This window comes from Pseudomonas sp. HMWF032 (assembly GCF_003060885.1).
Classification (GTDB): Bacteria; Pseudomonadota; Gammaproteobacteria; order Pseudomonadales; family Pseudomonadaceae; genus Aquipseudomonas.
Genome location: NZ_QAIG01000005.1, coordinates 1,010,764 through 1,068,434, shown reverse-complemented (window position 1 = coordinate 1,068,434; position 57,671 = coordinate 1,010,764). Strand labels below are relative to the sequence as shown.

At 61.0% G+C, this 57,671-nt stretch carries 52 protein-coding genes and 2 pseudogenes (2 of these 54 only partly in view); 25 read left to right on the top strand and 29 right to left on the bottom strand.

The annotated features are described in order from the left end of the window. The 3 genes from DBR00_RS07715 to DBR00_RS07705 all read right to left on the bottom strand — a co-directional run. Positions 1–606: the 5' portion of a glutathione S-transferase family protein gene (locus DBR00_RS07715; RefSeq protein ID WP_108485861.1), read on the bottom strand. It extends 330 nt beyond the left edge of the window; 606 of the gene's 936 nt are visible here — the first part of the coding sequence; its start codon is at positions 604–606; the stop codon falls past the left edge of the window. Between the two features lie 66 nt (positions 607–672). Next, positions 673–993: a GIY-YIG nuclease family protein gene (locus tag DBR00_RS07710; RefSeq protein ID WP_108485860.1), complete on the bottom strand. Its 321-nt coding sequence runs from the start codon at positions 991–993 to the stop codon at positions 673–675. 116 nt (positions 994–1,109) lie between these two features. Beyond that, positions 1,110–1,580 (bottom strand): nuclear transport factor 2 family protein, encoded by a 471-nt coding sequence (locus DBR00_RS07705; protein WP_108485859.1) that lies wholly within the window; start codon positions 1,578–1,580, stop codon positions 1,110–1,112. Between the two features lie 121 nt (positions 1,581–1,701). Between DBR00_RS07705 and DBR00_RS07700 the strand changes: the two genes are divergently transcribed. From DBR00_RS07700 to DBR00_RS07685, 4 genes are all read left to right on the top strand, one after another. Next, entirely contained in the window at positions 1,702–2,652 is a 951-nt protein-coding gene (locus tag DBR00_RS07700) for a GlxA family transcriptional regulator (protein ID WP_108485858.1), read from the top strand. A 93-nt stretch (positions 2,653–2,745) separates the two neighbouring features. After that, positions 2,746–3,906, top strand: a complete 1,161-nt coding sequence (locus tag DBR00_RS07695) for an FAD-binding oxidoreductase (protein ID WP_108485857.1) — start codon at positions 2,746–2,748, stop codon at positions 3,904–3,906. 173 nt (positions 3,907–4,079) lie between these two features. Further along, complete coding sequence (locus tag DBR00_RS07690) at positions 4,080–5,915, top strand: sulfatase-like hydrolase/transferase (RefSeq protein WP_108485856.1); 1,836 nt, start codon at positions 4,080–4,082, stop codon at positions 5,913–5,915. Between the two features lie 69 nt (positions 5,916–5,984). Further along, positions 5,985–6,407, top strand: a complete 423-nt coding sequence (locus DBR00_RS07685) for a group II truncated hemoglobin (RefSeq protein WP_108485855.1) — start codon at positions 5,985–5,987, stop codon at positions 6,405–6,407. A 7-nt stretch (positions 6,408–6,414) separates the two neighbouring features. Here DBR00_RS07685 and moaE read toward each other — a convergent pair whose 3' ends face one another. From moaE to DBR00_RS07665, 4 genes are all read right to left on the bottom strand, one after another. Continuing rightward, positions 6,415–6,873, bottom strand: coding sequence for a molybdopterin synthase catalytic subunit MoaE (gene moaE, locus DBR00_RS07680; RefSeq protein ID WP_108485854.1), 459 nt, complete (start codon positions 6,871–6,873; stop codon positions 6,415–6,417). Between the two features lie 46 nt (positions 6,874–6,919). Next, a complete protein-coding gene (locus DBR00_RS07675) occupies positions 6,920–7,162 on the bottom strand; it encodes a MoaD/ThiS family protein (RefSeq protein ID WP_108485853.1) in 243 nt (80 codons plus the stop codon). Then, entirely contained in the window at positions 7,159–7,647 is a 489-nt protein-coding gene (moaC, locus tag DBR00_RS07670) for a cyclic pyranopterin monophosphate synthase MoaC (RefSeq protein WP_108485852.1), read from the bottom strand. Before moaC ends, DBR00_RS07675 begins: the two co-directional genes overlap by 4 nt. A gap of 145 nt (positions 7,648–7,792) precedes the next feature. Beyond that, the gene (locus DBR00_RS07665; RefSeq protein WP_108485851.1) at positions 7,793–9,184 is read right to left on the bottom strand and encodes a PhoH family protein; all 1,392 of its coding nucleotides are present in this window, start codon (positions 9,182–9,184) and stop codon (positions 7,793–7,795) included. A gap of 552 nt (positions 9,185–9,736) precedes the next feature. Here DBR00_RS07665 and yaaA point away from each other — a divergent pair. Genes yaaA through DBR00_RS07645 form a run of 4 tightly spaced genes read left to right on the top strand, consistent with a single transcriptional unit; the run spans position 9,737 to position 12,251 of the window. Further along, entirely contained in the window at positions 9,737–10,519 is a 783-nt protein-coding gene (gene yaaA, locus DBR00_RS07660) for a peroxide stress protein YaaA (protein ID WP_108485850.1), read from the top strand. A gap of 15 nt (positions 10,520–10,534) precedes the next feature. Continuing rightward, a complete protein-coding gene (locus tag DBR00_RS07655) occupies positions 10,535–10,999 on the top strand; it encodes a multidrug transporter (protein ID WP_108485849.1) in 465 nt (154 codons plus the stop codon). 33 nt (positions 11,000–11,032) lie between these two features. Further along, positions 11,033–11,863 carry an SDR family oxidoreductase gene (locus tag DBR00_RS07650; protein WP_108485848.1) on the top strand — a complete coding sequence of 277 codons (831 nt, stop codon included), beginning with the start codon at positions 11,033–11,035 and terminating at the stop codon, positions 11,861–11,863. 10 nt (positions 11,864–11,873) lie between these two features. Next, positions 11,874–12,251: a hypothetical protein gene (locus DBR00_RS07645; RefSeq protein WP_256582949.1), complete on the top strand. Its 378-nt coding sequence runs from the start codon at positions 11,874–11,876 to the stop codon at positions 12,249–12,251. Between the two features lie 205 nt (positions 12,252–12,456). Here DBR00_RS07645 and DBR00_RS07640 read toward each other — a convergent pair whose 3' ends face one another. After that, on the bottom strand, positions 12,457–14,454 hold the full coding sequence (locus DBR00_RS07640; RefSeq protein ID WP_108485847.1) for a U32 family peptidase: 1,998 nt from the start codon (positions 14,452–14,454) through the stop codon (positions 12,457–12,459). A gap of 152 nt (positions 14,455–14,606) precedes the next feature. On the opposite strand from DBR00_RS07640, the gene DBR00_RS07635 reads away from it, so the two are divergent. After that, on the top strand, positions 14,607–16,976 hold the full coding sequence (locus DBR00_RS07635; protein WP_108485846.1) for a DNA polymerase II: 2,370 nt from the start codon (positions 14,607–14,609) through the stop codon (positions 16,974–16,976). A 48-nt stretch (positions 16,977–17,024) separates the two neighbouring features. Further along, entirely contained in the window at positions 17,025–18,185 is a 1,161-nt protein-coding gene (locus tag DBR00_RS07630) for an AAA family ATPase (RefSeq protein ID WP_108485845.1), read from the top strand. A 278-nt stretch (positions 18,186–18,463) separates the two neighbouring features. Here DBR00_RS07630 and DBR00_RS07625 read toward each other — a convergent pair whose 3' ends face one another. From DBR00_RS07625 to DBR00_RS07595, 7 genes are all read right to left on the bottom strand, one after another. Further along, complete coding sequence (locus DBR00_RS07625; protein ID WP_108485844.1) at positions 18,464–19,363, bottom strand: DMT family transporter; 900 nt, start codon at positions 19,361–19,363, stop codon at positions 18,464–18,466. Positions 19,364–19,585: 222 nt separating this feature from the next. Next, positions 19,586–20,812 (bottom strand): organoarsenical effux MFS transporter ArsJ, encoded by a 1,227-nt coding sequence (arsJ, locus tag DBR00_RS07620; RefSeq protein ID WP_108485843.1) that lies wholly within the window; start codon positions 20,810–20,812, stop codon positions 19,586–19,588. Between the two features lie 104 nt (positions 20,813–20,916). Continuing rightward, entirely contained in the window at positions 20,917–21,921 is a 1,005-nt protein-coding gene (locus tag DBR00_RS07615) for an ArsJ-associated glyceraldehyde-3-phosphate dehydrogenase (protein ID WP_108485842.1), read from the bottom strand. Between the two features lie 24 nt (positions 21,922–21,945). Further along, entirely contained in the window at positions 21,946–22,272 is a 327-nt protein-coding gene (locus DBR00_RS07610) for a YnfA family protein (protein WP_108485866.1), read from the bottom strand. 7 nt (positions 22,273–22,279) lie between these two features. After that, the gene (locus tag DBR00_RS07605; protein WP_108485841.1) at positions 22,280–22,774 is read right to left on the bottom strand and encodes a tyrosine-protein phosphatase; all 495 of its coding nucleotides are present in this window, start codon (positions 22,772–22,774) and stop codon (positions 22,280–22,282) included. Between the two features lie 18 nt (positions 22,775–22,792). Beyond that, positions 22,793–23,503: an arsenical resistance protein ArsH gene (gene arsH, locus DBR00_RS07600; protein ID WP_108485840.1), complete on the bottom strand. Its 711-nt coding sequence runs from the start codon at positions 23,501–23,503 to the stop codon at positions 22,793–22,795. A 24-nt stretch (positions 23,504–23,527) separates the two neighbouring features. Then, positions 23,528–24,301, bottom strand: a complete 774-nt coding sequence (locus DBR00_RS07595; protein ID WP_108485839.1) for a metalloregulator ArsR/SmtB family transcription factor — start codon at positions 24,299–24,301, stop codon at positions 23,528–23,530. 150 nt (positions 24,302–24,451) lie between these two features. Here DBR00_RS07595 and arsB point away from each other — a divergent pair, with 150 nt between their 5' ends. The 4 genes from arsB to DBR00_RS07575 all read left to right on the top strand — a co-directional run bounded on the left by arsB (position 24,452) and on the right by DBR00_RS07575 (position 30,208). Then, a complete protein-coding gene (arsB, locus tag DBR00_RS07590; protein WP_108485838.1) occupies positions 24,452–25,522 on the top strand; it encodes an ACR3 family arsenite efflux transporter in 1,071 nt (356 codons plus the stop codon). 193 nt (positions 25,523–25,715) lie between these two features. Further along, the gene (locus tag DBR00_RS07585) at positions 25,716–26,474 is read left to right on the top strand and encodes an ABC transporter substrate-binding protein (RefSeq protein WP_108485837.1); all 759 of its coding nucleotides are present in this window, start codon (positions 25,716–25,718) and stop codon (positions 26,472–26,474) included. An 86-nt stretch (positions 26,475–26,560) separates the two neighbouring features. Next, the gene (locus tag DBR00_RS07580; protein ID WP_108485836.1) at positions 26,561–27,469 is read left to right on the top strand and encodes a helix-turn-helix domain-containing protein; all 909 of its coding nucleotides are present in this window, start codon (positions 26,561–26,563) and stop codon (positions 27,467–27,469) included. 102 nt (positions 27,470–27,571) lie between these two features. Beyond that, positions 27,572–30,208 carry a DEAD/DEAH box helicase gene (locus tag DBR00_RS07575; RefSeq protein ID WP_108485835.1) on the top strand — a complete coding sequence of 879 codons (2,637 nt, stop codon included), beginning with the start codon at positions 27,572–27,574 and terminating at the stop codon, positions 30,206–30,208. 7 nt (positions 30,209–30,215) lie between these two features. Here the strand turns inward: DBR00_RS07575 and DBR00_RS07570 are convergent, their stop codons facing one another. Continuing rightward, positions 30,216–30,722: a phosphate-starvation-inducible protein PsiE gene (locus tag DBR00_RS07570; RefSeq protein WP_177479929.1), complete on the bottom strand. Its 507-nt coding sequence runs from the start codon at positions 30,720–30,722 to the stop codon at positions 30,216–30,218. Between the two features lie 289 nt (positions 30,723–31,011). On the opposite strand from DBR00_RS07570, the gene DBR00_RS07565 reads away from it, so the two are divergent. Further along, positions 31,012–31,272 carry a YebG family protein gene (locus DBR00_RS07565; protein ID WP_108485834.1) on the top strand — a complete coding sequence of 87 codons (261 nt, stop codon included), beginning with the start codon at positions 31,012–31,014 and terminating at the stop codon, positions 31,270–31,272. A gap of 61 nt (positions 31,273–31,333) precedes the next feature. Here DBR00_RS07565 and DBR00_RS07560 read toward each other — a convergent pair whose 3' ends face one another. Together DBR00_RS07560 and DBR00_RS07555 are read right to left on the bottom strand one after the other, a co-directional pair. Then, positions 31,334–32,353 (bottom strand): Glu/Leu/Phe/Val dehydrogenase dimerization domain-containing protein, encoded by a 1,020-nt coding sequence (locus DBR00_RS07560; protein WP_108485833.1) that lies wholly within the window; start codon positions 32,351–32,353, stop codon positions 31,334–31,336. A gap of 64 nt (positions 32,354–32,417) precedes the next feature. Further along, positions 32,418–33,176: a hypothetical protein gene (locus tag DBR00_RS07555; RefSeq protein ID WP_108485832.1), complete on the bottom strand. Its 759-nt coding sequence runs from the start codon at positions 33,174–33,176 to the stop codon at positions 32,418–32,420. A gap of 116 nt (positions 33,177–33,292) precedes the next feature. On the opposite strand from DBR00_RS07555, the gene DBR00_RS07550 reads away from it, so the two are divergent. Then, positions 33,293–34,096: a SirB1 family protein gene (locus DBR00_RS07550; protein WP_108485831.1), complete on the top strand. Its 804-nt coding sequence runs from the start codon at positions 33,293–33,295 to the stop codon at positions 34,094–34,096. A 9-nt stretch (positions 34,097–34,105) separates the two neighbouring features. Here the strand turns inward: DBR00_RS07550 and DBR00_RS07545 are convergent, their stop codons facing one another. The 3 genes from DBR00_RS07545 to DBR00_RS07535 form a co-directional block, all read right to left on the bottom strand. Then, positions 34,106–36,541: a LuxR C-terminal-related transcriptional regulator gene (locus DBR00_RS07545; RefSeq protein WP_158271552.1), complete on the bottom strand. Its 2,436-nt coding sequence runs from the start codon at positions 36,539–36,541 to the stop codon at positions 34,106–34,108. A gap of 248 nt (positions 36,542–36,789) precedes the next feature. Beyond that, positions 36,790–38,160, bottom strand: coding sequence for a DUF1329 domain-containing protein (locus tag DBR00_RS07540; RefSeq protein ID WP_108485829.1), 1,371 nt, complete (start codon positions 38,158–38,160; stop codon positions 36,790–36,792). A gap of 28 nt (positions 38,161–38,188) precedes the next feature. Further along, on the bottom strand, positions 38,189–39,955 hold the full coding sequence (locus tag DBR00_RS07535; RefSeq protein ID WP_108485828.1) for a DUF1302 domain-containing protein: 1,767 nt from the start codon (positions 39,953–39,955) through the stop codon (positions 38,189–38,191). Between the two features lie 565 nt (positions 39,956–40,520). On the opposite strand from DBR00_RS07535, the gene gcvH reads away from it, so the two are divergent. From gcvH to gcvT, 4 genes are all read left to right on the top strand, one after another. Continuing rightward, positions 40,521–40,904, top strand: a complete 384-nt coding sequence (gcvH, locus tag DBR00_RS07530) for a glycine cleavage system protein GcvH (protein WP_108485827.1) — start codon at positions 40,521–40,523, stop codon at positions 40,902–40,904. A gap of 9 nt (positions 40,905–40,913) precedes the next feature. Beyond that, a complete protein-coding gene (gene gcvP, locus DBR00_RS07525) occupies positions 40,914–43,766 on the top strand; it encodes an aminomethyl-transferring glycine dehydrogenase (protein WP_108485826.1) in 2,853 nt (950 codons plus the stop codon). Positions 43,767–43,960: 194 nt separating this feature from the next. Continuing rightward, complete coding sequence (locus DBR00_RS07520) at positions 43,961–45,337, top strand: L-serine ammonia-lyase (RefSeq protein WP_108485825.1); 1,377 nt, start codon at positions 43,961–43,963, stop codon at positions 45,335–45,337. Between the two features lie 55 nt (positions 45,338–45,392). Further along, positions 45,393–46,517: a glycine cleavage system aminomethyltransferase GcvT gene (gene gcvT, locus DBR00_RS07515; RefSeq protein WP_108485824.1), complete on the top strand. Its 1,125-nt coding sequence runs from the start codon at positions 45,393–45,395 to the stop codon at positions 46,515–46,517. Between the two features lie 43 nt (positions 46,518–46,560). Here gcvT and DBR00_RS07510 read toward each other — a convergent pair whose 3' ends face one another. Next, the gene (locus DBR00_RS07510; RefSeq protein ID WP_108485823.1) at positions 46,561–47,694 is read right to left on the bottom strand and encodes a M14-type cytosolic carboxypeptidase; all 1,134 of its coding nucleotides are present in this window, start codon (positions 47,692–47,694) and stop codon (positions 46,561–46,563) included. A gap of 224 nt (positions 47,695–47,918) precedes the next feature. Here DBR00_RS07510 and DBR00_RS07505 point away from each other — a divergent pair, with 224 nt between their 5' ends. Continuing rightward, on the top strand, positions 47,919–48,386 hold the full coding sequence (locus tag DBR00_RS07505; protein ID WP_256582948.1) for a tetratricopeptide repeat protein: 468 nt from the start codon (positions 47,919–47,921) through the stop codon (positions 48,384–48,386). 7 nt (positions 48,387–48,393) lie between these two features. On the opposite strand, the gene DBR00_RS07500 is transcribed toward DBR00_RS07505, so the two are convergent. Beyond that, positions 48,394–48,699 (bottom strand): hypothetical protein, encoded by a 306-nt coding sequence (locus DBR00_RS07500; protein WP_108485821.1) that lies wholly within the window; start codon positions 48,697–48,699, stop codon positions 48,394–48,396. Positions 48,700–48,770: 71 nt separating this feature from the next. Beyond that, the gene (locus DBR00_RS07495) at positions 48,771–49,763 is read right to left on the bottom strand and encodes a TerC family protein (protein WP_108485820.1); all 993 of its coding nucleotides are present in this window, start codon (positions 49,761–49,763) and stop codon (positions 48,771–48,773) included. 743 nt (positions 49,764–50,506) lie between these two features. Between DBR00_RS07495 and DBR00_RS07490 the strand changes: the two genes are divergently transcribed. Further along, a complete protein-coding gene (locus DBR00_RS07490; RefSeq protein ID WP_108485864.1) occupies positions 50,507–50,719 on the top strand; it encodes a hypothetical protein in 213 nt (70 codons plus the stop codon). Between the two features lie 43 nt (positions 50,720–50,762). On the opposite strand, the gene DBR00_RS07485 is transcribed toward DBR00_RS07490, so the two are convergent. Beyond that, complete coding sequence (locus tag DBR00_RS07485) at positions 50,763–52,262, bottom strand: helicase HerA-like domain-containing protein (protein WP_108485819.1); 1,500 nt, start codon at positions 52,260–52,262, stop codon at positions 50,763–50,765. 126 nt (positions 52,263–52,388) lie between these two features. On the opposite strand from DBR00_RS07485, the pseudogene DBR00_RS21415 reads away from it, so the two are divergent. Continuing rightward, positions 52,389–53,408 (top strand): annotated as a pseudogene (locus DBR00_RS21415) (cache domain-containing protein); the annotation flags it as partial. A gap of 93 nt (positions 53,409–53,501) precedes the next feature. Next, complete coding sequence (locus DBR00_RS21410; protein WP_371920636.1) at positions 53,502–54,266, top strand: methyl-accepting chemotaxis protein; 765 nt, start codon at positions 53,502–53,504, stop codon at positions 54,264–54,266. Between the two features lie 43 nt (positions 54,267–54,309). Here DBR00_RS21410 and DBR00_RS20725 read toward each other — a convergent pair whose 3' ends face one another. From DBR00_RS20725 to purU, 3 genes and pseudogenes are all read right to left on the bottom strand, one after another. Then, on the bottom strand, positions 54,310–54,486 hold the full coding sequence (locus DBR00_RS20725) for a hypothetical protein (RefSeq protein ID WP_177479925.1): 177 nt from the start codon (positions 54,484–54,486) through the stop codon (positions 54,310–54,312). Positions 54,487–54,498: 12 nt separating this feature from the next. Further along, positions 54,499–54,902: pseudogene (locus tag DBR00_RS07475) on the bottom strand (CBS domain-containing protein). Between the two features lie 40 nt (positions 54,903–54,942). After that, positions 54,943–55,794, bottom strand: coding sequence for a formyltetrahydrofolate deformylase (gene purU, locus DBR00_RS07470; RefSeq protein WP_108490686.1), 852 nt, complete (start codon positions 55,792–55,794; stop codon positions 54,943–54,945). 304 nt (positions 55,795–56,098) lie between these two features. On the opposite strand from purU, the gene mvaT reads away from it, so the two are divergent. Continuing rightward, complete coding sequence (gene mvaT, locus DBR00_RS07465) at positions 56,099–56,473, top strand: histone-like nucleoid-structuring protein MvaT (protein ID WP_090248939.1); 375 nt, start codon at positions 56,099–56,101, stop codon at positions 56,471–56,473. Positions 56,474–56,631: 158 nt separating this feature from the next. On the opposite strand, the gene sbcB is transcribed toward mvaT, so the two are convergent. Then, on the bottom strand, positions 56,632–57,671 hold the 3' portion of the coding sequence (gene sbcB / locus DBR00_RS07460) for an exodeoxyribonuclease I (protein WP_108490687.1). It continues 391 nt past the right edge of the window; the window shows 1,040 of its 1,431 coding nt (coding positions 392–1,431); its start codon lies beyond the right edge, outside the window — the gene reads right to left on this strand; its stop codon occupies positions 56,632–56,634.

Sequence of the window (57,671 nt, the reverse complement as noted above, 5' to 3'; positions counted from 1 at the left end):
CAGCGGAGCCGTGACCGGCGTACCACGCAAGAACCACAACGGGTGAGCCATGGCGATGTCAGCCAGTGAGGCCTCGCCAAACAGGAAGTCGCCGGACTCACGCTCCAATTGCTGCTGCAAACGTGCCATCAGCGTGGGCCATTGGTGCTTGGCCACTTCCAGCGGAATGCGCGTGGCCAGGCCACCGGTGAACAGGTTGCTGCGATCGGCAATAAAGGCTTTGAGAAACTCCGGCGGCAACTTGCCAAAGCGCGCGGCGATGGATTCCGGCTGGAACACCAGGCTGACCGCATGCAAAAACACCTGAGCATCGGCCCACTGGGCAAAGCAGGCGACGTTGAATGCTTGACCTTCGGGGAACAGCGCCGGGGTCGCTTTCTCCGCTTCAAGACGGCGGGCAATCAGGGCGGTGTCGCAGTAGATATCGGCACCGACTTGCAGCACCGGGGTCTTGCGGTAGCCGCCGGTCAGGGCGGTGAGATCGGGTTTGGGCATCACCGCCGGAATCATCACCGAACGCCAGGACAACTGCTTGAAACCGAGCATCAACCGCGCTTTTTCAGCAAAGGGCGAGGTTGGGTAATGGTGCAGGATCAACTCGTGCATGGCAGGCTCCGCAAGGGTTCAGGTAAGCCCGCAGCTTAACCGCACAGCCGGCGACGGCCTACCCGCTTAGCCTGATGGCACGCTATCAACCGCAGCGATAACCGCGGCGGTCGCCACCAAATGCTCCTTGGCGGCTTTGCTCAACGCCTTGATCGCCCGCTCACGCCGCAGCGCATCACCCTTGCCCGCGCAGGCCTCGGTGTACACCAGCGCCTGCGCCGGGCTGGAATAAAAGAAGCGCGCGCCCTTACCGCTCTGGTGTTTGGCAAACCGCTTGCGTGGGTCGTCGCTGATACCGCAGTACAACGCCCCGTTAGCCGCCCGCACCAGGTACACAAACCAGGGCTTGGCGGCAGGTGTTTCAGGCACAGAAGAGGCGTCAGGCATCAGTTAAATCGGCAGGCAATGAGCACGGTCGCCGAGCTTAACAGACCGTTGGAAACGTAGGCGAGGCAGGCATCTTTTATCGAAAGGGCCAACGTAGGTAGCTTCTCGACGGTCTGTTAACGACTCTTCTGGAACGCAGCCAACCCTTTACCCGCCTGCTGGCGGATGGCGTTCTGCACAAAGGGCGTCCAACCCAGCAAGCGGCCTTTGAAACCCAGCGCCTGAGCGGCCCAGCGCCACAGGTCGAAGTGGTCGCGGTGCTCGCAGATTTTTCCATCACGAAAGCGGAAGTTGGCCTCGATATGATTGACCACCTGGTTGCCGGTCTGGCTGAAGGTGTAGGTGGCGATCCAGCGCGCCTTGCCGGAAAAGTCATCGGCGGCCACGCCGTCAAACGTCAGGCTAAAGCCCTGCGCCTTGGCACACAGCATGCGCCACATGTCGCCGGCATCCGCTCCGCGCAGGTCAGTAAACACCGGGTCGCTGAACTGCACATCGTCGCTGTAGCAGCGGGCCATGGCCTCAGCGTCCAGTTGCTGGAAGGCCTGATAAAAACGGGTGATCAGCGCGGCATTGGGGTGGCTCATGGGACGGACTCCAGTCAGTAACGTGTCAGCAGTATTGCCGTTAAAGCGCTGCGCCGCGATTGGCGCTAAAGACATCTTTGTGTCAATAATCGCCAAATTCCGCCCCATTGATGACGCCGCCATGCCCACCATCGCCCTGTACGTGTGCCCGCAAACGGTCTGTTCAAGCCTGAGCATGGCCATGGATGCGTTCAACCTGGCCAACCATCTGGCTGGGCGATCGCTGTTCAAGCTGCAGCGCTTCAGCCTCACGGGCCAGGCAGTCGATCTGGGTTTTGCACAGATTCAGGTCGATGGTGATGTGAGCCTGGCCGAACGCGCCGACCTGATTCTGCTGGCGGCCAGCGGCAGTGCCATCGATCGCACCCTGACCGACAACGCCGCGTTGCTGCCCTGGCTGGCGCAGCGCCCGCCGCAGCAACAAGTGGCCAGCCTGTGCAGCAGCGCCTTCTTGCTGGCCGCTGCCGGCATGTTGACCGGCCGGCGCGCGACCACGCATTGGGCGCTGGCCACGACCTTTCGCCAGCGATACCCCGAGGTCAGCTTGCACATTGAACAACTGGTGTGTGAAGACGGTCATGTACTCAGCTCCGGCGGTGCGCACGCCGGGCTGGACCTGTGCCTGCACCTGATCGGCCAGCACGGCGGTGCGGAGCTTGCCCAGCAGGTGGCCAATGCGTTGGTCTTCGACAGCCAGCGCGGCAGCCAGTCGCGCTTCGCCCCGCTGCTGCCACCCATCCAAACGCACTGCCCACTGGCCCCGCTGCTGCATTGGTTAAACCTGCACTACGCGCAAAGCATCGACCTCAATCGCCTGGCCGCACACGCCAACTGCTCGGCGCGCACCTTGCTGCGGCGCTTTAAATCCAGCACCGGCCTGACGCCCAACGATTACCTGCAACGCGTGCGCATCAGCGCGGCGCAACAGCTGCTGCGCGGCCCGCTGGCACTGGAACAAATTGCCGAACAGGTGGGCTACGGCGACCGCGCCACCTTCGCCAAACTGTTCAAGCAGCTGTGCGGGGAAAGCCCCGGTGCCTTTCGCAAACGTGTACGCCAAGCGGATGCCTGACCCTGCGACGCTGTGGCCTGCGCCGCGCAATTGCTGCCCACGGATTGCCCACGCACAATATGCGGCCGTTTTCTGATCAATACCGAGCCTCAGATGTTGCCCCCTGCCCACACGCCCATTCCCGACACTCAACCGGCTGATTTTCTGATCATTGGCGCGGGCATTGCCGGCGCGTCCACCGGCTACTTTCTCGCCCCGCACGGCAAAACGCTGGTGCTGGAGCGTGAAGCGCAGGCTGGTTATCACGCCACCGGGCGTTCGGCGGCGTTGTTCACCGTGGCCTACGGCACGCCGCAAGTGCGCGCGCTGACAGCGGCCAGCCGGGCCTTCTTTGACGCACCGCCGCCCGGTTTTGCCGCGCACCCGCTGCTCACCCCGCGCGGTGAATTGGTGGTGGACGTGCACGGCGACCCGGACGAGCTGCAACGGCAGTTGGACAGCGGCATCGGTCATGTACCGGAGATGCGCCTGCTCAGTGCTGATGAAGCCTGCGCCCGCGTGCCGGTGCTGCGCCGCGCGTGCGTGCAGGGCGCGTTGTTCGACCCCAGCGCCGCCGACATCGACACCGACGCCCTGCATCAGGGCTACCTGCGCGGTATTCGTCAGCACGGCGGGACGATACACACCCACTGCGAGGTGCTGAGCATTCAGCACGACGGCGAATGGTGGCAGGTGACGTGCAACGCCGGGCAGTACCGCGCCAAGGTGCTGATCAACGCCGCCGGGGCCTGGTGCGACCAGATCGCCTCACTGGCGGGCGTGGCCCCCATCGGGCTGGTGCCCAAGCGCCGCACGGCCTTTACCTTCGCCGCCGAAGCAGGTGTGGACTGCCAACACTGGCCTTTTGTGGTCAGCCTGGATGAGTCGTTTTACTTCAAGCCCGATGCAGGCCAACTGCTCGGCTCGCCCGCCAACGCCGACTCCGTCGCGCCGCATGATGTGCAGCCGGAAGAACTGGACATTGCCCTGGGCATTCACCAGATCGAAACGTACACCCACCTGAAGATTCGCCGCCCCAGTCACACTTGGGCTGGCCTGCGCAGTTTTGTCGCCGACGGCGATCTGGTCGGCGGCTTTGATCCGCAGGTGGCGAACTTCTTCTGGGTCGCCGCCCAAGGCGGTTATGGCATTCAAACCTCCGCCGCCATGGGCATGGCCTGCGCCGCCCTGGTGCGCGGCGAACCCTTGCCCGACTCACTGCGCCAGCATGGCTTGACTGAAGCCATGCTGGCGCCCGCACGCTTGCGCCAGTAATCCCACGCGGCGCTATCTGACCTTATGACTTAAGCCCCCCCGAGGGGACTCCGCGACGCTCTGCCCCGCTGCAACGTAAGCGCGACATTTAATGCGCAGTTAAGCCAAGGCTGTTTTCCTTGGCCGACGCCTGACTGCGCCATTCCTCCTGTCGCCCTTTGCAAGGATTGTCCATGCCACTCGCCGCACCGCGTCGCCCCTATGCCGCCTATTGGCTTCTGACCTGGCTGGCAGCCGCCCTGAACCTGGGACATTTCTTTGATCTGGCCGCGCCGTCATGGCTGTTGCTCTATCAACTGCTGCTGATTGGCAGCTATGCCTTGCTGTTTATCGCCCCCGCTTGGGCCATCACGCGCCTGCTGCTGCGTGTTTCAGGCAAAGCAGCCGCAGTGCTGGCAATCGTACTGGCAGGCGCGGTGCAACTGGCGCTGTATGGCGACCACCTGCTCTGGCAGCTCTATGGCTTCCACCTCAACGGTTTCGTCTGGAACATCATCACCACGCCCGGCGGGATTGCGGCGCTGGGCTCCTCGGCCTCCACCGAGCGCGAAGTGGCGCTGCTCGCGGCCGGCATCTTTGCCCTGCAGGCGCTGCTGCTGGCCGCCGCCCACGGCCTGGCACGCCTGGGCCTGCCGTTGCCACGGCTGGCCTGGGTGTTGCCACTGTTTATTGTGGTCACCCTGGGTGAACGGGTCAGCTACGGCGTCAGTCATTTCTATGGGTACAGCCCGCTGCTGGAGAGCGCCCAACGGGTGCCCTTTTACCAGCCACTGACCATGCGCCGCGTGTTGGAGCAGCAGTTTGGTCTGCAACGCCCACAACGCATGGAAGTCGCCAGCGCCGAACTGAAAGGCCAGTTGCGCTATCCCCAGGCACCGCTGCGCATCGAACCACCGGCCAAGCCGCTGAATATCGTCTGGCTGGTGGCCGAGTCCTGGCGCGCCGACAGCCTCAATCCTGAAGTGATGCCGCAGACGCACGCCTTCGCCAAGCGCGCTCAGCATTTCGTTAGCCACTACTCCGGCGGCAACGGTACACGCATCGGCATGTTCAGCCAGTTCTACAGCCTGCCAGCGAACCTCTGGTTTCCGGTGCTTGATGCCCGCGTCGGCAGCCCGCTGATCGATGTGCTGCAGCAGCAGAATTACCAGATCAAGCTGTTCACCAGCGCCCGCTTCAGCTACCCGGAATTCGACAAGACCCTGTTCGTCAATGTGCCGCGCGAGCAGATGATCGAAGATGACCAGGGCGAGACGTGGCAGCGTGATCGGCGCAATGTGGACCGACTGCTGAAGTTCGTCGATCAGCGCGACCCCAACACGCCGTTTATGACCTTCCTGTTCTTCGAGTCACCGCACGCCAACTACAACTTCCCGCAGGAGTCGGTGATCAAACCGGACTACCTACCGGATTTCAGCTACGCCAGCATGAACCTGCAACGAGACATTGGCGGCATCTACAACCGCTACCTGAACGCGGTGCACCACCTGGACAGCCAGTTGGCGCGCATCACCGAGCACCTGGAGAAGAACGGTCTGCTCGACAATACCCTGGTGGTGATCACCGGTGATCATGGCGAAGAATTCATGGAACAAGGCCGCTGGGGGCATAACTCGACCTTTGTCGACGAACAGGTACGGGTGCCGCTGGTACTCTGGGTGCCTGGCCACGCGGCTCAGCAGGAAAGCCTGCGCACCAGCCACAGCGACCTGCTGCCCACTCTGCTGCCGCTGCTAGGCGTGAAAAACCCAAAACAGGATTACTCAATCGGCCGCAGCCTGTTCGATGCCAAACCCGACCGACTTCTACTGGCCGGCGACTGGGACCGCCTGGCCTTCCTCGGTGACCAGCACAAAGTGGTGCTGCCGTTTACCAGTGGCAGCTTTACCGCCCTGCAAACCAGCAAGGCCGACGACAGCCTGCTGCCAGACAGCAGCCAGGTACTGCAGAACACGCTGCCGCTGATCCAGGGCGAAATTCGCAGCCTGCGCCGCTTTCTTGCCCACTGATCATCCAGGCCGAGGCGGCCCTGATCCCGTGCACCGTTATACTGCGGGCTTTAATCAGGAGCACGAGTGATGCAGCAGGCAGCGGTGTACGGTGTGGGCGATGCGTCCTATCAGGCAGCGGGCGGCATCGAAGGCTTACGGCGCCTGGTGACAGACTTCTACCGTTTGATGGATGAACGTCCCGAAGCCCACGCACTGCGTCAGTTGCACGGCGAAAGCATGACGCTGGCAAGCGACAAGCTGGCCTGTTTTCTCAGTGGCTGGCTTGGCGGGCCGAGGTTGTTCAGTGAGCGCTATGGCTCCATCGCCATCCCGGCCTTCCACGCCCAGTGGCCGATCAGCGAGCAACTGAGCCAGAGCTGGCTCGACTGCATGGCCCAGGCCATCGCGCTACAACCCTACGCCCCGGAATTTGCCGAGTACCTGCTGGCCCAATTGCGTGTGCCGGCCCAGCGGATTGTGCAGGCCAGCCGCAATCGGCACGCCAGTTAGCACCTGTTCAGCCAGACTGATTCCAGCGCTCGGCAGCCGCCTGATCGGAACAGCGCCCCTCGACCCAACGCGGGCCTTCGGCGGTGTCTTCCTTCTTCCAGAACGGTGCGCGGGTTTTCAGGTAGTCCATGACGAAGTTGCAGGCATCGAACGCCGCCTGACGGTGAGCGCTGCTGGTGCCAACAAACACAATCGGCTCGCCCGGCTCCAGACGGCCAATGCGGTGGATCACCTCAATGCCCAGCAGTGGCCAGCGCTGCGCAGCTTCCTCGGCAATCTTGCCCAGGGCTTTTTCGGTCATGCCAGGGAAGTGCTCGAGAAACATACCGCCGACTTCGCGCCCCTCATTGAAGTCGCGCACATAACCAACAAAACTCACCACCGCGCCAATACCCAGATTGGCCGCATGCAACGCGTTGAGCTCATTGCCCGGATCGAAGGGGTGCGACTGGACGCGAATGCTCATGCAGAGGTTCTCTGTGGGAGGGGCTTTAGCCGCGACGAAAAACGGCTCAACCGCCGGTTACGGTAGGAAAGAATGCCACTTCATCGCCGGCTGTCAGCGGCTCATCCAGGCTGCACAGTTCCTGATTGCGCGCGCACATCAGGTTCTGCTCGGCCAGTACGTCCCAGACGCCGCCGCGCGCCAGCAGGTGTTGGCGCAGTTGATCAAGGCTGGCGAACTCAGCGTTCAGCTGTTCGCCATCCAAACCCAGAGCCTCACGATAACGAGCGAAATACTGCACGCGGATCATGCGTCTTCTCCCGCCACAGGCTCTGCCTTGAAGGTGCCACTCTTGCCACCGACCTTTTCCAGCAGGCGCACGCGTTCGATCACCATGCCGCGATCCACGGCTTTGCACATGTCGTAGAGGGTCAGCGCGGCAACGCTGGCGGCGGTCAGGGCTTCCATTTCCACGCCGGTTTGCCCGGCTAGCTTGCAACGCGCGGTGATGTGTACGGCATCCGCCCCCTCAGGCATCAGCTCAACCTTGACGCTGGTGAGCATCAGCGGGTGGCACAGCGGGATCAGGTCACTGGTTTTTTTCGCCGCCTGAATGCCGGCAATCCGTGCCACGGCGAACACATCACCCTTGGGGTGATCGCCCTGGGCAATCATCTGCAGGGTTTCCGGGCGCATGCGCACCCAGGCTTCAGCGACCGCTTCACGGACGGTTTGAGCTTTATCGCTGACGTCGACCATGTTGGCGCGGCCTTGGGAATCGAGATGGGTTAACACGGACAGGCTCCAGGCAAGTGTCCGGCGATTGTAAACCCAGGGGTCAGGTTTCGGCACCTGTGAATGCCAGGGGATTCAGACGTGAGGCTACGGCGGCACCCGGCCCAGCAGGCATAACGGCCTGCTGGGCGAGCGCGAGTGAGGGTTACATGTGGGTTTCGGCGTACTCGGCAAGGATCGAGCGCGGCACACCCTGCAGGGTGATGTGCACGCCATGCTCAAAGTCTTTGAAGCGCTCCGTCAGGTAGGTCAGGCCCGAGCTGGGCGCCGACAGGTAAGGGGTATCGATCTGCGCCAGGTTGCCCAGGCACACCACTTTGGAACCGCTGCCCGCACGGGTGATGATGGTTTTCATCTGGTGCGGGGTAAGGTTCTGGCATTCGTCGATCAGGATCAGGCTCTGCTGGAAGCTGCGACCACGGATGTAGTTGAGCGATTTGAACTGCAGCGGGACCTTTTGCAGGATGTAGTCGACGCTGCCGTGGGTGTTCTCGTCGTCCATGTGCAGGGCTTCGAGGTTGTCGGTGATCGCGCCAAGCCAGGGCTCCATCTTCTCGGCTTCGGTGCCGGGCAGAAAACCGATTTCCTGATCCAGCCCCTGCACGCTGCGGGTGGCGATAATCCGGCGGTAACGCTTGCTGACCATGGTCTGTTCGATGGCCGCTGCCAAGGCCAGGATGGTTTTTCCGGAACCGGCTGCGCCGGACAGGTTGACCAGGTGAATGTCCGGATCCAGCAGGGCAAACAGCGCGAGTGACTGATAGATGTCCCGCGGGCGCAGACCCCAGGCTTCCTGGTGCATCAAAGGCTCCTGATGCAGATCGAGAATCATCAGCTCGCCGTGCTTGATGCCCTTGATCCAGCCGACAAAGCCCTGCTCGTCGATGATGAACTCGTTGACGTGCACCGCCGGCAGGTTGTCGGTGAGCTGTACACGGTGCCAGGTACGGCCGTGGTCCTGACGGGTTTCCACCTTGCTCACGCGGTCCCAGAAGGAGCCTTCCATATTGTGGTAACCCTGCGACAGCAGCGACACGTCATCGACCAACTGGTCGGTGTGGTAGTCCTCGGAGTCGATGCCACAGGCGCGCGCCTTAAGGCGCATGTTGATGTCTTTGGTCACCAGCACCACGTTGAGACCGGGGCGACGGGACTTCAGCTCGACCAGCTGGTTGATGATCTTGTTGTCGTTAAGGTCTTCCGGCAGCCAGGTGACCGGGGTAGCGCTCTTGCTCATGAGAATCGACAGAAAACCGCACGGGCCGCTCTTCTCACGCTGGATGGCAACACCGTGCTCCACTTCCTCCGGGTTGGCGCTGCCGAGAATCTTGTCGATCAGGCGGATGGCCTGGCGGCACTCGGCGGCCACGCCCTGTTTGCCGGTTTTAAGCTTGTCCAGTTCCTCCAGTACAGTCATCGGAATAGCAACATGGTGCTCCTGAAAATTCAGCAGCGCGTTGGGGTCGTGGATCAGCACATTGGTGTCGAGGGCGTACAGGGTTGGGGCGGTGGGCTTGGAGCGTCCGTGGTCATCCATACTCGGTCACCTTCTTGTAGTAGCCAAGCGGCGCAGGGGCGAATGCGCCGCGGAGGGGCCACCGACTCCTCAGTGCCGGAGCTGAGAAGGCTGCAAAAAGGTGAGGGCCAATGGCCGCCACCTGTCTGCAGGGTTCGGCGGTCTTGCCTTTTAGATACTCCAAAAAAGATGACAGAAAAATGTTTTTTTCGGCATTTACCGGTTTATTTATCGGTGCGACAAATAGCGCTTGGCGGCCTGCCCGGCCACCGTTAAAGTCGGAAGTCCTACCGGCTTTCGGGCCGTCCTGTTTTTTCCTTCCGAAACACCTACACCCTCGTGCCCGGCCCTACACGCCCCATTCAGTACTGGATGGCGCGTCTCTGCAACGGTGTTCCACATGCTTATAGCCCCCGTTCACCGTACCGGCAGCACAGTGACTGCAGCGTTGCGCCAACGCGGTGCAGGCATGCGCAATAACAAGGTCCGAATCGACCGGGCTAATTGCCCTAATAGGTAGTCTCAGCCGCCGCCAGCTTCTAGAATCGCCGCAGACTTTCAGGAGCACAGCCTATGTTGATGGTGATTTCCCCGGCCAAAACCCTTGATTACGAAACACCGCCGGCCACGCCACGCTTTACCCAACCGGAACACTTGGAACACGCTCAAGTGCTGATCGATCAGTTGCGTGATTTCAGCCCGGCGCAAATTGCCGAACTGATGCACCTGTCGGACAAACTCGCCGGCCTCAACGCCGCGCGCTTTGGCAGCTGGCAGTCCGCCTTCACCCCTGACAATGCCAAGCAGGCCTTGCTGGCATTCAAAGGCGATGTGTACACCGGCCTGAACGCCGAGGACTTCAGCGAAGCCGATTTCGACTTTGCCCAGCAGCACCTGCGCATGCTCTCCGGCCTGTATGGCCTGCTGCGCCCGCTCGACTTGATGCAGCCCTACCGCCTGGAAATGGGCACCAAGCTGGCCAACGTGCGCGGCAACAACCTCTATGACTTCTGGGGCGAGCGCATCAGTGGCTGGCTGAATGAGGCGCTGGCGGCTCAAGGCGACGAGGTGCTGCTCAACCTGGCGTCCAACGAATACTTCAGCGCAGTAAAACGCAAGCCGCTGAATGCACGGATCATCGACACCGAATTCAAGGACCTGAAAAACGGCCAGTACAAGATCATCAGCTTCTACGCGAAGAAAGCGCGCGGTCTGATGGCCCGTTACGTGATCAAAGAGCGCCTGACTGACCCAGCCGGCCTCAAGGATTTCAACTACCAGGGCTATCGCTATTCGGCGGAACACTCCAAGGCTGATAGTCTGGTGTTCCTGCGTGACAACCCTGACCACCCTTAGCCCGAGGCCTGAGTGATGCTGTTTGGCGCAATCCTGGTACTGAGCTGGCTGATCCTGTTGATCCGCTACCCGAGCAAGGCACTGCCAATCTCACTCGGCGCGCTGATCGGCCTGGGCCTGGTCGCCAGCTGGGTGCTCTGGCAGGAAAGCCGCGAGAATCGCCACCTGGCTCACCTCGAATTACGCCTCGACTACGCTCCCGCGCGCTGCCCGGCAGATCGTCCGCTGGCCCTCAACCTGAAGAACGGCAGCGAAGCCGCGCTGCTTGAGCTGCACTGGCAGATCGCCGCCTACCGCCCTGGCGACAGCGTCAACCTGGCTGAGCGCCTGTATGAAACCCCGCGCTACAGCGGCCCCGGCGAATTACTGCCCGACGCCGACTGGCAAACCTGCCTGCCCTTGCCAGCCCTGCGCAGCGGGTATCGTGCCAGCACCCTGGAGTTTCGCGCCGAGCGCCTGCAGGGCAGCTTTAGCCGTTGAGCGGCGCCCCACTCAAACAATAAGGAAACCTGCATGACCCAGCCCAGCGTACTGATCACCGGATGTTCCAGCGGCATCGGCCGCGCCTTGGCCGAGGTGTTCCAGCAAGCCGGTTATCAGGTCTGGGCCACGGCGCGCAAACCCGAGGATGTCGCCGCATTAAGCGATGCCGGTTTTCACGCTGTGCAGCTGGACGTCAACGATGGCCTGGCGCTGGGCCAATTGGCTGAGCGCCTGAAAGCCGAAATCGGCGGCCTTGATGTGCTGATCAACAATGCTGGCTACGGCGCCATGGGCCCGCTGCTCGATGGCGGTGTTGAGGCCATGCGCAAGCAGTTTGAAACCAACGTGTTCTCGCTGATCGGCGTGACGCGCGCACTGTTCCCGCTGTTGCGGCAGAACAAGGGGCTGGTGGTGAATATCGGCAGCGTCTCCGGCGTACTGGTCACCCCGTTTGCTGGGGCTTACTGCGCCTCCAAGGCCGCCGTGCACGCGCTGACCGACGCCCTGCGCATGGAGTTGGCACCCTTCGCCATCGAGGTGATGGAAGTGCAGCCCGGCGCGATCGCCTCCAGCTTCGGTGCCCAGGCCAGCCAGCAAGCCGAGCAACTGATCGACGAAACCTCGCCCTGGTGGCCGATCCGCGACGGCATCCGCGCCCGCGCCAACGCCTCGCAAGACAACCCCACCCCCGCCAGCCACTTCGCCCGCAACCTGCTCGCCGCCGTGCAAAACCAGCCGCGACCGTTGTTGCTGCGCCTCGGCAACGGCAGCCGCGCCCTGCCCTTGCTGGCCGCTGTGCTGCCCAAGGGCCTGTTGCAACGGGTGTTGAAAAAGCGCTTCGGCCTCAATCGCAGCCTGTAGGAGCCTGCCGATGAACGCACCGCACGTCGCGCCTGCACCCATGACCCGCCTGGCCCTGGGCGGTGTGATCGCGGTGATCATGCTGAACCTGCTGCTGCGCACCTTCGTCAAACTCGGCGGCCCGCTGACCACGCTGCTGATCGCCAGCGCCGTGGCCGGCGGCATGGCCCTGTGGTTTTACCTGCACCAGCAACGCCGCCCCACCCCGCGTGAACGCCGCCACCTGCTCTTTTACTACGGCGGCATCCTGGCCCTGCTCTATCTGGGTTTACTGGCCATGATGTGGCTCAAAGATGAACCCGGCCCGATGGGCTTGCTGCTCTTTGGCCTGCATTACTTCTGCTATCCGCTGATGGCGTGGCTGGTGTTGGCCAAGGGCAAAGAATAAAAGAATAAGCGCACGGCACAGCCCATCAGCTGAACACCCTGATGGAAAACGCTGCACAATTTTCCGCCCCGCGCTGGACATGGGTAGGGTGGACAACGCGAAGCCTGTCCACCAGCAATAGCACCGGATTACAGCCGGGCTATCTGAAGAGCATCGTCGGAGTGCCGAACCACAGCAAGCTGGCTCCTAAAGGTTGGCATCAACCCTAGCGCTTAATGGTCTTGAGCAAATCATCCGGGGTGATATAGCCCACCGCGCCGCCCTTGCTCGCGGCACTGCCCGGCTGTGGCTGATGCAGAATATGACCCTTCATCTTGCCGATGATGTGCATCTCGCACGGCTTGCAGTCGAACTTCAGGGTCAGCACTTCGTCCTGATGGATCAGCTGCATGTCCGAGACTTTGGTGCGTACGCCGGTCACGCCTTTGGCCTGTTTCGGACAGAGGTTGAAGGAGAAACGCAGGCAATGCTTGGTGATCATCACCGGCACATCGCCTGCCTCTTCATGGGCCTCGTAGGCGGCGTCGATCAGCTGCACGCCGTAACGCTTGTAGAAGGTGCGCGCCTTGTCGTTGTAGACGTTGGCGAGGAAGGTCAGGTGCGACTCCGGGTAGACCGGTGGCGGCACGCTCACCGGTTTGCGCCCGCCACGCGGATGAGCGGCGACGCGGGCTTGGGTCAGCGCCTCAATCGCTTCACGGCGCAGGGCCTTGAGTTGCGAGCCTGGGACAAATGGCACGGCCTCACAGTCAATCTGCGCGCCAGTGCTGTAGTAGATGGTGGTGCCCAGCTTGCTCAAACCATCGGCCAATTGCTCGCGGGCTTGCTCGGCATCCTTGGCGGCGGCGAACGGCCCGTTCAGGCTCACGCGGGCGCTGATACCTTCTTCACTGGTGACGCTCACATTCAACTGATCACCCTGCACCGCCAACTGCCAGCTGACCGCAATGCGCCGCTCGGATGAGGTTTTGAGCAGAGCCTGCTGCCAGTTGTGGTCGAGGTTGCGGTTGAGCGGATGCTGCGGGCGGACGCGGTGCATGGCCTCGGGCATCTCATTAGGCTCGACGCGGTAGCGGTAGCGTTTCTCGCCGTCCTCGTCGAACTCGCCTTTCAGCTCGCAGATGTTGCTGCGAAAGCCCACCACTTCGCGTTTGATCAGCACGTTGAGGCCATCGCCGTTGGACAGCGGCGTGTCGGTGACGGCAATCAGGTCGCGCTTGTTCACCTTCTCGATATACCCCACCGCCAAGCCGGTAAAGGTCGGCGAATCGAATGCGCCGATGTCCACCTTGCGGTCGGTGACGAAATAATCGGTGCTGCCGCGGTGGAAGGTCTTGTCGGTGTCCGGGGTGAAGAAGTGCTCAGTGCGGCCGCTGGACGCACGGGCCAGGTGCGGGCGCTGTTCGAGAATCGCATCCAGCTCCCGGCGGTAATGCGCGGTGATGTTCTTCACGTAGCTCATGTCTTTGTAGCGCCCTTCGATCTTGAACGAGCGCACGCCGGCATCGACCAGATGGATCAGGTTGTCGGTCTGGTTGTTGTCCTTCATCGACAGCAGGTGCTTATCAAAGGCCACCACGCGGCCCTGATCGTCTTTCAGGGTGTATGGCAGGCGGCAGGCTTGCGAGCAGTCACCCCGGTTGGCGCTACGACCGGTCTGCGCGTGGGAGATGTTGCACTGCCCGGAGAACGCCACACACAGCGCGCCGTGGATAAAGAACTCCACCGCCGAATCGACGCTGCGGCAGATATTGCCGATCTCTTCCAGGTTCAACTCGCGGGCCAGCACCAGCTGGGAGAAACCGGCGTTGTCGAGGAAGCGGGCTTTTTCCAGGGTGCGGATGTCGCACTGGGTGCTGGCGTGGATCTCGATGGGCGGCAGGTCCATTTCCATCACGCCCATGTCCTGCACGATCAGCGCATCGATGCCCGCCTCGTAGAGCTGCCAGATCATCTGCCGTGCTGGTTCCAACTCATCCTCATGCAGAATGGTGTTGAGGGTGACGAACACCCGCGCATGGAACAGGTGGGCAAACTGCACCAGCTCGGCAATGTCCGCCACGCTGTTGCTGGCGTTGTGCCGCGCACCGAAGCCGGGGCCGCCGATGTACACGGCATCGGCGCCGTGCAGGATGGCTTCCTTGGCAATCGCGGTATCGCGCGCGGGGCTCAGCAGTTCGAGGTGGTGCTTGGGCAGGGACATGGTTTCGCTATCGGGCAGTCAATCAGGCCGAGCATTTTACTCGGAATAGCTGATTTGTCTGTGCCCGCTTGGCAGCCGCACAACAACTGTATAGGCATACAGATAAAAGCCTGCGTAGAATTGCCTCTCAACACAGACCCGAGAGCAACGCGGTGGACTTACAACAGGGCTTTCTGCTGACCCGACACTGGCGTGATACGCCGGCCGGCACGCAGGTGGAGTTCTGGTTGGCCACCGACAACGGTCCGCGCCTGCTGCGTCTGCCGCTGCAAACCTCGGTGGCCTTTATCCCCGCTGCGCAACGCGAGCAGGCGCAAGCGCTGCTGGCCAACGGGCGCGGCGTTGAGCTGCGCCCGCTGAGCCTCAAGGACTTTCACCAGCGCCCGGTGCTCGGCCTGTATTGCCAGCAGCACCGCACCTTGATGGACCTCGACAAACAGCTGCGCCGCGCCGGTCTGGATGTCTACGAAGCCGATATACGCCCGCCCGAGCGCTACCTGATGGAGCGTTTTATCACCGCCCCCGTGCAGTTCACCGGCTCGCCCGATGCGACCAATCCCGCTCTGCTGCTCGAGGCGCAGATCAAGCCCTGTGAGGATTACCGCCCGACGCTCAAGTTGGCCTCGCTGGACATCGAAACCAATGCCTTTGGTGAGCTGTACTCCATCGCCATTGACGGCTGCGGCCAGCGCAACGTGTACATGCTCGGCCGCACGCCGGAACAACCGCCGCAGGTGGATTTTCAGCTGCACTACTGCGCCAGCCGTGGCGAGCTGCTCGAATGCCTGAACCAGTGGATGGCCGCGCATGACCCGGACGCGATCATCGGCTGGAACCTGGTGCAATTCGACCTGCGTGTGCTGCACGAACACGCGCGCAACCTGGCCATCCCCCTGCGCTTGGGCCGCGATGGCAGCGAGATGCAATGGCGCGAGCATGGCAGCGGCAACGGCCACTTCTTTGCCGACGCCGCCGGTCGCTTGATCATCGACGGCATCGAGGCGCTGCGTTCGGCGACCTGGAGCTTCCCCTCGTTCAGCCTGGAAAACGTCGCGCAAAGCCTGCTCGGTGAGGGCAAGGATATTGCCACGCCCTACCAGCGCATGGACGAAATCGACCGTATGTTCCGCGAGGACAAACCCGCTCTGGCACGCTACAACCTGCGCGACTGCGAGCTGGTCACGCGCATCTTCGGCAAAACCGCAATCCTCGACTTCCTGCTGGAGCGCGCCACGGTCACCGGCCTGCCGGCTGATCGCAGCGGCGGCTCGGTGGCGGCCTTCGAACACCTGTACATGCCGCTGATGCACCGCCGTGGTTTTGTTGCACCGAACCTGGGGGACAACCCGCCGCAAGCCAGCCCCGGCGGCTTTGTCATGGAGTCGCAGCCCGGGCTGTATGAGTCGGTGTTGGTGCTCGATTACAAGAGCCTGTACCCGTCGATTATCCGCAGCTTTCTGATTGACCCGGTGGGGCTGATCGAAGGCCTGCGCCAGCCGGACAACGCCCATTCGGTGCCGGGTTTTCGCGGCGCGCGCTTCTCGCGCAGCGAGCATTGCCTGCCGGTGATTGTCGAGCGCATATGGCAGGGCCGTGAGGCGGCCAAACGCGAGCGCAACGCACCGCTGTCGCAGGCGCTGAAGATCATCATGAACGCCTTCTACGGCGTGCTCGGCTCCAGCGGCTGCCGCTTTTTCGATACGCGCCTGGCCTCCTCCATCACCCTGCGCGGCCACGAGATCATGGCCCGCACCCGCGCGCTGATCGAGGCCGAGGGTTATGCGGTGATCTACGGCGACACCGACTCCACCTTCGTCTGGCTCAAGCGCCCGCATGCTGAAGACGACGCCGCACAGATCGGCCGCGCACTGGTGGCCAAGGTCAACGCCTGGTGGCGCGATCACTTGCATGATGAGTACGGCCTGGAAAGCGCCTTGGAACTGCAGTTCGAAACCCATTACCGGCGTTTTCTGATGCCGACCATTCGCGGCACCGAGGAAGGCAGCAAGAAGCGCTACGCCGGCCTGATCACCCAGCCTGACGGTGGCCACAAGATGGTCTACAAAGGCCTGGAAACCGTGCGCAGCGACTGGTCACCGCTGGCCCAGCAGTTTCAGCGCGAGCTGTATGAGCGCATCTTTCTCGGCCAACCCTATCAGGATTATGTGCGTGACTACGTCGAGCGCACCCTGAGCGGCAAGCTGGATGAGCAACTGGTCTACCGCAAACGCCTGCGCCGCCTGCTCACCGATTACGAACGCAACGTACCGCCCCATGTGCGCGCCGCGCGCTTGGCCGACGAGTACAACGCCGCGCACGGCCGCCCGCTGCAATACCAACGCGGCGGCTGGATCAGCTACGTGCTCACCACCGCCGGCCCGCAACCGCTGGAAGCGCGCAACGCCGCCATCGACTACGACCACTACCTGACCCGCCAACTGCAACCCGTGGCCGACGCCATACTGCCGTTTGTCGAAGATGATTTTGCAACCTTGATCGGCGGACAACTAGGCTTGTTCTAGGCAAGCCGCGCCGCTAAAAACCCTTCATTAGCTGTCAGGACGACACCCATGCTGCACACCCTTGCCGTCGCTAACTACCGCTCAATCAACGCCCTGGTGCTCCCATTAGGCCGGCTCAATCTGGTGACCGGGGCCAATGGCAGCGGCAAATCCAACCTCTATCGCGCCTTGCGCCTGCTGGCGGAAACCGCCCAGGGCGGCGTGGTCAATGCACTGGCTCGCGAAGGCGGGCTGGACTCCACCTTCTGGGCCGGGCCGGAAACCATTAGCCGACGCATGCTCAGCGGCGAGGTACCGGTGCAGGGCGGCCCGCGCAAGGAGGTCCGACGGTTGCGCCTGGGCTTTGCCGGCGATGATTTCAGCTATGCCATTTCCCTCGGGCTGCCAGAGCCAAGCCTGTCCGCCTTCGCGTTGGATCCCGAGATCAAACGTGAATGCATCTGGGCTGGGGCAAGCTATCGCCCTGCCTCATTGCTGGTGGATCGCGCCGGGCCGATGGTGCGTATACGCGAAGGGCGCAACTGGCAGGTGATGGCCCAGCACCTGCCGAGCTTCGACAGCCTGTTCGATCAGATCGGCAATGATCCCGCCTGCCCGGAAGTGTTCAGGCTGCGCGAACATATCCGCCGCTGGCGCTTCTATGATCACTTTCGCAGCGATGCCGAAGCACCCGCGCGCCTGCCGCAACTGGGCACTCGCACACCAGTGCTGCATCACGACGGCCGTGACCTGGCGGCAGCATTGCAGACCATTCGTGAAATCGGCGATCCCGCTGCGCTGGATGCAGCCATCAGTGACGCCTTCCCTGGCACACGTCTGTGTATTGATATGCAGGCCAGCGGACGCTTCGCCGTAGCACTGCAACAGGAAGGCTTATTGCGACCGTTGTCGGCCAGCGAACTGTCGGATGGCACCCTGCGCTATCTGCTCCTGGTCGCCGCCCTGCTCACGCCACGGCCGCCATCGCTAATGGTACTGAACGAACCGGAAACCAGCCTGCACCCCGACTTGCTGCCCGCCCTCGGCCGGCTGATTATCGCCGCCTCGCAGCACACTCAAGTCTGGGTGGTGTCCCACGCCAGCCGCCTGATTGCCACCCTGGAGCAACACCCCGAGTGCAACGCCATCGTGCTGGAAAAGCAGCTGGGGCAAACCGTTATCCGGGGCCAGGGCATGCTCGATGAACCGGCCTGGAAGTGGCCGAGTTAACCCTTGGCTGCCAGGGCCGTTCGTAGGGTGGATGACGTTTCACCCATCCACCCACTGCGATCCCAAGGTGGATGATAAAAGCGTCATCCACCCTACATGCTTTACCCGGCGGGCGATGCCATCCTGCCGTTTTCTAAACATGATTTCGCCACCTTGATCGGCGGGCAGTGGGGGTTGTTTTGAACGCTTTGTGGGAAGGGCTTTAGCCGCGACAGCTTTATCGCCTGAGTCGCGGCTAAAGCTCCTCCCACATCAATCCCCAGCCTCTCGAACGCACCCTATGCCTCGCGTGTCACCAACAGAGGCGCAGCCTTGGGTTTACGAAACACCAGCACGTTACCCAACATCACCAGCAGCAAACCGAACAGCGCCGGTGCCGTCCATTGGTAGCCCTCGGCAAACACCGAGATATTCAGCGCCACCACCGGGAACAGTACGGTGCAGTAGGCCGCGCGTTCCGGGCCCATACGCCCGACCAGGGTCAGGTAGGCGGTAAAGCCGATCACCGAACCGGGAATCGCCAGGTACAGCAGGGTGCCGACATAGCGAGTGTTCCACTCGAAGCCGAACGGCGTGCCCGTGACCAGGCAGATAGCCACCAACATCAGCGCGCCATACAGCATGCCCCAGGCATTGGTGGTCAGTGGCTTAAGACCAGCCTTCTGCTGCAGGCTGGAGAGCATATTACCGGCAGAGAAAAACAGCGTACCGAGCAGTGCCAGGCCGATGCCGAGTAGGGTTTCATGGCTGGCTTCCTGCCCGGCCAGTTCCGGCCAGAACAACAACGCCAACCCGCCGAGGCCCAGTGCGCCACCGGCCAGCACATTGGCGGCGATCTGCTGTTTGAAGAACAGCCGCGCGTTGATCGCATTCCACAGCGTGGCGGTGGAGAAAATCACCGCCACCAGACCGCTGGGGATCCACTGGCTGGCGGTGTAGAAGCACATAAAGTTCAGGCAGAACAGACACAAGCCCTGCACCAGGCAAATCAGTTGGCCGCGCCTGTCGAGCGTCTGCAAACGGCCGCTGAGCAGCAGGATGACGAACAGCACCAGCGAGGCCAGGGCAAAGCGATAGGCGATGGAGGCGGCAATTGCCACCTCGCCCAATTGCAGTTTGAGGGCGATCCAGGTGGTGCCCCAGATCAGTACGGTGAGCAGATAAAGCGACAGATTCATCAACAGACTCCCTTGGAATATTCAGGAGTCTGCGCCTGATCGCCCCGACTGTTCTTGCACAAACTTGCGCTTATTGTTGCCCTCATAAAGCCGCTACGCGACGTGGAAAATATCGATACTCACTGAGTGCTATGGCCGGGGTAGGTTGGCGTTGATCGCAGCGAAGCCCAACAAAGATTGCCACGCGCCGTTGGGCTTCTGCGCTGCGCGACTCAACCCAACCTACCTGCCGGCAATCCCTTGATTGCCTGGCAAACCGATGGAAATCAGCGCCGCCAGCAGCACAAACGCCGAAGAAATCCACAGACAGGCCTCAAGGCCATAAGCCTGATAGACCCAGCCCGAGAGCAACGTGCCGAGCAGCCGGCCGGCGGCGTTGGACATGTAATAGAAGCCGACATCCAGCGACACGCCGTCTGCCTTGGCGTAGCTGACAATCAGGTAGCTGTGCAGCGAGGAGTTCACCGCAAACACGGCACCGAACACCAGCAAGCCGCCGATCAGCACCCATTGCACGGGCCAAGCACTGCCCATACCCAGGGAAATCAGTGCCGGCACACCAGCCAGCACGGCGGCCCAGGCAAACGCCGCGCGGCCATCCGGCAACTGGCCGCTGGCCTTGCCGGTAATGGATGGGGCAAACGCCTGCACCATGCCGTAGCCAATCACCCAGGTCGCCAGAAAACCGCCGACCATCCAGAAATCCCAGCCCAAGACACTGGACAAGTACACCGGCAGCGCCACGACAAACCACACATCGCGCGCACCGAACAGAAACAGCCGCGCCGCCGAAAGCAGGTTGATCACCCGGCTTTTGGACAGCATGTCGCGGAACTTTGGTTTGGCCTTGGCCTTACCCAACTCTTTTTTCAGCAGCACCACGCTGGCCAGCCAGATCAGCGCCAGCACAGCGGCCATGGCCAATACCGCGCCAGTGAAACCGAGCAGCGCCAGCAGCGCACCGCCCATAAAGAAGCCCACGCCCTTGAGCGCATTCTTCGAGCCGGTCAGGATCGCCACCCACTTGTACAAGGTGCCCTGCTGGCTGTCCGGCACCAGCAGCTTGATCGAGCTTTTCGCGCTCATCTTGTTCAGGTCTTTGGCGATACCGGACAACGCCTGCGCGCCCATCACCCAGGGAATCGTCAGCCAGGCCGCCGGCACGGTGAGCATCAGCAAGGCCGCCACCTGCAGGCCTAGGCCGATATTCATGGTGCGATTCAAGCCCAACCGCGCGCCCAGGTAGCCGCCGACCAGATTGGTGACCACACCGAAAATCTCGTAGAACAAAAACAGCGCCGCAATCTGCAGCGGCGTGTAACCGAGGCTGTGGAAATGCAGCACCACCAACATGCGCAGCGCGCCGTCGGTAAGGGTAAAGGCCCAGTAGTTACCGGTTACCAATAGGTATTGGCGCACGTCGGGGGCCAGGCGGGATAGAGCGTGCATAACGAATCCTATGTAGACCGTGGGACGGGCTGGGCGGCATTCCGTTTTAGCCGCGACATGCCTCAACTGCTGGCGCGACTAAAGCCCCTCTCAAAAGAGCCTGGCTAATCTGCCAAACCGACCATCCGCGCCAACTCCACCGCGCGGTTGGCGTAGCCCCATTCGTTGTCGTACCAGGCGTAGAGCTTCACCTGGGTGCCGTTGATCACCAGGGTCGACAGCGCATCAATGATCGACGAGCGCGGGTCGGTGCGGTAGTCGATGGACACCAGTGGCCGTTCCTCATAACCCAGAATCCCGGCCAGCGGCCCAGCAGCGGCGGCCTTGAGCAGCGCGTTGACCTCCTCCACCGTGGTGGCGCGTTCCACTTCAAACACACAGTCAGTCAGCGAGGCGTTGGCCAGCGGTACGCGCACCGCATGGCCGTTCAGCTTGCCGCGCAGTTCGGGGAATATCTCGGCAATCGCCGTCGCCGAGCCGGTGCTGGTGGGGATCAGGCTCATACCCGAAGCCCGCGCACGGCGCAGGTCTTTATGCGGCTGGTCGAGGATGCTCTGGGTGTTGGTCAGGTCGTGAATGGTGGTGATCGAGCCATGGCGGATGCCGAGGTTTTCGTGGATCACCTTGACCACCGGGGCCAGGCAGTTGGTGGTGCAGGACGCCGCCGTAACGATGCGGTGCTGCGCCGGGTCGAACAGTTGCTGGTTAACGCCCATCACGATATTCAGCGCGCCCGGCTCTTTGACCGGCGCGCAGACCACCACGCGCTTCACGCCTTGATCCAGATAGCCCTGCAGCACGGCGACAGTCTTCATCTTGCCGCTGGCCTCGATCACCAGGTCGCAGCCGCTCCAGTCGGTATCGCTGATGGCTTTGTTGGCCGTGACCTGAACGCGCTTGCCGTCGATCACCACCGCGTCGCCGTCGCTACCGGCCTCGTGCTGCCAGCGGCCATGCACCGAGTCAAAGTTGATCAGGTGCGCGTGGGTCGCGGCATCGCCGGCCGGGTCGTTGATCTGCACAAACTCCAGTTCCGGCCAGCCCCAGGCTGCACGCAGCGCCAGACGACCGATACGACCAAAACCGTTGATACCTACCTTGATAGCCATACACAAACTCCCTCTAGAACGTGATTAGGCGCTACGCGGCGCAAACATAATGATCGCCATGCCAAGCATGGCCACAGCGGCGCCCAGCAGGTCCCAATGGGTCGGGCGAATACCGTCCACCAGCCATAGCCAGATAATCGCCATCGCCACATACACCCCGCCATAAGCGGCATACACCCGCCCGGCGGCAGTTGGATGCAGAGTCAGCAGCCAGGCAAACAGCGCCAGCGAGGCAGCAGCCGGCAACAGCAACCAGATGCTCTTACCCTGCTTGAGCCACAGGTACGGCAGGTAGCAGCCGATGATCTCGGCCAGGGCCGTGAGGGCGAACAGCCCGATGGTGTTTAGCATGCTCATCTCAGTTGCCGAACTGGGCGATCCAGCCCGCATGGGCCGGATGCTGAATGGCTTTCGGCCGCAGTGCCTGCACCAGGCTGATGGCCTCGCTGCGCTCAATACCCAATTCGATCAGGATGCGCGCGGCAATCAATCCGGTACGCCCGGAGCCGCCTTTGCAGTGAATGGCGATGGCCTTGTCGGCGGCCAGCAGCTCAGCAATCTGCACCATGGCCGCCGGCCAGGCGGCGTCGAAATCCGCCTGCGGCACCTGCTCATCGGCAACCGGCAGATGCAGCCAGAGCAAACCTTGCGCGGCGCACAGCGCGGGCAAATCGCTGGCGGCGTTTTGCGCCAGTTCGGCGTAGGGCATCAGGGTCAGCACCGCATCGGCACCCGCCTGTTTCAGGGTGCTCAGGGCGCTGTCGATGCTGCTGTCCTTGGTGCCTGGGCAAGGCGTAAAGATCAACCGGCCGGGACGATTAGCAATGCTGAGAATATCGAAGGGATGGGACATGCTGATTGATCCTGAAAATTAAATGGAAGCCTGATTGACCCGTTTGGACAGCTGCTCGGCCGACTCCTTACGCTCTGAGTAGCGGTCCACCAGGTAGTCCGTTTGGCCGCGCAGCAGCAGGGTGAACTTGACCAGCTCCTCCATCACGTCGACCACGCGGTCGTAATAGGCCGAAGGCTTCATCCGCCCGGCGTCGTCAAATTCGAGGAAGGCTTTAGCCACCGAAGACTGGTTGGGAATGGTGAACATACGCATCCAACGCCCCAACACGCGCATCTGGTTCAGCGCATTGAAGGATTGCGAACCGCCGCTGACCTGCATCAGCGCCAGGGTCTTACCCTGGGTCGGGCGCACCGCGCCCATGCTCAGGGGAATCCAGTCGATCTGCGATTTGAACACCCCGGTCATCGCGCCATGGCGCTCCGGCGAGCACCAGACCATGCCCTCGCTCCACAGCACCAGCTCGCGCAGTTCCTGCACCTTGGGGTGATCCTCGGGAACGTCGTCCGGCAGCGGCAGACCGCTGGGATTGAATATCCGCGTTTCGGCACCGAACTGCTGCAGCAGGCGCGCGGCTTCCTCGGTCAGCAGACGGCTGTAGGAACGGGCCCGGTTGGAACCGTACAACAGCAGAATGCGCGGTTTGTGCAACGGGGCCGGCTTGGCCAGTTGCTCCTGGCTGGGCGGATTGAGCAGTTCAGGGTTGATATTCGGCAACTCAAAGCTCATGGCCTTTCTCCAGAAAACGGGGGCTCAGCCGCACAGTGAGGCGCGATCAGGACGGTCACGCATGCTGTGCAGACGCAAACGATCTTCGGCCAGTTGTGGGTCGTCAGCCTGGAGCACCTGCGCCAGAATCTTGCCAACCCAGGCAGGCAGTTGCGGGTGCAGGCGGTAATAGACCCACTGCCCGGCGCGGCGGTCCTGCAACAGGCCGCTGCTGCGCAGCTGGGCTAAATGGCGGGAGATCTTCGGCTGGTTTTCCTCAAGAGCGGCGGTCAGCTCACAGACGCACAGCTCGCCCTCCTGGGCGATCAGCTGAGTCATGCGTGCGCGGGTGTCATCGGCCAGGCACTTAAACAAGGTCACCGGGGCGAGCATCTGCGTAGGCTGGCTGACTTTGCTTTTGACCAGTACGAACATCTTGATGCGCTCGTGGATCTGCTGCAGGCAACGCATGTAGGCATTCTGCTGCTGGCTACTGGCCGGGTCCTCGAAGTCCCAGGCGATGTATTCGCCGGCCCCTGGCAAGGTGCTGCACTCGAAGGCGGACTTGTCACACAGGGTGATCACGTAATCGAACTGCTGGCCATCGAAGCTCTCCAGCGCCTTGCTGTGCAGGCCTTCCGTGCTGACGCCCAACTGCTCCAGGGCCTGACGCGCACGTGGGTCGACGTCACCAGGCAGGGTGTCTGCGCTGAAAACCTCATAGCCTTCTGGGTCGGTATGGCGTAGCAGCGCTTCGGCCATTTGCGAGCGGGCAGCGTTGGCTACGCAGAGGAACAACACACGAATCTTTGGGCTCATGGCGATGGGTGTCAGGCGAATACGGTTTGGCGAATATATTGATATCCATATATCTTGTAAACCGTATATTTAACCAACCCCAAGCAGACCCAGATCAACACTGGCCGCAGCGGGACTGGCTAGACTCGCCCCTCACCTAAGGAATCCAGCATGGCCAATGCCCTAGAATCCTCCGCTCCTCAAACCCGCTCGCCGCTCGGTCTGTTCGAGCGCTACCTGACGCTTTGGGTCTTCCTCTGCATCATCGGCGGCACCTTGCTCGGCTTGTATGCGCCCGTAGCGGCGCAGGCGGTGGGCGCACTTGACGTCGCGCAGGTGAATATCCCGGTGGGCCTGCTGATCTGGGTGATGATCATCCCGATGCTGATGAAGATCGACTTCAGCGCCATTGGTGAGGTCTACCAGCAGCGCGCCGGTTTGGGCGTAACCCTGAGCATCAACTGGTTAATCAAACCCTTCACCATGGCCTTTCTGGCCTGGCTGTTTCTGCGCCATGTATTCGCAGACTGGCTGCCGGCCGAGCAGATCGACAGCTACGTGGCCGGGCTGATTCTGCTCGGCGCCGCGCCCTGCACCGCCATGGTGTTCGTGTGGAGCAATCTGTGTAAAGGCAATGCCAACTTCACCCTGACTCAGGTGGCGATCAACGATCTGGTGATGGTGTTCGCTTTCGCCCCTATCGTTGCTTTGCTGCTCGGCGTGTCGTCGATCCCGGTGCCATGGGACACCCTGCTGCTGTCGGTGGTGATGTACATCGTCATCCCCCTGGCGATAGCCCAATTGATCCGTGCGCGCCTGCTGCGCCGGGGTGATGCAGCGCTGCAAGCGGTGCTGGCGCGTATCGGCCCGTTCTCCATCCTCGCCCTGCTCGCCACCTTGGTGCTGCTGTTCTCCTTCCAGGGCCAGACCATAGTCGCGCAGCCGTTGATCATCGCCATGCTGGCGGTGCCGATTCTGCTGCAAACCCTGTTTATCGCCGCGCTGGGTTACTGGATGTGCCGGCAACTCAAGGTGCGTCACGACATCGCCGGGCCGGCGGCAATGATCGGCGCGTCGAACTTTTTCGAACTGGCGGTGGCAGTGGCCATCGTGTTGTACGGCTTCAACTCCGGCGCGGCGCTGGCCACGGTGGTCGGTGTGCTGATCGAGGTGCCGGTCATGCTCTGGCTGGTGCGCATGGTCAATAACAGCAAGGGCTGGTACGAGCGCGCGCAGGGCTGACTGCTCGATCCCAACGGTTAATAGCCATTCACTCGCAACCAAAAGATAACCATACAACGCGATCAATGTGGCGAGTCGACAGCCTATGCCAGGCGGGCTAGCGTCAATAGACGGGTGTCGCTGACGCAGGCGCACCCGCCACACTGCCTAAGCCACCCGGCACTGCCGGCATCTGTAACCTGAGGTACGTTGCATGTCTTCTCGCCTGGGCAACGCGTTTGCGCTGATTTCCCTCTGTTTGCTCACGCCATCGGTGCTGCATGCAGACGCGAAGTGGGAGTCGCTGGACTTCATCACCGAAGAGTTCCCCCCCTACAACTACACCGAAAGCGGCATCGCCAAAGGTATTACCGTGGATATTCTGCTGGAGGCCGCTGCCATCGCCGGCCTACCCATTGGACGTCGGGACATTCGCTCGCTGCCCTGGGCGCGTGGCTACCAAATGGCGCGCAAGGGCCCTGGCGTGCTGCTGTTCTCCATGGCCCGCACCGATGAACGCGGCCCGCAGTTCAAATGGGTCGGGCCGATCATGCCCAGCCGCATCGTGTTATTGGCGCGCAAGGATCGCCAGTTACAAATCAAGCAACCGGCGGAACTCAGCGCCTACCGTATCGGCGTGATTCGCGATGATGCCAGCCACCAACTGCTTAATAAAATGGGCATCAGCGACAACCAATTGCAGATTTCTGCAAGCGCGATTCAGCTGGCCAACCTGCTGCATAACAGCCGCATCGACCTGTGGGCCTACAATGAAACCACCGCCTACTGGTTTATCCGCAATCTGGACATGCACAGCCACGACTTCGCCCCGGTGCATGTACTCAAGGAAAGCGCCATGTATTACGCCTTCAGCCTGGATACCGACGCAGTGCAACTGACCCGCCTGCAGAACGGCCTTAACGCACTGAAAAAACAGCCGCGTTACCAGGAAATCCTCGACAGCTACAAATAGTCGCGTCTTGCATAATCTTGCGCTTTTCTGCCGGCGGGGGCTGGCACGCATACATGCCGGGCGTAGCATAGGGTGACGGAGGATTTATGTCGCAACTTGAGCACCTACAGGTTTTCCAGAGCATGCACAGCTCGCCCAACACTCGCCTGCATCGCAGCGCCGAGCTGGGCGACGGGCTGGCGGCGGCCGTGTGGAGCAACCGCCATGATGCCCGCGACTACGAAGCCCCCAGCCATCACACGCTGTCCTGCTACCTGGCCGGCGGCACCGGCACCTTTCGCCGCGAAAGCCCGCACAGCAAAGGCGCGCCAGACAAACTGTGCATACTGCCGGCCGGGCATCAGTCGGAGTGGGTGATCAACGGGGAAATCCATCTGACCCATCTGTATATCAGCCAGGAGCAATTCGCCCTGTCGGCCGTCAACCTGCTGGACCGTGAGCCACGGGAACTGGAACTGCGCGAAGGCACCTTTCTCGATGACCCGCAGCAGGCCCAGCGTTTCCGTGAGCTCATCCAGCTGGATTGGCAGGAGCCCGCCGAGCGCCTGCTCAGCAGCAGCCTGGCCCACGGCCTGGTCAATCACGCGTTGCTGTCCCAGGTCGGCCGCCGCGATGGCCTGCGGTTGAACGGCGGCCTGGCCCCCAACCAGCGCCGCCGAGTACGCGAGTTTATCCAGGCCAACCTCAGTGAGCCACTTAGCCTGGGCCAGCTGGCCAGTGTCTGCGCGCTCTCCGAATACCACTTCGCGCGGATGTTCCAGCTCAGCTTCGGCCTGCCTCCGCATCGTTATGTGCTCGCGCAGCGCCTGCGCCATGGCCAGCAACTGCTGCAGCACAGCACCCTGGCACTGGCTGAAGTGGCCCTGGCCTGCGGCTTTGCCAGCGCCAGCCACTTTAACAACCGCTTCCGCCAGGCCTTCAGCGCCACGCCGGGGCAATACCGCGCCGCCCTGCAACGCCCCCACGCCAAGCAATATCTGCTTACCAACAGCTGAAAACTGCCTGCTAATCCCACGCTGGCTGTGTAAGAATCATCGGCTGCCTTCGAGAAAGCTGCCCATGCCACGATTCCTTCACTTGCCCGCCCGGTGCCCCTGATGGCCCTCGATATCCTGCATCTACGCCAGGAAGACTGGCGTGCAGAATTCGGCGTGGGCGATCTGCAGCGCGGTCAGGGTTATGCCGCCCAGGGGCGCAGCCGTTTGCTCAGCCTCAAGGACAGCACCCTGCTGGCCAGCTGCCGTGGCTCCGGTGCGCAAACCTACCAACAGCGCATCACCCTGCATCACTACGGCCAGGGCTGGGGCGTGACAGGCCATTGCAGCTGCCCAGTGGGCTTCAACTGTAAACACGTCGCCAGCGCCCTGCTCACCCTGCAACTGCAGCAGGAACAGGGCGTCGATCTGTCGCCGCTGATCGTCAGCAGCCCGCAGGCCCGCGAGGAGTACCTGGAGAATTTACAACCGGCGCCGGTGCTGAGCCTCGGCAGCCTGGTGCGCGTGCACTTTGACGCACGCAAGGGCCGTATGCAGGAGCAGACCCAGCATCGCGCTGCATTGGCCTTCGACTACCAGGGCCACCTGGCATCTGGCAAACAGGGTAAAGACCTGCTGATCAAACAGAGTGCCCAGCACAGCCTGCGCATCGTGCGCGATATCAGCACTGAAACCCAGCTGCGCAAACGCCTGGAACAAACTGGCCTGCAAGTGGCCCTGCGGCAGAGCGAAGCGCTACCGGAAAGCGCCGGAGAAGCCTACGAGCACCCCAATGAGGCGGCCTGGCTGCTGTTTGTCCGCGAGCAATTGCCGCGGCTGCGTGAGGAAGGCTGGCAGATCCGCATGCAGCCAGATTTCCAGTTCAACCTGGCGCAGGTCGATGACTGGTATGCCGAGGTCGAAGAAGACCCCGAACAAACCTGGTTCGACCTAGAACTGGGCATCGAGGTCGAAGGCCAGCGCATCAGCCTGCTGCCGATTTTGCTGCAGGCCATCCGCCAGAAGCCTTGGCTGCTCAATGGCGAAGCCCTGAACAAGCGCGATGATGACGAGGTGGTACTGGTCAGCCTGCCGCATCACCACAAACGCGCAGCATTACCGCTGGCACGACTGAAGCCGCTGCTGGCGACCCTCGGCGAGCTGTTTGTGCGCGAGCCGGGCGAGTCCAGCCAGCGGCTGCGCCTGTCACGGCTGGATGCTGCCCGCCTGAATCCCCTGCAAGAAGGCCCGGCCATCAGCTGGCAAGGCGGCGGCCAGCTGCGTGACTTCGCCGAACGCCTGCAGCGGCTGGACAGCGCCACCTTGCAGGCACCCGCCGGCTTAGAAGCAGAGCTACGACCCTATCAGCTGCAAGGTTTGGCCTGGATGCAGGGACTGGCCGAGCTGGAAGTCGGCGGCCTGCTGGCCGATGACATGGGCCTGGGCAAAACCCTGCAGACCCTCGGCCATATCCTCTGCGAGTACAACGCCGGACGGTTGCAGCAGCCGGCGCTGATCGTCATGCCCACCAGCCTGATCCCCAACTGGCAGGATGAAGCCGCGCGCTTCACCCCGCAGCTCAAGGTACTGGCCCTGCATGGGCCAAAACGCCGCACGCTGTTCAAGCAGATCGACGAACACCAGATCATCCTCACCACCTACGCCCTGCTACCACGCGACCTCAAAGCGCTGGCTGCCTACCGCTATCGCCTGCTGATTCTCGATGAAGCGCAGAACATCAAGAACCCACGCAGCAAGGCTGCCGTCGCTGCCGGGCAACTGCAGGCCGGGCAACGCCTGTGCCTGACCGGCACACCGCTGGAGAATCACCTGGGCGAACTATGGTCGCTGTTCAACTTCCTCATGCCCGGCTGGCTCGGCGACAGCAAGAGCTTTACCCGCGACTACCGCACACCCATCGAAAAAAATGCCAACGAGCAGCGCCTGGCGCACCTCACCGGGCGGATCAAACCCTTCGTGCTGCGGCGCACCAAGGAGCAGGTAGCCAGCGAGCTGCCGCCGAAAACCGAAATCACCCATTGGGTCGAACTCAGCGCGGCGCAGCGCGACCGCTACGAAACCTTGCGCCTGGCCATGGATCAGAAGGTTCGCGCGGAAATTGCCCGTCAGGGACTGGCGCGCAGCCAGATCGTGATTCTCGAAGCCCTTTTGCGCCTGCGCCAGGCTTGCTGCGACCTGCGTCTGCTCGATGAAAGCGGTGACAGCAGTCTGACCAGCCTGGATTCCGGCAAGCTCAGCGGTCTGCTGGAAATGCTTGAAGAGTTGTTCGCTGAAGGCCGGCGCGTGCTGCTGTTCTCGCAGTTCACCTCGATGCTGGCGCTGATCGAAGCCGAGCTGAAAACACGCAATATTCGCTACGCCAAGCTCACCGGCAGCACCCAGGACCGCCGCACCCCGGTGCAGCAGTTCCAGGCTGGTGAGCTGCCAATCTTTTTGATCAGCCTGAAAGCCGGCGGCGCAGGCCTGAACCTGACCGCCGCCGATACGGTGATCCACTTCGACCCCTGGTGGAACCCCGCCGCCGAAGCTCAGGCCAGCGACCGCGCCTACCGCATCGGCCAGGACAAGCCGGTGTTCGTCTACAAGCTGATCGCCCGTGGCAGCGTCGAAGAGAAAATCCAGCAGCTGCAACAAGCCAAGGCCAGCCTGGCCCGCGGCGTGCTGGAAGGCGGCAGCCAGACCCAGCTGCAGCTCAGCGAAGACGATCTGCAGGCGCTGTTTGCGCCGTTAAGCGACTGATCAGCAATCAATCATCGCTGTGCATGTCATCTTTCTCTGCCGCTTCATCAGCCGCATTACGTTTGCGCCGTGGCCCGTCGGCCTGCACCGCAGGAAAGCGCGAAGAGGCATAACGCACCACAAAGATTGCCACGGCGAGAAGCAGAATGGCCCCGGACACCATCACCACGCCCATGTCGGGTTTATGGTTGTGCGAAATGTCGGAAATCATCAGCCGGGTCAGCGCAGTAATCGCCACATAGATCATGAAGCGGATCGGCATGTGGTTGGTCTTGAAATAGATCCCCACCATTGCCGCCAATTCCAGGTAGATGAATAGCAACAGAATGTCATCGACCGTGATATGGCCCTTTTCCAGCATGCCAATAAAGGCCATCACTGCCGCCCAGGCGGTAATGGCACCGATGGCGAATAACGCCAGGTAGTGGAAGGCTTCCATCAACAGATTGCCCAACGACTCCGCCAGGCCATGCACCTCTTCACGCTTACGATTTGCCCAGTTGTTCTTGTTCACCACGCCGTCCCCATTAACCGTTGATCAGTTGTCTATCTCAACCTGCGCTGCAGATGCAAAGCTCAGGCCCGGAGTGATACAGATGCATGTCATTTCATCAAGGGCACACCTTGGTCAACTCTGGATGCGCAGGCAATATCGGCAGCATCACAGCCCGTGTCGCAAGCCAGGTTATAAGCCGATACAGCAATTGCTACTGGCAAAATGTCGGCGAGTTAATTATGCTCGCCACCACTGTACAAATAACCAGTTTTAGTAACCTACCAGCGTGAAGGCGTAGAGGTGATGAATGGCCGTCGAAGTGGTGTACCGCAGCAGCCGGGATTTGGAGCGTTTATTCATGGATAAAGCCGAAGCCGACCGTCATGACAAAATGCTCGAACTGGCCGAGCTACTCACCGAGGTGCTGCAGAAGGCCGTGCCATCGTTGAATGAAACCCAGGGTGAAGAGCTGGGAATTTATATGGCGAAGAACCGCGACATCTTCGCCAAGGCGTTCAAAAACCAACCCGACGCCTTGAGTGAACTGAGCGAGCCTGCAGCCGAGTAACGCCAGAAACACAGAGCCCCAGCCAATGACTGGGGCTTTGTGCTTCTGGCAACAGTCAAACTCAGCCATATAACAAGCGTTCGGCAATCGCATCAGCGACCCTTGCCGGCGGACGCTTGTCGGCTTGGGCATGACCATAGATCTCGGTCAGCCGCTGACTGATCTGTGTCAGGTGCGCGGTGATCACCGGCACAGGCTCACCCTGATGTTTCAGCGCCACGTAGATCAGACCGCCAGCGTTGATCACATAATCCGGTGCATAGAGAATCCCCCTCGCCTGCAAGCTGTCGGAGATGTCGGCACTGGCCAGTTGATTGTTGGCGGCCCCCACCACCGCCGAGCAGCGCAACTGAGCGACACTGCTCGCATGCAAAACTCCACCCAAACCGCAGGGCGCCAGGATGTCGCAGGGCGTGGCGAGCAAGGCTTCGCTGGCCACCGGTCGGGCGCCCAGTTGCTCGACCGCCCGCTGGACGCGACCTGGGTCCAGGTCACTGACCAATAGCTCAGCGCCGGCAGCATGCAGTTGCTCGGCCAGGGCGAAGCCGACATTGCCCAACCCCTGAATCGCCACCCGTAAGCCTTCCAGGTTGTCACTGCCGAGGCGCGCCAGGGCGGTGGCACGAATCCCGGCAAACACGCCCATGGCGGTGTACGGTGACGGATCACCCTCGGCCGTGGTGCTGGTGACATGCTGGGTGTGCTGGGCGATGCAGTCCATGTCGGCGCTGGACGTGCCGCTGTCCATCGCGGTGATGTAGTGGCCATTGAGGGTTTCGATAAACCGGCCAAAGGCTTCAAACACGGCGGCGCGGTTATCGACATGCGCGGGACGGATGATCACCGCCTTGCCGCCGCCCTGACGCAGGCCCGCCAATGCGGCCTTGTAGCTCATGCCCTTGGCCAGACGCAGGGCATCCTCGATGGCGCTCGTCTCGTTGGCATAGTTCAGGTAACGGCAACCGCCCAGCGCCGGGCCAAGGCGGGTGTTATGGATGGCGATAATCGCCTTGAGACCGGTCAGTGGATCCTCGGCGAAGTGCAGTGACTCCAGCCGGGCGGTTTCCATCATGGCGAACATGCTGTGGCTCCCGTACTGATTTGCCTGTCAGTATAGGCCGCTACCACTGAGGCGCTGGCACGCCTCAGTGAATCAGCAGGTTCACGATTTGCTCACTGTAGCGGCTCACCACAAACGGCAGAGAGCGCTCACGGTAATTCAGCAGTGGCTGCTCAATATAGTTCCAAATCACCCGCACCTGTCCCAACCGGGCCTGCAGTTCAGCATGCGTATCCGGTGCCTGCTGCAGCTGAACCAGTCGCTCACTGAAACGCTTGGTCAGGGCATCCACCGGCTCACTCAGCGCCTGAGTACTGTCATACACAGCCGCGCCGGCATCCCAACTGGCCGCCTCGCGTACATATTCGGCAGCAATCTGCTGCATCAACACCGCCTGACGCAGCGCCATGCTCGTCGGCGTCTCAGTCAAGTGTGTCTGAAGCTGGCGGTTGCGTTGCACCAGGTCATAAGCGCTCTGCGACAAGTCATCCAGGGCATGAAAGCCCATGTTCTCAACGCCTAGCTGAGCATTGCTGAGCACCAACGCCTGCAAACGCTGTGCGACCGGCTGCAACTCAAGCGCCAAGTGTGCCGCTGGCTCTGTCTCGATCAGGGCAGCCTGCTCGGCCTGCAACTGCTGAAAATGACGCACGTTTACCTGCAGCCGCTGCTGCACATCTGGGTCACCCTGTTCCAGGCGTAGCAGGTGAAACAGGGTCAGCACACGGTAGGTCGAAAGCTCCTGTGCCAGCAGGTTGTCCTGCAGGGACTGCGCAGCACTGAGCCAGGAGCTGCTGAACATTAGCAGCAGTGACAAAACAGCATGACGAAGCACGACGAGCATCCTCGATTTCCTTATTTCGGGGGATCGCCGCGGAACTTGGCACAGGGCCGGCACAACAATGTACTGGACGAAGGTTAGGTGCTTGACTACAAAGGCATAAACCTTGGGAGCAGCCCATGACCCCTCGCGCCGCCTGCCTTGCCTGCCTGCAGCAACAACCGCCCGCGCTGTTTGAAGCGGCGGTGTGGATCGCCGTGGAACACCAGCCACACCTGCAGCCGAACGAGGTGATGCAGCAACTGGGCAACCTGCAACAACAAGTGCTGCAGGGGCTGCCCGAACTGCCCAGCCAGGAATTGGCGCAAGCGCTGGTGCGCCGACTCACTGAGCTGGATTTTCAGGAGGATGATGAGTATCCGCTGCGCCCCCAGGCGGCACTGCTCAATTGCGTGCTGAGCCGTCGCCGTGGCCAGCCCCTGTCATTGGCGCTGCTCAGCCTAGAATTGGCCAGACGCTTGGCCATTCCCCTGCAAGGCATCAACTTTCCCGGACATTTTCTACTCCGGGTACCGGGAGCGGATCACCTGCTCGACCCCTGTAGCGGACGACGGTTGTACACCCGAGAATGCAGGGAACTGCTGCAACGCCAACAAGGCCCGAAAGCGCAATTGACGGCCAGCCACCTGCAACCCATTGATGCGCACAGCCTGCTGCAGCGCCTATCACGCAACTTGCGCCACCTGCATCAGATATCCCACGAGCCGCTTGCTGCACTTCGCGACGCCGAGCGCGCCCTGCAGCTCGGCTCACCCTGCTTGGCTGATCACCTGGCCCGGGCCGACATCTACCAGATACTCGACTGCCCGCAGGGTGAGCGCTTCGATCTGCAACGCGCCCTGCTGCTCTGCGATGATCTGGCACAACGTCTGCACCTTAGCCAGCGGCTGCGCCAACTCAGCGCCAGCCCGGCACTGCATTGAGTGTTGGCGCTAAAAAAAGCCCAGCGCCTTGGCCTTGGCCACGGCCTGAGTACGTCGTGCGACGCCCAGTTTGCCGTTGATCCGGCGGGCGTGAGTCTTGACGGTATGCAATGAGATAAATAGCTGCTCAGCCACCTCCTGGTTGGAGAGTCCCTGGGCGATCAGGCGCAATACCACCAGTTCACGGCTGCTGAGTGCACTGGTGCGCGCCACCGGATGAACGGCCACATCGTCCGCGCACAGCACCTGCCACCATGGATGCTGATAGCCCAGACGCATCTTCAGGGCTTCACCGTTCTGCCGAGCCTGGTCGGCACTCACCTGATCGCCTGCGTCAGCGCATACCTCGGCATAGCGTATCCACAGCTCACTGGCTAACGCCTGACGCCCCTGACTCAGTGCTTGCTCCAGCAAGCGCTGCAATGGCTGGCGAATGTCGGCACCATCCACACGATCCAGTTGTAGAAGAAACGCCTGAAAACGTGGAATCAACTCCGGGAAATTCGGCGTAGGCAGAATGGCCTTGACCCGCTGCGAATAACCCAGCACCCGTGTCGCCGCCAACCGTGCACGCTCACGGTGGCCCTGCGCTAACCACAAGTGGCAACTGGCCAACAGCAGGGTCCCACGGTACAGCGTTTCATGCACACGCTGGCGTTGCATCAAGCGTTCAGCCTGCGCCAAACGAGCAAATGCAGAAGCAATGTCCCCCTGCCCCATGGCCAGCTCGGCCAGGCCAAGATACCCCTGGAAAGCAGCCGGATCACCGTAGTCGAGCGCCTGCTCCAGGCCACTCTGAAAGTAGTTTGCGGCCGCATCAGCACGCCCCTGGCGCAACAGCAAACGACCCAGTCGCAAACCAATGCGCGCTTGCACCGGGGTCTGACGCAGCGTGTTGGGGGCCGTACCGGCCAGCACGCGCAGCAGCAACGCCTCGGCACGGGCAAACTCACCACGGGTCTCCAGCAGCAAGGCGTGATCAAGTTCCAGCAAAGCCTCAAAAACAGCGTTGCCATGCTGTCGCGCCTGCTTCAGCGCCTCGAAGCTGAGCTTCTGGGCTGTCTCCAACTGGCCCTCACCGATGGCTACCAGGGTCAGCGCCGAGCGGCACAGCAATGCCTGCGCCCAGGCACTGTGCGGCAGGCCTTGCAAAGCCTCATGCAAATGCGTGCGGGCATCGACGGCGCACAATCGACCATAGGCGATGATGCCCTGAATCGCTTGCCAGTGCGCAAACAGCTCACGGGTACGCGGCCCATCACTGCGCGGCTGGAAACGGGCCAATTCGTTGATGCAGGCTTGCGCCTCATCCAGTCGCCCGACCAGCAGCAGAACCCAGGTATTGAGCAGGATCAGCCGCGGCGTGCTGTACAACAGACTTTCGGGCAACTCGCTACGCCAGCGCAGAATCAGCGCCAGATCTTGCCCCTGCAGCACCTGCTCTTCGGTAAAGCGTTCCAGAAAACTGCTGGCCACCTCAGGCTGCCCTGCCAGCAGGGCATGCTCGACCGCCGCTGGAATATCACCGTGGGTGGAAAACCATTGGCTCGCATGTACATGCAACGCATTGCAGGGCAACTGCCCGGTCTGGCGTTGCAGCAGGCGAGCCAACGGCGCAAAGAGCGTGAACCAGCCCTTGGCGGTATCAAGCTCCTGCATAAACACACCGCGATCGAGCAAAGCGCGTAGCCACAATGCCCCGTCACCTGCACCAAACAGGTGGTCACAGAGCGCCAGATTGAATCGCGGCAAACGCGCCAATTGGATCAGCACTTGGCACAACTCATCCGGAAGGTGTTGCAACACCTCACGGTTCACATAGTCGCTGAGTAACGGCTCATGCTCAGCATCCAGCGGTGTTGTACCGGCAGCATCAGCCTGCACCGCCAACATGCGCAAGCGCAGCGCGGCGGGCCAGCCCTCAGTCAAGGTATACAGGTCTTGCGCCCACGCACTGCAGGCCGGCTGCCAGTGCCCCAGCCAGGCCACGACCTCATCCGGAGTAAATGCCAGGTCGGCTGCGCCGATTTCCAGCAATTCCCCCTCCAGCAATAGACGGGAAAGGTTACAGGCCGGGCGGCGCCGGCTGCCCAGCCACCAGCCGATCCCCTCAGGGGTCGCATCAAGTAGCTGATTGAGGAACAGGTCAAGCGCCGGATCAGGCTGCGCTGGATAATCATTGAGCATGATCCAACAACGCCTTGGGTCCTGTGCCAGGCAATTGAGCACATCATGCGATGACAGTGCAGGCGGGTAACCGAGCCATTTACCCAACTGCTGCGCCAGTTGTTCGACATTGCCGCCATAGGCCGCACCATTGAGCCAGAACACTGGGCAGTCCGCCGCAGACTCACGTGCGCAGTCTGCCAGCAGAACACTCTTGCCATAGCCGGCCGGCCCGACCAGCAGGCGCAAGCGGCAGGGTTGCTGCAACAGACGCTGCAACAGGCTGCGCCGTATCAGATGCCCGGGCGGAGGCCTAGGTATACCGCCACACGCAGGCGCAGCGGCACTCGGCAAGGAAGACGCTAAAGCGTTCATGTCGGCTCGTTTTATTGTTCTACAAGAACCGGATAATCGCAGGCTAACTCCCTGCTTCTGCGCATCACAGCTCTATCACCCGAGCTGATGGCAGGCGATAAAAAAGGCGGCCCGCAGGCCGCCTGATCACATGACAACAACTGCAACGTGGCTCAACGCACGCCTGAGCTGCGCAGGGCAGCCGGTGTGTAGTCCGCTGCCGAAGCCTTGAAACCAAAGTTGTAGGCCGTCTTTTCCTCGTTCTTCATGCCCAGAGCCAGGTAACGGCCTGCCACTAGGTCATACAGGGCTTCCAGGGTGTAACCGGGCACCTGATGGTTGAAGTACTGCTGGGCATGACCTTCGGCGACCCGCCAGAGTTGACCACGACCGTCGTAGTGATCGACCAGGGCGATTTGCCAACTGTCTTCGTCCACATACATATGCCGCTTGGCATAGATATGCCGCTCACCATCCTTCAGCGTGGCCACCACTTCCCAGACGCGGTGCAGCTCATAACGGGTCAGGTCCTGGTTGATATGGCCCGCTTTGAGCACATCGTCATAGGACAGTGCAGGCGAATCGAGCTTGAAGCTGTTGTAGGGAATGTACATCTCCTTCTTGCCCACCAACTGCCAGTCATAGCGGTCAGGCGCACCGGAGAACAGGTCGAAGTTGTCCGCCGTACGCATGCCGTCCGACGCGGTACCCGGACCGTCGTAGGCCACCTGTGGCGCACGCCGTACACGACGCTGGCCGGCATTGTAGATCCACGCCAGACGCGGCTCTTTCACCTGATCAATGGTCTCGTGCACCAGCAGCACGTTGCCTGCCAGACGCGAAGGCGCAGTCACCCGCTGTTTGAAGTACAGCAGGATGTTGCTGCCTTTGGCCGGATCGAGGTCAGGCATGTCCGCCGGGAAAGCCACTTCATCCTCGAACTTCACCAGGCTGTAGGAGCCATTGGTTTGCGGTGTGGCCTGAGTAACAACCCGGCGCGTGTTACCGCCGCGGTAACGGGTGATGTGGTTCCACACCACCTCCACCCCAGTTTTGGGGATTGGAAAGGCGTAGTAGCGGCTGGCATTGAAGTTCTGCAGGCCGTTGCCACCATCTACCGGCACGGTATTGACCGCACTGAGCTTGGCGGCCTCGGCGATTTTCGCGGGGACTGCGGCACTGCGGCGTGTTGGATAGACCGGAATCTTGTAACTCTCCGGGTAGCGCTTGAACATGGCCAACTGGCCTGCCGACAGTTTGTCCTTGTACTGCTCGGCATTGGCTGCAGTGATGGTAAACAGTGGCTGGTCACTGGCGTAGGGATCAGCCAGGAAGCCCTTTTCGTCTACGGCGGCAGCGGTGGTGGAAAGTCCGCCGCCCCAGGCCGGGATACTGCCATCGGCATTGCCCGCCATTTCGGCGCCCAGCGGCGTCAGGCTGACACCCAGTTGCGCCGCTTCCTGTTCCGAGACTGCCGCCATCACACTGCTGGCCAGCAGGCCCATTGCCAGCGCCCCAGCTTGCAGGATTCTTGTGCTTTTCATGGTGTACGGATCCTTTGCACTGTGTTGATCAGAAATTCACGCCGAAACTAAGCGCAACAAAGTCGCGGTCAGTGGTCGTGTTGTAGTCGCCACCGAAAAAGTCGGTGTAACTCAGGCTGGCCGTGTACGTGTTCTGGTAATCGGCATTGAGCGCCAGGCTGATAGCCTTGTTGCCTTCGCTGAAGTTCGGCCCGTAGCCATCCACGTCATGCGACCAGGCAACACTCGGCGACAGGTTGATACCTGCGAACACGTTGCTGTAGTCCAGGCTCGCCCGAGCCCGGTAACCCCAGGAGTTCGAGGTGTAAAAGCCATCACCCTGGCACTCATCAGGATTGGCGGCGTTGAAGGCCGCACAGATGCCGGCAGCACGGTATTCACCCGGCCCGTAAATCGGATCACGACCAAAACGCAGCTCACCGACATCGTCACTGATGCCGTTGACATGGTTGAAACCCACTTCCCCCACCAGGGTCAAGCGGCTGGCACCCAGCACACGGTCGATGAACTGCACGGCCGACAACTGAGCCTGGGTCACGGCACGGCGGTCATAGCCATGCAGATCAGCACCGGCAACGTTCTGCGCGTGACCGGTGGTAAATACCGGGCTGAACGGCAGCCCCAGCGCACCAAAGGACAGGTCCGTGGAGTTGATCTGCAGCGGCATATTCGGGCGGTAGCTGACTTCACCAGACAGGGCCGTGCCACTGAGATTGGTCTGGAAGCTCAAACCATACAGACGAATGTCTTCCGGATACTCGATGAAATAGCGCGCATTGGGCGCGCCGGGGATGAAGGTGGCAAAGTTCGGCGTTGTCGTGCGAATGGTGCTGAACACCGGACCACGGCTGTGATAGTTCATCGCATAGGCACCGAACTCGGTGTCATTCAGCGACTCGGCAAACCAGCGCAGGGCAATGCCATACTGGCCGTCATCGCGGGCATCGCGATCGCCGGCGCGCGGGATATAGGCGTTGTCCACAAAGGCGTTTCTCGACACCCCTGGCGCCAGGTCAGGCCCCAGTACGGTCAAGCGGTCGTCACAGCCATCAGCCAGTACATCGGAGCTGGAGAAGAACGTGCCGCAGTTATCCACGACCGTCTGGTCCCACTCCAATTGGTAGAAGGCTTCCATGCTCAGGGTGTCCGTCAGGCTCTGCGACACATAAAGCATGTTGACCGGAATCAGCCCTTCCTTGATTTCAGCGCCCGGACGACGGAATGCCGCCACATCGACAGGGTTGATGGCGTTGATGCTGTTACCAATAAAGGTACTCTCGCCCCAACTGACCACCTGCTTACCCACACGCACGCTGCCAGGCAGGCTACCCAGGTTGTAATTGTGGTAGAGGAACGCATCGAGAATCTCAGCGCCCGACGACTGTGCGGCAGTTTTACGGTTGCTGTCCTGAATGTCGTAGAACTCGCGGCCTTCATCCTTGGTTTCAAAGTCGTACCAGTACTTGCCGCGGATAAACACGCCGGTATCGCCATACTTGACTTCCAGGTCATGGATACCCTTGAAGATCTTCGAGAAGGTCTTGCCCTTCTCGAAGTTCAGCCGGCCATCGTCGGAAGTCCGTGAGGACGCCTGGCCACCGCTGGCGGTGGAAATAAAGTCCCGATCGGCATCACGCACCGACCAGCTGGCCCCCACCGACAGCGACGAGTCGAACTGCGCTTCGACCTCACCAAAGTTGAATGTGACGGCCTGGACAGGCGCAACACAGCCAATCGCGATGGCAACCGCCAACACGCTGGGCTGGAAGATGGCATGTCTTGTTGTTGTTCTCATGCGGCTCTCCTGGAAAGCGATTTCGTGTAGAGCCACCACGCTAACCAGCCACAAACCAAGGGATAAGCGCCCGAAAGAGGTATTTGCCCTGTCAGCCGAAAGAGTGAATCACCCTCTGGCCGGCCCCTCTGAGGCCATCTCATGGCGCATTTCAATGGCTCCGCATAACCTGGACGAATAGCCCATTACCGCGCGCAGGGCTCTGCACTCATCCACGCCTGCTCAGGCGCATTGCGCAACCGCACCATGCGCATATCACGCGGCCGGCCATCAGTACGTACTCAATTCGTTACAGCGTAATGAAAGCGACACAAAGCGTTCAGCCCGCGACAACCGGGCCTTGTCCCCCGCGATGCGCGACCAGCCCGCACGTCGCGTATCGATTTCGCTACAAAAGTCAAAATTCACCACCCCAGAAATAAACATAAGCCTTTGTTTTTATTGATAAAAATCATAATGGCACTAGCTTTGCTAAGGCCTTCCTACATTCAGCGCGCGCCCTACGCGCGCGCCCAGCACATCGCCCCCAGCAGAAAGGGCGAGTCAACACCCTTGAGGAGTACACATGAGCGAGTTGCGTTTTACCGCCGAGCACGAATGGCTGCGTCAGGATGCCGATGGTCTGGTTACCGTGGGCATCACCGCCTATGCCCAGGACGCCCTGGGTGACGTGGTCTTCGTCCAGCTGCCAGAGGTACAGCGCTACGCCGAGGGTGACGAAGTGGCCGTGCTGGAATCGGTAAAAGCCGCCAGCAACATCGCCATGCCGCTGGACGGTGAGGTGGTTGAGGTCAATGGCGAGCTAGAATCCAGCCCTGAGCTGGTCAACGAAGACCCCCTGGGCAAAGGCTGGTTCTTCCGTTTCCGCCCGGCCAATGCCAGCGCCGTTGCCGACCTGCTCGACCTGGCCGCTTACGAGCGCCTGCTCAACGCCAATGCTGACGCCTGAGAGATTGTGATGACCAAGCTGACCACCCAGAACGAATTTATCGCCCGCCACATCGGCCCACGTGACGCAGACACGGCGGCCATGCTCGACCTGCTCGGCTACGCCAGCATCGACGCGCTGACCGATAACGTCATCCCCGACAGCATCAAAGGCACAAGCATCCTCGGCGCACAGCCGGGCCTGTCGGAAGCCGACGCACTGGCCAAGATCAAAACCATCGCGGCCAAGAACCAGCAGTTCAAAACCTTTATTGGTCAGGGTTACTACGGCACCCACACGCCGAGCCCGATCCTGCGCAACCTGCTGGAAAACCCGGCCTGGTACACCGCCTACACCCCCTACCAGCCAGAAATTTCCCAAGGCCGTTTGGAATCGCTGCTGAACTTCCAGACCCTGATCAGCGACCTCACCGGCATGCAGATCGCCAACGCCTCGCTGCTGGACGAAGCCACTGCCGCTGCCGAAGCCATGACCTTCTGCAAACGCCTGTCGAAGAACAAGGCCAGCAACGCCTTCTTCGCCTCCCAGCATTGCCACCCGCAAACCCTCGACGTGCTGCGCACCCGTGCCGAGCCACTGGGCATTGAGGTGGTCATCGGCGACGAAGCTGCGATCACTGACGCCAGCGCCTACTTCGGCGCGCTGCTGCAATACCCGGCAAGCAATGGCGACATCTTCGACTACCGCGAACTGGTTGAACGCTTCCACGCCGCCCATGCGCTGGTGGCCGTGGCCGCTGACCTGCTGGCCCTGACCCTGCTCACTCCGCCGGGCGAATTCGGTGCCGACGTGGCCCTGGGCAGCGCGCAGCGTTTCGGTGTGCCGCTGGGCTTTGGTGGCCCACACGCCGCCTACTTCGCCACCCGCGATGCATTCAAGCGTGACATGCCAGGCCGCCTGGTCGGCATGTCCATCGACCGTTTCGGCAAGCCGGCCCTACGCCTGGCCATGCAAACCCGCGAGCAACACATCCGCCGCGAGAAGGCCACCAGTAACATCTGCACCGCGCAAGTGTTGCTGGCCAACATCGCCAGCATGTACGCCGTGTACCACGGCCCGAAAGGCCTGACCCAGATCGCCCAGCGCACCCACCAGTTCACCGCGATCCTGGCCAAAGGCTTGCGTGCATTGGGTTACAGCGTTGAACAGGCATTCTTCTTCGACACCCTGACCCTGGCCACTGGCGGCAAGACCGCGGCCCTGCACGCTGCTGCGCGCAATGCCGGGATCAACCTGCGTGAAATCGACGGCGAGCGTCTGGGCCTGTCCCTCGACGAAACCACCGACCAAACGGCCGTTGAAGCGCTGCTGGCGGTATTCGCCGAAGGTAAGACCGTTCCAGCCTTCGCGGAACTGGCGGCTGGCGTGATCGCCCAACTGCCGCAAGGCCTGCTGCGCGAATCGGAAATCCTCAGCCACCCGGTGTTCAATCGCTACCACAGCGAAACCGAGCTGATGCGTTACCTGCGCAAGCTGGCCGACAAGGACCTGGCGCTGGACCGCAGCATGATTCCGCTGGGTTCCTGCACCATGAAGCTCAACGCCGCCAGCGAAATGATCCCGGTGACCTGGGCCGAATTCGGCAACCTGCACCCCTTCGCCCCGGCCGAGCAAAGCCAAGGCTACAGCCAACTGACCACTGAACTGGAAGCCATGCTCTGCGCGGCCACCGGTTACGACGGCATTTCCCTGCAGCCGAACGCCGGCTCGCAAGGTGAGTACGCCGGTCTGATGGCCATTCGTGCCTATCACCTGAGCCGTGGCGATGATCAGCGCGACATCTGCCTGATCCCACAATCGGCTCACGGCACCAATCCGGCCACCGCCAGCATGGTCGGTATGCGCGTCGTCGTGACCGCCTGCGACAGCAGCGGCAACGTGGATATCGCCGACCTCAAGGCCAAGGCCGAAGAGCACAAAGAACGCCTCGCCGCGATCATGATCACCTACCCGTCGACCCACGGCGTGTTTGAGGAAGGCATCCGCGAAATCTGCGCGATCATTCACGACAACGGCGGTCAGGTGTACATCGACGGCGCCAACATGAACGCCATGGTCGGCCTGTGCGCCCCGGGCAAGTTCGGCGGCGACGTGTCCCACCTGAACCTGCACAAAACCTTCTGCATCCCGCACGGCGGTGGTGGCCCAGGTGTCGGCCCGATTGGCGTGAAAGAGCACCTGATTCCGTTCCTCCCTGGCCACGGCCACATGGCCCGCAAAGAAGGGGCCGTCAGCGCCGCGCCGTTCGGCAGCGCCAGCATTCTGCCAATCACCTGGATGTACATCAGCATGATGGGCGGCGAAGGCCTCAAGCGCGCCTCGCAAATGGCCATCCTCAACGCCAACTACATCGCCCGCCGCCTGGAAGAGCACTACCCCGTGCTGTACTCGGGCAGCAACGGCCTGGTGGCGCACGAGTGCATTCTGGATATCCGCCCGATCAAGGACAGCACCGGCATCAGCGTTGACGATGTGGCCAAGCGCCTGATCGACTTCGGTTTCCATGCGCCGACCATGTCCTTCCCGGTGGCTGGCACGCTGATGATCGAGCCGACCGAGAGCGAATCCAAGGAAGAACTGGACCGCTTCTGCGACGCGATGATCGCCATCCGCAACGAGATTCGTGCGGTGGAAGCGGGCCAGTTGGATGCCAACGACAACCCGCTGAAAAATGCTCCGCACACTGCCCTGGAACTGGTCGGCGAGTGGACCCACGCCTACAGCCGCGAGCAGGCCGTGTACCCGGTAGCCAGCCTGATCGAGGCCAAGTACTGGCCGCCGGTCGGCCGCGTGGACAACGTGTTCGGCGACCGCAACCTGGTCTGTGCCTGCCCGTCCATCGAGGCGTATCAGGACGCCTGATGCAGCAAAGCCGTCCCCCCGACTGCGGGCGGGACGGCTCACTGCATGGATTACCCCGCACCTGTCGACTCCCCCTCACGGGGCGGGTTAGTTGCACCCACAAGAACAACATGCTGCCCCAGTTACCCCGTCACTGTTGTGTTTGAGTGCCGGTCTAAGCTGAACAGTTGAAGAGCCACAACGTGGAGCGAATCATGTCACTCAGCGTTTTTGACCTGTTCAAGATCGGCATTGGCCCCTCCAGCTCACATACCGTGGGCCCGATGCGAGCCGCTGTGCGCTTTGCCGAAGGCTTGCGCCGCGATGAGCTGCTGAGCAACACCGCAAGCATCAAGGTTGAGCTGTATGGCTCACTCGGCGCCACAGGCAAGGGCCATGGCAGTGACAAAGCCGTGCTGCTCGGCCTGGAAGGCGAACAGCCGGACACGGTCGACACCCGCAACGTTGACGCGCGCCTGGCGGCGATTCGCAGCAAGGGCGAACTCAAGCTGCTCGGCGAAAAGCCCATCCATTTTGTCGAGAAGCAGCACCTGGCGATGATCCGCAAGCCGCTGCCCTTCCATCCCAACGGCATGATCTTTCGCGCCTTCGACGCCGCCGGCTTGCAGATCCGCTCACGCGAGTACTACTCGGTGGGGGGCGGCTTCGTGGTCGATGAACAAGCCGCCGGAACCGACCGGATTGTCGAAGACAGCACCGTGCTGCAATACCCCTTTACCACCGGCAAGCAGCTGCTGGCCCACTGCGCCGAACACAGCCTGAGCATCAGTCAGGTGATGCTGGCCAATGAAGCCGCCTGGCGACCGGAAGCCGAGACCCGCGCGCGTCTGCTGCAGATCTGGCAGGTGATGCAGGACTGCGTCAGCGCCGGCTGCCGCACCGAAGGCATCATGCCCGGCGGGCTCAAGGTCAAACGCCGCGCCGCCGACCTGCACCGGCAACTGTGCCAGCACCCGGAAGCCAGCCTGCGCGACGCCTTGAGCGTGCTCGACTGGGTCAACCTCTACGCCCTGGCGGTAAACGAGGAAAACGCCAGCGGTGGCCGCGTGGTGACCGCTCCCACCAACGGGGCAGCCGGGATCGTGCCGGCGGTGCTGCATTACTACAGCCGCTTTATCCCCGGCGCCAACGACGACGGCGTGGTGCGTTTTCTGCTCACCGCCGCCGCCATCGGCATCCTTTACAAAGAGAACGCCTCGATCTCCGGCGCCGAAGTCGGCTGTCAGGGCGAAGTCGGCGTGGCCTGCTCAATGGCTGCGGGGGCCTTGTGTGAAGTGCTCGGCGGCAGCGTCAATCAGGTGGAGAACGCCGCCGAAATCGGCATGGAACACAACCTCGGCCTGACCTGCGATCCCATTGGCGGTCTGGTGCAAGTGCCGTGCATCGAACGCAACGCCATGGGTTCGGTAAAGGCCATCAACGCCGCACGCATGGCCCTGCGCGGCGACGGCCAGCACTTTGTCTCGCTGGATAAAGTGATCCGCACCATGCGCCAGACGGGTGCCGACATGAACAACAAGTACAAGGAAACCGCTCGCGGCGGTCTGGCCGTCAATATTGTCGAGTGTTAACGCCTCGACCCTGAATCTCTATCCGTCATACAGACACTTAGCTTTGGAGAACCGCATGACCACCGAAACCCTGGCGAAAACCCCGCTCCACGCCCTGCATCTCGAACTGGGCGCACGCATGGTGCCGTTCGCCGGCTACGACATGCCGGTGCAATACCCGCTGGGTGTGATGAAGGAGCACCTGCACACCCGCGACGCCGCCGGCCTGTTCGATGTGTCGCACATGGGGCAGATCGTCCTACGCGGCGCAGAGGCTGCCAAAGCCCTGGAAACCCTGGTGCCGGTGGACATCATCGACCTGCCCGTGGGTCTGCAACGCTACGCCATGTTCACCGATGAAAACGGTGGCATCCTTGATGACCTGATGGTCGCCAACCTGGGTAACGATACGCTGTTCCTCGTGGTCAACGCCGCCTGCAAGGACCAGGACCTGGCTCACCTGCAACAGCACATTGGCAGCCAGTGCGAAATCGAAAGCCTGTTCGAAACTCGCGCCCTGTTAGCGTTGCAAGGCCCGAAAGCCGTCGATGTACTGGCGCGCCTGGCCCCGGAGGTGGCGAAAATGACCTTTATGCAATTCGCCCCGGTGCGCCTGCTGGGTGTCGACTGCTATGTCAGCCGCTCCGGTTATACCGGTGAAGACGGCTTCGAAATCTCTGTGCCGAGCGAGCACACCGAAACCCTGGCGCGCAGCCTGCTGGCCGAAGCAGAAGTCGAGGCCATCGGCCTCGGCGCACGCGACTCGCTGCGCCTGGAAGCGGGCCTGTGCCTGTACGGCCACGACATGAGCACCAGCACCACGCCGATCGAGGCCAGCCTGCTGTGGGCCATGTCCAAGCCACGCCGCGCCGACGGCGCACGCGCGGGTGGTTTCCCCGGTGCCGAGCGGATCTTCGCCCAGCAACAGCAAGGCGTGGCCAGCAAGCGCGTCGGCCTGCTGCCGCAGGAACGTGTACCGGTACGTGAAGGCGCGGAAATCGTCGATGCCGACGGCAATGTGATCGGTTCAGTGTGCAGTGGCGGCTTCGGCCCGACCCTGGCTGCTCCAGTGGCCATGGGCTATGTGCAGAGCAGCCATATCGCCGTGGATACCGAGGTATGGGCCATGGTACGTGGCAAGCGCGTAGCGATGAAAGTGGCAAAAACGCCGTTTGTACCGCAGCGCTACTACCGCGGCTGAAACAGCCTAAAAGCAGCCCGGTTGTCCCCGGGCTGCTGGTCTGCTACTCGCGCAGCTGCCCGACCATCGCGGCAGCCACGCTGAGCACATCCTTGCCCAGCTGCTTGGAACGCGCGCCGTTCCATCCCGTGCTCGGGTTAGGTCGGTCGTCGTGATCCTTGAACGGCATCTCGATGGTAAATGCCAGACAATCGAACTCCAGCCCTACGGCATTGCAGGCCAGCGTGGTATTGGCCTGGCCGGGCTCATCCCGCGGGTAGCCAAAGGCCGTCTGGAACTCAGCCCCACGCTGCACAAGCAACTGCTTGAACTGCTCTTCGAGCCACTCCAGACGCGGGCTGTAGCCGGGGTTGCCCTCACAGCCCGCGGCGAAAACGTGAGGAATCTCCTCATCACCGTGGATATCCAGAAACAGATCCACACCCACCGCACGCATCTGCTGCTGGACGAAGTACACCTCGGGGCTGTCCGCCTCAGTGGCTGACTGCCACGCGCGGTTAAGGTCGCGACCGGCATAGTTGGTGCGCAGGTGGCCACGGTAGGCACCATCCGGATTCATGTTCGGCACCAGGTACAACTCAGCCTGCTCCAACAGCGCGTTCAGCTCGGCGTCATCCGCCTGCTGCAGGCGCTCGATCAACCCTTCCATAAACCATTCAGCCATGTGCTCGCCGGGGTGCTGCTGGGCAATCAACCAAATCTTGCGCGGTGCCTGTGGATTACGGCGGATGCGCAGCACCTCGATGGCGCGCCCTTCAATGCTACGTCCCGTGGCAAACAGTTCAGCCCCGGCCAAACGCTGCGCATCGGCAATCAGCTGGTCATGCCGCGCCCGGCTGTAAGGCTCGAAGTAGGCAAACCAGACCTGCGCCTGTTGCGGCTCAATGTCGAAGTTCAGCGCGCCCGCGTCAAAGCGGCTGGGCACTCGAAACCAGGTACGCTGATCATAGGACGCCACCGCGTGGTAGCCGCTCCAGGCATTCTTGTACGACGACTGCCCGGCATTGCTCAGGCTGAAGCCGTAACGCTGGCCCGGCTGCACGCCCTCGACCTTGAAATGGAACCACTGAAAATGCGCGCTGTTGAGATCAGGACGAATCGCCAGCTGTACTTGCTGTGGGTTGCTGGCGTCGATGACCTCAATGTTGCCGCTGTCGAAATTGGAGCTGATCTGCATGGGTGCCTCGCAGGCCGGTGGTGGCAATTGGCTGCAAGAATCGCAGCTCTCCCCACGCAAGGAAACGCAGCAGGCGACAAACTGATATGAATTGCACACGGGCGCAACTTGCCGGCGCACGGGCAGTGTGCTGTTAACGACCGACTCAGGTACAGGAGAACACCGCACATGGCCCTTCGTTATCTACTCACAACACTGCTGTGCAGCGGCCTGTTGCTCGGCGGTTGCGCCAGCGCACCCACCCCTCAGCCGCCGGAACCCAGACCGATAGCGGGCAGAACGATACCGCCGCGGCCCAGGCCGACCTGCGCCGCCAGGCCAATCGTGGCGACCTCGACAGCCAGTTCCAACTTGGCAGCCTGTACTTTGTCAGTCAGCCCAAAGACCTCAAGCAGGCAGAGCACTGGTGGAAACAGGCCGCCGACAAGGGTCACGCCATGGCGGCCGTAAGTCTGGCCTACCTGTACACCGGTCGCGACAATCGGCAGTTTCACAACCCGCAGCAGATGCTCAAATACCTGAACCAGTCGGCGGCCGGCGGTAACCCGATGGCTCAGCACATCCTCGGCAACCTTTACCTGACGGGCGAGCAAGGCGTACCGAGTGATCCACTACAGGCCAGGGCCTTATTCAAGAGTGCCTGCCAGCAGAACTACGCGCCCAGTTGCGAGGCGCTGCGCAAGACACCCTGAGCGGCACTCAGGTTTCAACCGCCGAGTTATCGACCGGCTCCGCTGAGTCGCCAGCTGACGGCTGCTCTTTCGACGCGTCGTCCGGCTGCGCATCCTCGGCGGGCTTGCCCAGCCATTCATTGGTCGACTGCTGGACGCCATCCACCTGTTTGTTGAGTTGCTGCAGGGTCTCATCAACCGCTTCGCGGGCTACATCCTGCACCGCTTGTTCCGCCTTCTCGGCCAGCTTCTGCGCCGACTGCTCGGCAGCATCACAACCGACCAGGCCTGCCAGTACCAGCCCCAGGGCCGTCATTTGCAGCGCTTTGTTCATCACGGTCTCCATTACTCTGTGTTGCCAATTTGATGGGTGGCAGCCGACGGGCGGCCGCCACCGGTTTGCATTCAGTTCTGCGGTTCAGCCGGGGCTTGGCCACGGGTTTTCCACAGCGACAGCAGCACACCACCCAACAGCAGACCCAGGGTCACGCTCAAGGAAATGACAGCCGGAATCTTGCCGATAATGCCAACCAGGAAGATCTTGCCGCCGATAAACACCAGCACCAGCGCCAGAGCGTACTTGAGGTAGGCAAAGCGGTGAATCATCGCTGCCAGGGCGAAATACAACGCACGCAGGCCCAGGATGGCGAAGATGTTCGAGGTGTAGACGATGAAGGGGTCCTGGGTAATGGCGAAGATCGCCGGCACGCTGTCCACGGCGAACACCAGGTCGGCCAGCTCGATCAGGATCAGCGCCAGGAACAGCGGCGTCACCCACAGCTTGAGCTTGCCGCTGGCATCCGGCTGCCGTACGAAGAAGCGTTGATCGTGCAGACGGTCGGTCACCGGCAGGTGGTTGCGCAGCCAGTTGACGAAGCGATTATTCGAGAGATCGGGCTCGTCGTCGACCTTGGAGAACAGCATCTTCACGCCGGTCAGCAGCAGGAAGGCGCCGAACACGTAGAGAATCCAGTCGAACTCGCTGATCAAAGCGGCACCCAGGCCGATCATGATGGCGCGCAGGACGATCACGCCCAGAATACCCCAGAACAGCACGCGGTGCTGATAGCGGCGGGGGATGGCCAGGAAGCTGAAGATCAGGGCAATCACGAAAACGTTGTCCATGGACAACGATTTCTCGATCAGGAAGCCGGTGAGGTAATCCATGCTGGCATCGCCGCCTTTCTGGAAGAACACCCAGACGGAGAACAGCAGACCCATGGAGATATAGCCAGCGGAAAGCATCAAGCTTTCCTTGACGCCGATTTCGCGTTCATCGCGGTGCAGAACCCCCAGATCGAAGGCCAGCAGGGTGATTACTACAGCGAGGAACGAGAGCCACAGCCAGGTGGCGGTGCCGAGGAAGTCGGCGAAAAGAAACGTTTCTAGGGCAGTCATGAGCCCCTCCTCTAAGTGTCGAAGTTGTACAAACTGCAACTCCGACATGGCAGCGGTTAGCTGTCAGAGGGGCCCGGCGTTGCGGGGGGAAATATAGAGAGGCGCATGGATTTCCTCAATCGCACAGAGGTTGCAAGGTATTTCACAACAACGGCCGGCGTGTTACGCAACCACACTGGCAGGCATGACGCCGCATGTCGCATGCCATATTGGGGCGCCCACAACCGACTATCTGGATGTAATCTCCCCAAAGCCCCAACACCCGGAATTATTCCGTGCACCCGCTCGCCACTGAATACCTCACAGCCTAACCGGCATTTAGGGCCGTTGTGCACACAGCCCCTAATAATGGGCAATCTTTCGAATAACTGCAGCATCACGCCGTAAACCTGGCGTCAATTTTAATTTAGAAAAATACTTAAAAATCAAGTAGATATAGGATTAGTAGAAATGCAGCATTGAATAAATCAGCCACCCTACAGCAACAACCCTGCGGCGTTATGCCCCCCTGCCCTCATCCCAGCGGGCTGGACATTTAACTCGGCATCGCCATAATTACCCGGCGCGCTATAAGCAGCCCTTTAAATAACGCATTAAAGAGTTCACATACGGCGGTAATAGCCCCTGAGACTATTCACCCGCTTCAATAAGCGCGCAGGTTAAACCTTATTGGCCGCTTCAAATGCTCAGGCAAACACCTGACATTCAGCCAACACTTCTGCTTCAAGACCATGGGTAACTACGTGACGAAAGACGAACTGCGCGCTGAACTCGAGCGCCAGGCGCAGCGTTACAAGGATGTTTACGGCGGGGAAGTCATCACCTACGCCGCTCAACCGGACCCCGAGCGCAAGCCATGGCGCAAGAAGGCCAACCTTCTTGACCAAGCGTTTGAAAAAGAACTGGAAAAAATCGAAAAAGAACTGTGCAGCAAAGCCGACGAGGCCGCCAGCTGACGCAAGGTCCGCAGGCCATCCCCGTAAGGGGATGGCCTGGTATTCAACGCCCTTTACCGCCCATCAACGAGCCCAACAGGCCACGTACCAACTGCCGACCAATCTGGTTGGCGGCTTGGCGCATGGCGGTTTTCATCACCTGGCTGGCCAAGCCACCCAGCAGCTCGCCCGCTGCACTGCCCAGGCTGTTGCCCTCGGTTTTTTTGCTGGCGGCGCCGGGTTCGGCCTCTGCTGCATGCTGCTCGGCAGCCTGCTCGGCGCGCGCCATCAACAATTCATAGGCCGACTCACGGTCGATCGGTCGGTCATAGCGCCCAAGCAGCGGCGATTGACGAATCAACGCGGCACGCTCGCTTTCACTCAGCGGCCCAATCCGCGATTGCGGCGGCGCCACCGCAACTCGCTGCACCATGGCAGGGGTACCCTTGATTTCCAGCGTACCGACCAGCGCTTCACCAATGCCCAGTTCGGTCAGCACCGCCAGGGTGTCGATACTTGGATTGGGGCGGAAACCGTCCGCCACCGCACGCAACGATTTCTGCTCTTTCGCGGTAAAAGCGCGCAGACCATGCTGAATACGCAACCCCAACTGAGCCAACACGGCATCTGGCAGATCGCCCGGCGACTGAGTGACGAAGTAGACACCCACACCCTTCGAGCGGATCAAGCGCACCACTTGCTCCAGGCGCTCCTGCAAGGCCTTGGGTGTGTCGGCAAACAGCAGGTGCGCCTCATCGAAGAACAGCACCAGCAGTGGCTTATCGGCATCGCCACGCTCCGGCAGCTGCTCGAACAGTTCCGCCAGAAGCCAAAGCAGGAAGGTCGCATAGACCTTCGGTGCCTCATGCACCAAGCGGCTGGCATCCAGCAGGTGAATGCGCCCGCGACCGTCTCGGTCAGGGTGCAGAATGTCTTCCAACTGCAGCGCAGGCTCGCCAAACAACGCCTCGGCGCCTTGCTGCTCCAGCCCGGCCAGCTTGCGCAGCAGGGCCTGTGAGGAGGTCGCGGTAAACAGCGCACTGTCTTCACCAAGCACTTCAGGGTGATTTTTCAGGTGCGCGAGCAACGCCTTGAGGTCTTTCAGATCAAGCAGCAGCAAGCCCTCGCGGTCCGCCACTTTGAACGCCGCATAAAGGGCCGCCTGCTGGCTGTCGGTCAACTCCAGCAGCGCGCCCAGCAGCAGCGGGCCCATCTCGCTGAGCGTGGTGCGCAGCGGGTGGCCGCTCTTGCCTTGCACATCCCACAGGGTTACCGGATAAGCACTCGGCCGATGATTGAGCCAGGGCATGCTGGCGATCCGCTCGGCCACCTTACCTTGAGGTGTACCGGCCGCCCCCAGGCCACAGAGATCGCCTTTGACATCGGCGGCAAACACCGCCACGCCAGCATCGCTGAAGGTTTCGATCAAGCGCTGCAACGTCACGGTTTTACCGGTGCCCGTGGCACCGGCAATCAGCCCGTGACGATTCGCCAGACGCAGGGCCTGGCCGACCGACAGGCCCTGCGGATCTCCGCCAATAATGAACTCAGCGCCTTCTGCCATCTTGTTATCTCCGAAGTTAAAGCTTTACTTCAATCAAGCCGACAAAGTGAGCACGCGCTCTCAGCAGCCATGCATTGCCCGCATCAGCACAAGACTGATGCCAGACCTTAACGGACGCAAGAAGCCATGACCAACAACCTGAAATTCAGCCACAAGATCCTATTGGCAGCCTCACTGGTAGTCATCGCTGCATTCTCGTTGTTCACCCTCTACAACGACTACCTGCAGCGCAATGCCATCCGAGAGGATCTGGAAAGTTACCTGAAAGAGATGGGCAATGTGACGGCAAGCAACATTGCCAACTGGTTGTCCGGTCGCATCCTGTTAGTGGAAAACGTTGCCCAATCGGTAGCCAATGACTCCTCGAAAGAGGGCCTGGTTAGCCTGCTGGAACAGAAAGTGCTGGCCTCCACATTTGCCTTTACCTACCTGGGCAGCGCCGATGGTAGTTTCACCATGCGCCCCAATGAAGAAATGCCGGCCGACTACGACCCTCGCCAACGCCCCTGGTACAAAGACGCTATGGCTGCCGGTGGCAGCACCTTGACCGAACCCTATATCGATGCAGCCACGGGCGAGCTGATCATCACCATCGCCACTCCGGCCAAGTCAGCGGGCGTGGTGGGTGGCGACCTGAGCCTCAACACCCTGGTCGAAATCATCAACTCGCTGGACTTTGCCGGCATGGGGTATGCCTTTCTGATCAGCGCTGACGGCAAGATTCTGGTGCACCCGGATAAAGCTTTGGTAATGAAGAACCTCAGCGATATCTATCCCCAAAACACGCCGACCATCAGCGGCGACGTCAATGAGGCTGAACTCGACGGCGAAGGCAGAATTCTGACGTTCGCCCCGGTAAAAGGACTGCCGTCCGTGAACTGGCATGTGGGGCTGTCGATCGATCAGGGCAAGGCCTATGCAATGCTCAGCGAATTTCGGGCCTCCGCCATCATTGCAACCCTTATTGCGGTAGTTCTCATCATGTTGCTGCTCAGCATGTTGATCAGCGTTCTGATGCAGCCACTGAATGTGATGGGTAAAGCCATGGAGGACATAGCACAGGGAGAGGGCGATCTGACCAAACGCCTAAGCATTCAATCGCAAGACGAATTCGGCCGCCTGGCCAGCGCATTCAACCAGTTTGTGGAACGTATCCACAGTTCGATTCGCGAGGTGTCCTCAGCAACCAGCCAGGTCAACGAAGTGGCCAAACTGGTGGTAGGAGCCTCCAACTCATCGATGATCAACTCAGATGAACAGGCCAGCCGGACCAACAGCGTTGCAGCCGCCATCAATGAGCTGGGCGCAGCGGCTCAGGAAATTGCGCGTAATGCCGCTGATGCCTCCAATCAGGCATCTGACGCCCGCCAGCTTGCCGAGGACGGCCGCCAGGTAGTGGAAAAAACCATTCAGGCAATGAACGAGCTGTCCGGCAAGATCAGCGCCTCCTGCGGCAATATCGAAACACTCAACAGCAAGACAGTAAACATCGGGCAGATTCTCGAAGTGATCAAGAGTATCTCCCAACAAACCAACCTGCTGGCCCTCAACGCGGCCATTGAGGCTGCCCGCGCCGGCGAGGCAGGCAGGGGCTTCGCGGTGGTCGCCGACGAGGTACGCAACCTCGCGCACCGCACCCAAGAATCAGCACAGGAAATCGAGAAGATGATCGAAGAGCTGCAAGTAGGCTCACGCGAGTCGGTCATCACCATGACCGAGAGCCAGCGCTACAGCGAAGAAAGCGTCGAAATCGCCAATCAGGCCGGTTCGCGCTTGAGTAGCGTCACGGAGCGGATTGGTGAGATCGATGGCATGAACCAATCTGTAGCGACCGCCACCGAAGAGCAGACTTCAGTCATCGAAGCGCTGAACATGGACATTACTGAAATTAACACCCTCAACCAGGAGGGCGTGGAAAACCTTAACGCCACCCTGCGCGCTTGCGGTGACTTGGAACAACAGGCCCAGCGGCTCAAGCATCTGGTCGACAGCTTCCGTATTTGACCCTTCGGGCAAAACTACGGGGCGCCAATCCAGCGCCCCGTAGTTATTCTTGTTGATCGGTTTCCTCAGATGGTTGCTGCAGCTTGCGCCACAACTCGGCAGCATCGACAAACTCTGCACCATCTTCCGCGCTCAGCGCCCGCGGGTCGTAACGCTGAGTACACCCCTCCCCCAGAATCGGCGGTGCAACAGCAATAGCTCTTTCGAGTGGATCACTCATGGCTCTCGCGCCTCAGCTAATCAACACACGCCCCTCGTCATGCTGGGCAAATTCCTTCACTGCACGCAATACACCGCTCCGGCTAACCTGACCGATCAGCCGCCCGCCCTCAACTACAGGAAGACGCCGCCGGCCACGCAGGAAACGCTCGGAAATCTCGATGATATCGGCCTCGGGCGAAATCACCTCGACATCCGTGGTCATGTACGCACTGACATCACCACCAGCCGACTCGTAATAAGCGCCGGATAAAATGCTGCGCAGACAGTCCCCTTCCGACAACAGCCCCACCAGATGACCCTGGCCGTCGACTATCGGAGCACCGGAAATACGGCGCTCCGATAAACGATTGATGGCGGACGAAAAGTCATCAGATTACGGGTCATGTAGTCACGCACCTTGATTGACTTGAGCATCAGCACATCCTCTTGGCGTGCCCTGAACCGCGGTGAGCACTCAGTCGAACACCACTGTCTTGTTGTCGTGCACCAGCACTCGATCCTCCAAGTGATAGCGTAGACCACGGGACAGCACCATCTTCTCCACATCCTTACCCAGGCGCACCATCTCTTCGATGCTGTCACGGTGGCTGACGCGTACCACGTCTTGCTCGATGATCGGTCCGGCGTCCAGTTCTTCAGTAACGTAGTGCGAGGTCGCACCAATCAGTTTGACCCCACGTAGCGAGGCTTGGTGATAGGGCTTGGCCCCGACGAAAGAGGGTAAAAAGCTGTGATGGATGTTGATCACACGCTGGGAGAACTCCGCGCACAACTGCGCCGGAAGTATCTGCATGTAACGAGCGAGAACGATCACATCGGCATTGTGCACGTTGATCAGACGCTCAACTTCATCAAACGCTGGCTGCTTGTCCTGCGGATTGACTGGTACATGGAAATACGGGATGTCGTGCCATTCGACCATGCTCCGTAAATCATCATGGTTGGAGATCACGCAGGGGATATCGCAATCGAGCTCATCGCTGTGCCAGCGGTGCAGCAGATCGGCCAGGCAGTGTGACTCGCGACTGGCCATCAGCACCACGCGTTTCTTCTGCGCGGAGTCGGTCACACGCCACTCCATGGAGAACTCGCGAGCAATCGGCGCAAAGGCCTGGCGAAACCCATCCAGATCAAAAGGCAAAGAATCGGCGCGAATCTCGTGGCGCATAAAGAACCAGCCACTCTGATTATCCGAATGGTGGCTCGCTTCAGTAATCCAGCCGTTATAAGTGGCCAGAAAATTACTGACCTTAGCCACAATCCCAACCCGATCCGGACAGGCAATGACCAATCGAAAAGTACGCATCAGCGGCTCCAGCACGCAAATAAAGTCGCACATTCTAGTCACTGCGCAGAAAAACTGCAGTACCCGCCAGGGCCGTGCTAGCGCCACTCACGGCTCAGCATATGTAAAGAACTGCAACTAAGCGCCAGCGCGGAACTAATCCGAATGACCGCAAATAATCAGCAATCTAGAATTAGTCCACGCGTGTACGCACAACTTAACAATACAATTCATGAAAAATACCGACAAAGCGGTTTACTTGTGAAAAGTGCCTGACTACTATTGTTATCACTTAATCGCCAACCCCGAATAAAGGTACCCCAACATGTCGTTGATCAACGAATACCGCGCCACAGAAGAAGCCATCAAAGAACTGCAAGACCGCCTGAAAAATCTGTCGCAAGACGACAAGCTGAAAAAAGAATTGGAATTCGAAGGCAAACTGCGCGCACTGATGGGCGAATACCAGAAGTCGCTGCGTGACATCATTGCCATGCTTGACCCAGAAGCCAAAGGCAGCAAAATCACCCGCGCCGCCAAAACAACTGGCACCAAACGCGCCCGCAAAGTTAAACAGTACAAAAACCCGAACACCGGTGAAGTTATCGAAACCAAAGGCGGCAACCACAAAACGCTGAAAGAGTGGAAAGCCAAGTGGGGCGGTGATGTCGTTGAAGGCTGGGCAACCCTGCTGGGCTAAGCTGCACACGCTGACCCTGCTGCACCTAAAAACGCCAGCCCTGCTGGCGTTTTTAATGGGCGGTCATCCATGGCAGCCACTCCACGCGCGCCGCTAGATGGCCGCCGTCATTTTTCCAGGTGCACTTCACTGCAATAGCAGACTATTACCCGTACATATCAGAGGGCATATTGCTGACGCAGGCGCTCAGCATATTCACGCCACTCTTGCAAAACTGCATGCTGCGCAGCATCGACTCCGGCCAATACCTCAGCCAGCGCCTGCTCAAATTGTTCAAGCGTATTCGGTGCGCCATATTGCGGACGACTCAGGCGCTGTTGGCAAAATGTTCGCCAACGTTGCTGCTCATCCGCACTCAAGGTCGTGGAAAAGTTACGCGCACGGTAACGAAACAGCAACTCAGGCAAACGTCCATCATCAAATGGCCAAGCGGCATCAGCCAGACGCTGTGGATCCACACGCCGCACCTGTTCGCACAAACGCCGATCGCGGTCGCCAATAAACCCATCGTACAACTGCTGTTCCGGATCTTCGTTCGGCGTGAATTGTTCTTCGCCATATACCTGCACCAGTTTGTCCCGCCAAACAGCTGCATTAGTCTGTAATTGCTTGGCCTGTGCCTGACATGCCGAAAGATCCAGTTGCAAGCGCTGGATATCCTGCGCACGCAGTACATTCATGGGAGCCACAACCGGGCAACGATTGATATGCAGCAACTTCAGCGGCACGGGTAACTCACCCTCAGCCAGCTGCTCGCGGCGCGTATAAAGACGCGTACGCAATGTTTCGGCGGACTCATTGAGCAGCGGCGCGCAGTCGGCCTGCAGATCGCAGACAATCAACGCATTGCGGTTACGCGGATGCCAAGCCAACGGCAAGACCACCGCCAGGAAATGCCGCGCTCCAGCATAGCGCCCGGAGATATGCACCAATGGCTGCAGCAGGCGTATTTGATCCTGCACGCGCTGCTTACTGCGCAGCTGATACAGGTAGTCATAGAGTTTACGCTGTTTGCTGCGCAGCAGGCGCGCCAGGGCAATGGTCGCACGTACGTCGGATAACGCGTCGTGGGCCTGACCGTGCTCGATGCCGTTGGCAGTGGTCAGGCGCTCCAGTTTGAGCGTCACCCGGCCCTCTTCTTCTGGCCAGGTGATGCCTTCAGGGCGCAATGCATAAGCTGTTCGCACCAGATCGATCA

Coding starts and splice junctions, on each gene's coding strand:
- DBR00_RS07595 (WP_108485839.1), bottom strand. CDS start 24,301: ATGAGCCCAAAGATTCGTGTGTTGTTCCTCTGCGTAGCCAACGCTGCC.
- DBR00_RS07705 (WP_108485859.1), bottom strand. CDS start 1,580: ATGAGCCACCCCAATGCCGCGCTGATCACCCGTTTTTATCAGGCCTTC.
- DBR00_RS07540 (WP_108485829.1), bottom strand. CDS start 38,160: ATGAAAAGCACAAGAATCCTGCAAGCTGGGGCGCTGGCAATGGGCCTG.
- DBR00_RS07640 (WP_108485847.1), bottom strand. CDS start 14,454: ATGTCCCTGCCCAAGCACCACCTCGAACTGCTGAGCCCCGCGCGCGAT.
- DBR00_RS07535 (WP_108485828.1), bottom strand. CDS start 39,955: ATGAGAACAACAACAAGACATGCCATCTTCCAGCCCAGCGTGTTGGCG.
- gcvH (WP_108485827.1), top strand. CDS start 40,521: ATGAGCGAGTTGCGTTTTACCGCCGAGCACGAATGGCTGCGTCAGGAT.
- DBR00_RS07650 (WP_108485848.1), top strand. CDS start 11,033: ATGACCCAGCCCAGCGTACTGATCACCGGATGTTCCAGCGGCATCGGC.
- DBR00_RS07675 (WP_108485853.1), bottom strand. CDS start 7,162: ATGATCCGCGTGCAGTATTTCGCTCGTTATCGTGAGGCTCTGGGTTTG.
- DBR00_RS07560 (WP_108485833.1), bottom strand. CDS start 32,353: ATGTTCGCCATGATGGAAACCGCCCGGCTGGAGTCACTGCACTTCGCC.
- DBR00_RS07625 (WP_108485844.1), bottom strand. CDS start 19,363: ATGAATCTGTCGCTTTATCTGCTCACCGTACTGATCTGGGGCACCACC.
- DBR00_RS07685 (WP_108485855.1), top strand. CDS start 5,985: ATGCAGCAGGCAGCGGTGTACGGTGTGGGCGATGCGTCCTATCAGGCA.
- DBR00_RS07585 (WP_108485837.1), top strand. CDS start 25,716: ATGTCTTCTCGCCTGGGCAACGCGTTTGCGCTGATTTCCCTCTGTTTG.
- DBR00_RS07520 (WP_108485825.1), top strand. CDS start 43,961: ATGTCACTCAGCGTTTTTGACCTGTTCAAGATCGGCATTGGCCCCTCC.
- DBR00_RS07550 (WP_108485831.1), top strand. CDS start 33,293: ATGACCCCTCGCGCCGCCTGCCTTGCCTGCCTGCAGCAACAACCGCCC.
- DBR00_RS07485 (WP_108485819.1), bottom strand. CDS start 52,262: ATGGCAGAAGGCGCTGAGTTCATTATTGGCGGAGATCCGCAGGGCCTG.
- arsB (WP_108485838.1), top strand. CDS start 24,452: ATGGCCAATGCCCTAGAATCCTCCGCTCCTCAAACCCGCTCGCCGCTC.
- DBR00_RS07575 (WP_108485835.1), top strand. CDS start 27,572: ATGGCCCTCGATATCCTGCATCTACGCCAGGAAGACTGGCGTGCAGAA.
- arsH (WP_108485840.1), bottom strand. CDS start 23,503: ATGAGCTTTGAGTTGCCGAATATCAACCCTGAACTGCTCAATCCGCCC.
- DBR00_RS07700 (WP_108485858.1), top strand. CDS start 1,702: ATGCCCACCATCGCCCTGTACGTGTGCCCGCAAACGGTCTGTTCAAGC.
- purU (WP_108490686.1), bottom strand. CDS start 55,794: ATGCGTACTTTTCGATTGGTCATTGCCTGTCCGGATCGGGTTGGGATT.
- DBR00_RS07605 (WP_108485841.1), bottom strand. CDS start 22,774: ATGTCCCATCCCTTCGATATTCTCAGCATTGCTAATCGTCCCGGCCGG.
- DBR00_RS20725 (WP_177479925.1), bottom strand. CDS start 54,486: ATGAGTGATCCACTCGAAAGAGCTATTGCTGTTGCACCGCCGATTCTG.
- gcvP (WP_108485826.1), top strand. CDS start 40,914: ATGACCAAGCTGACCACCCAGAACGAATTTATCGCCCGCCACATCGGC.
- DBR00_RS07645 (WP_256582949.1), top strand. CDS start 11,874: ATGAACGCACCGCACGTCGCGCCTGCACCCATGACCCGCCTGGCCCTG.
- gcvT (WP_108485824.1), top strand. CDS start 45,393: ATGACCACCGAAACCCTGGCGAAAACCCCGCTCCACGCCCTGCATCTC.
- DBR00_RS07500 (WP_108485821.1), bottom strand. CDS start 48,699: ATGAACAAAGCGCTGCAAATGACGGCCCTGGGGCTGGTACTGGCAGGC.
- arsJ (WP_108485843.1), bottom strand. CDS start 20,812: ATGCACGCTCTATCCCGCCTGGCCCCCGACGTGCGCCAATACCTATTG.
- DBR00_RS07690 (WP_108485856.1), top strand. CDS start 4,080: ATGCCACTCGCCGCACCGCGTCGCCCCTATGCCGCCTATTGGCTTCTG.
- moaE (WP_108485854.1), bottom strand. CDS start 6,873: ATGAGCATTCGCGTCCAGTCGCACCCCTTCGATCCGGGCAATGAGCTC.
- DBR00_RS07710 (WP_108485860.1), bottom strand. CDS start 993: ATGCCTGACGCCTCTTCTGTGCCTGAAACACCTGCCGCCAAGCCCTGG.
- DBR00_RS21410 (WP_371920636.1), top strand. CDS start 53,502: ATGATCAACTCAGATGAACAGGCCAGCCGGACCAACAGCGTTGCAGCC.
- DBR00_RS07580 (WP_108485836.1), top strand. CDS start 26,561: ATGTCGCAACTTGAGCACCTACAGGTTTTCCAGAGCATGCACAGCTCG.
- DBR00_RS07495 (WP_108485820.1), bottom strand. CDS start 49,763: ATGACTGCCCTAGAAACGTTTCTTTTCGCCGACTTCCTCGGCACCGCC.
- DBR00_RS07565 (WP_108485834.1), top strand. CDS start 31,012: ATGGCCGTCGAAGTGGTGTACCGCAGCAGCCGGGATTTGGAGCGTTTA.
- DBR00_RS07555 (WP_108485832.1), bottom strand. CDS start 33,176: ATGCTCGTCGTGCTTCGTCATGCTGTTTTGTCACTGCTGCTAATGTTC.
- mvaT (WP_090248939.1), top strand. CDS start 56,099: ATGTCGTTGATCAACGAATACCGCGCCACAGAAGAAGCCATCAAAGAA.
- DBR00_RS07695 (WP_108485857.1), top strand. CDS start 2,746: ATGTTGCCCCCTGCCCACACGCCCATTCCCGACACTCAACCGGCTGAT.
- DBR00_RS07610 (WP_108485866.1), bottom strand. CDS start 22,272: ATGCTAAACACCATCGGGCTGTTCGCCCTCACGGCCCTGGCCGAGATC.
- DBR00_RS07510 (WP_108485823.1), bottom strand. CDS start 47,694: ATGCAGATCAGCTCCAATTTCGACAGCGGCAACATTGAGGTCATCGAC.
- yaaA (WP_108485850.1), top strand. CDS start 9,737: ATGTTGATGGTGATTTCCCCGGCCAAAACCCTTGATTACGAAACACCG.
- DBR00_RS07655 (WP_108485849.1), top strand. CDS start 10,535: ATGCTGTTTGGCGCAATCCTGGTACTGAGCTGGCTGATCCTGTTGATC.
- DBR00_RS07665 (WP_108485851.1), bottom strand. CDS start 9,184: ATGGATGACCACGGACGCTCCAAGCCCACCGCCCCAACCCTGTACGCC.
- DBR00_RS07630 (WP_108485845.1), top strand. CDS start 17,025: ATGCTGCACACCCTTGCCGTCGCTAACTACCGCTCAATCAACGCCCTG.
- DBR00_RS07615 (WP_108485842.1), bottom strand. CDS start 21,921: ATGGCTATCAAGGTAGGTATCAACGGTTTTGGTCGTATCGGTCGTCTG.